The organism is Rathayibacter sp. AY1C2 (genome assembly GCF_002931195.1).
GTDB lineage: Bacteria > Actinomycetota > Actinomycetes > Actinomycetales > Microbacteriaceae > Rathayibacter.
In genome coordinates this window covers 56,180-112,204 of record NZ_PSWG01000008.1, presented here as the reverse complement: position 1 = coordinate 112,204, position 56,025 = coordinate 56,180, and the positions used below count along the sequence as shown (strand labels likewise).

Genomic DNA, 56,025 nt, shown 5'->3' with positions numbered 1-56,025 from the left:
GGGGAGAGATCGTCGTCGAGAGGCGTTCCCCGCTCGTTCACGACGCCTTTCCGATAGCACATTCCGCTCGGATACTCGATGCCGTCCTGATGGGCCTCCTGGTCTACCGGCTCCCCACCCCCTTCCTCCCGGGGAGCGTCCCGCTGGCCCAGACGGCGCTGGCCGCCCTGGTCCTCGTCAGCCTCTTCCGGCGGCCCACCCGCCGTCTCGGACGGGCCGCCTGGTACCCGTGGCTGTGCCTCGCCCTGCTCGCCTTCGTCCTCGCCGGCTCGTCCTTCGACGGCCTCGACGCCCTGCGCCGGGCGGCGAACATCGCGCTCGTCATGCTCGCCGCGGGCTTCCTCGCGAGCGGGCGGATCGACGTGGTCTCGGGGCTCAAAGGACTCGCCGCGACCCTGTCGCTGAATGCCGTGCTGTTCGTCGCGGGACTCGCCCCGGACAGCTACCAGGGCGCCCTGACCGGCTTCCTCCAGGACAAGAACGTGGCCGGTCTCGTCTACGGAGCGGCGGCACTGCTGGTCTCGGCGCTCGGCTCGCGGCTGTGGCTGCGGATCGGCGTGCTCGGGCTCGGAGCCGCTGCGGTCGTCGCCACCGACTCCCGCACGTCGATGGCGGCCTACGCCTGCGCGCTCGTGTGGCTCGTCGCGGCGCCGTACCTGCGCCTGCTCTTCCGCGCGCTCCTCGGCGGCGGCCTCGTCCTGCTGTTCCTCTGGGCCGAGCGGAACCTGGCGACGGCCGGCGACTACGGGGTGGAGCGGGCCGGCTCCGACGCCCTGCGCGCCCGCATCCTCGACGCCTCGGTCGACAAGGTGGCGCTCTCGCCGTGGACCGGCTCCGGGCTCGGCGAGGCGACCGCGCGGGTCGACGGGATCGACTGGTTCTTCCACAACTCCTACCTGGCGCTGATGGCCGAGGGCGGCGTCGTGCTGCTCGTCGGCGTCATCGGCACCGTGCTCGTGGCCGGCTTCGCGACGACGGCCGCCGGGGCCGGGAGCCGCCCGGGGCACGCGGTCGGCGCGGCGAGCATCCTGGTGCTGCTGTGTGCGACGCAGCTGGGCGAGGTGTTCTTCGCCCCGATCTCGTTCGTCGTGATCGGCGCGGGTCTCGCTCTGCTCGCGGAGGAGTCCGCCCGCGCCCGCGCTCTGCCGCCGGAGTAGCGCCTCCCGCGTCCGCCTGATCCGGCGCGGATCCACGGGTCCGGGGCGCGGAGGTCCCGGTCGGCGGGCCCTTCCCGGTGGGGCGGAGGTCGCCTGGTGTTGCCCCGGCCGACCGCTGCTCAGCCCCGGCCGCGCTCGCGGACCGCGTCGCGGAGGATGGCGCGGACGCCCGCCCACATGTGCCGCGCGCTCAGCTCGGCCAGCACCCGCTCCCGGCCCGCGCGGGCGACCTCGGCCCGCTTCCCGTCGTCGCTCAGCACCGCCTCCAGCACCGCCGCGATCCCCGCCGGATCGTGCAGGGGCAGCGAGAAGGACGTCTCGCCGTCGCGGATGTAGCCGGTCATCGCGGCGCTCGCGGTGACCGCCGTGCAGGTCCCGCAGCCGGAGGCCTCCAGCAGGACGCTCTGGCCCGTCGGGTAGGCGAGGTCGTGGCTGGTGACGACGACGAGCTCGGCGTCGCGCAGGTTGTCGCGGTGCCGTCCGACCGGGACGGGATCGTGCAGGACGACGTTGGCCGGCAGCGCCCGGGACGGCCGCCGCGCAGGAGTGGTCACGATGTCGAACCGCCGGTGCGGCAGGCGCTCGGCGGCGGCGACCAGCGAGTCGAAGTCGCGCCCGCGGTCGACCCCGACGGCGAGCACCTCGAACCGCTTCGGACGCGGCGGAACGGGCCGGTAGTAGTCGGAGTCGACCCCGAAGAGCACCGGTGCGATCCGCCGCTCGTCGACGCCGTGGCGGGCGAAGACCTCGCGCTGGTTCTCGCTGAGCACGACGAGCCGGTCGACCCCCTGAAGCAGCCGGACCACCTGTCGGCGCCGCTGAGGCGAGCCGGTGAGCAGCTCCTCCGCCCACCAGCAGGAGAGGACCACGAGCGGCGTGCGGCCGTACGGCCCGAGCCGCGCGCTGCGGAGCAGCGCGGGGAGGCCCGCCTCCGGCTCGAGCACGCAGAGCACCGCGTCGGCCGAGCGGACCGCCCGGAGTGCGCGCAGCTGCGTGTCCACGTTCAGCCCCGTGCGGTGCTCCACGACGTCGCGGAGCTTCACGTGCGCGGGCCGAGACGCGTGACCGGGGACGAGGAGCCGCGTCGAGTCGTCCCGGAGGAGGTCGGCCCGGTACGGCAGCCTCCCGCGGGCGAAGGGCTCGCCCGGAGCCAGGCGCAGTGTCGAGTGCTTGAGGAACAGTCCGAGCACTCTGAGGACTTCCGGTTCGCGGGTCATCGTCGTCCTTTCCCGAGGGAGGAGGAGAGGCTCCCCGCGGCATTCCCCGGAAAGCGGATCGGTCTCCTGGCGGGAGGATCAGGAATCATCGGAGAGGGCCATCCGCGCCAGAAGTCCGTCGATAGCCGACTTCCCGGAGGACGGGGAGTAGGAATCGTTCCAGCGGGCACGATCCCTCTCCCGCGACTCCGATAGTCCTCTCTTCTTCCGGGCTCTGATCAGCTCGGCCAGAGCCCGCGGATCCCCGGCTCGGAACGTGGCGTCGATCGACGGGCCGACGACCTCGGGGAGCGCACCGGCATCGCTCACCACCACGGGGACGCCGGCCGACATCGCCTCGGTCACGACCAGGCCGAACGACTCCGGCTGCACCGACGGCACCACCAGGAGGTCGATCCGCGCGAAGAGGTCGCCGGGCTCGATCCACCCCGGCCGGTCCACCAGAGCGGCGACCGGAGCGAGGGCCGCCTCCACCTCGCGACGCTCCCGCTCCGCCACGAACCGGGGCTCGCCCGCCAGCACCAGGCGATACGCGCCCGGTTCCCCGGCCTCCAGCAGCGCCAGAGCCTCGGTGAGGACCCGCACCCCCTTCGCGAGCGAGGGACGCCCGAGGAAGCCGAGAACGGTCGTCCCGTCCACCCGCGGCCGCGCCTCCGGCAGCTCGACGCGGCGGCTCCAGTTCGGCAGCACGGTCGACCCGGGGACGACCCCCGCGAGGTAGCGAGAGGGGACGAGGGTCGCCAGGGCGCCGCGGCGGGCCACGGGCGCGAGCAGCCGCTGCAGGCCGGACGGGCGCTGGTGCAGATGCACGATCCGCCGCGGACGCCCTGCGGTCGCGACGGCCGGCACCAGCCCGTTGCACCACAGCACGCCCTCGCGGGAGGAGGCGTCCCAGCGCCGCAGCGCGCGCATCCAGGCGGGTCTGCCCGCGGCCTCGAGCTCGACGACCCGGTGGCCGGCGGCGAGGGCGGCGGCGACGAGCGCACGCGGCTCCGAGGGGCCGACGACCACGACCGGGACCTCGAGCGCCTCGAGCGCCTCCGCGATGCTCAGCAGCATCACCTCGCCGCCGCCGATGTCGCCGTTGTTGGTCGCGAGCGCCACCGGAGGCCGCCCGGCGCCGCCCGCTCCCCCGTGGATCATCCGCCGCCCCGCCCGCCTCCGTGCGGTGCCCCCGCGGCCCGCGCGCCCATCCTCACCGAGACGAGCGCCCGGCTCCACCGGGCCCGGCCGGGCTCCGCGGGCCGCGGGAGCGCTGGAATACTGACCGGATGGAGCTCGTGGGCGTTCTCTGGGCCGACGAGGCCGTGCCGCTCGTGTCGGCGTTCGTCCACCGGCGGGCCGACGCGGCGGGCCTGCGCGCACTCGTGCTCAAGGGACCGACCGCCGCCGCCGACCGGCTCCGGCCGCCCCGCGCCTCCGGCGACGTCGACCTTCTGGTCGCCCCCGACGACCTGCCCGGGATCCTGGCCCTCCTGGCCGCCGACGGCTGGACCGAGCGGCCCTGGCCGGACGGACCGACGCTCGCGGCCAAGCACTCGCGCTCCTACCGGCACGCCGCGTGGCCGGTCGACATCGACGTGCACTGGCGGTGGCCGGGATTCCTCGTGCCGCCGCGCGACGCCTTCGAGGCGCTGTGGAGCCGGCACCGGATCGTGGAGCTGGCCGGCCGTCCGGTCGCGACCGCGAGCGTCGCCGACTCGGCGCTCGTGCTGGCGCTGCACGCGCTCCGCGACGCCTGGCAGATCACGGACCCGCGCCTCACGCGGCCCTCCGACTACGACCTGCTCGTCGAGGCGGTGGCCGCCCGCGCGCAGCTGCACGCTCCGCTCCGGGCGGCGGCGGAGGAGCTCGGCGCCGTCCAGACCGCGCAGCCCTTCCTCGATGCGCTCGGCATCCGCGCGCGCGCCGGGGAGGTGCCCGCGGCCGAGCTGCGGGCGTGGCGGATCAACGCGAGCTCGCCCCACGCCTCCGCGGGGTGGGTGCAGGCCGTGCGCGCGGCCGGCTGGCGGCAGCGGCCGCTGCTCCTCGCCCGCGCCGTCTTCCCCGCTCCCCACGCCCTGCGCGCCGCCGACCCCGCCATCGGCCCGCGCCGGATCGACGTGGCGGCCGGCTGGTGGCGGCGGCTGCGCCGCGGCGCCCGCACGGCTCCGCTCGCGTGGGACCACCTCCGACGGACGGACAGGACCTGACATGACCCGCCGGCTGATCCGCGCCCCCTTCGGGCTCGGCGTGCGCTTCACCTTCGACGACACCGTCCCCGACCGCTTCGTGGCGGAGGTGGAGGAGTCGTGGAACGACGTGGACGACGACGCCGATCGCCCGGGCTCCGAGTACCGGGTGTCGCTGACCGAGCCGGTCGGGGAGCCGGGAGTGATCGCGCAGCCGACCGAGGACGCCCTCGCCGAGCACATCGGCGCCGCGCTCACCCTCGCGGCGGCCGACGCCTGCGAGGGCCGGCTGCTCAGCGTGCACGCCTCCGCGGTCGCCCTGCCCGACGGCCGCGTCGTCGCGTTCGTCGGGCGGCCCGGTGCCGGGAAGTCGACGCTCGTGAGCCTCGCCGCGCGCCGGTACGGGTACGTGACCGACGAGACGCTCGCCGTCCGCCGCGACGGGCGGGTGCTGCCGTTCCGGAAGCCCGTCGCCCTCCTCGACGGCGGCGACTGGAAGCGGCACCGCTCCCCCGCCGCGATGGGCCTGCAGCCGCTGCCGGACGCTCCGCTGCGCCTGGCCGCCCTGCTCCTGATCGCCCGCGACCCGTCCGGCCCGGCGGAGCCCCGGCTCGAGCCGATCGCCTTCGACGAGGCGCTCTCGGTGCTGCTGCCCGAGCTGAGCCACTTCGCACGGCTGCCCGCGGCGCTGCACCACCTCGCGGGGCTGCTCGACTCCGTCGGCGGGGCCCGGGTGCTCCACTACCGCGAGGCGGAGACGGTGCTGCCCCTCCTCGAGCGGATCGGGGAGCCGTCGCCGGTCGTCGCCGACGCGCCCGAGGCCGATGCGGCGGCGCCCGGCCCGGGTCTGCTCGCGCGCGCCACCGGCGTCGAGTGGGTCGAGCGCGACGGAGTGGTCAGCTGCCTCCTCGACGAGCGGGTCGAGACGCTCACCGGGATCGGCCCGGTGCTGTGGCGTGCTCTCGGGACGCCCGCGACGGTCGACGCGCTGACCGGGGCCGTCGTCGCCGAGCACGGCGCCCCGCCCGCGGGCGACCCCCGGGCGCACGTCGAGGCCGTGCTCGACGCGATGGTCGAGCACGGCCTCGTGGTCCGCGGCGCCTGACGGCGCCGAGCGCGCGGCTAGCCCGTGCGGACGTTCGGCCCGACGGAGCCGCGGGCGATGAACAGGTCGAGCAGGTTCACGAGCCCCACCGCGCGGATGTAGAGCGCCGCGACGTCGTAGCGGCCGACGGGGAGCGCCTCGAGGGCGGCGGGCCCGGTCGGGTTGGTGGAGCGGTTCTGCGCGTTGACGTCGATCTGGATGACGTCCCGCAGGGCGGCGAAGACCGGGGTGATCGCGGTGGTGACAACGGCTCCGACAAGAGCCGGCAGGGCCGCGAGCAGCGGGTTCAGCACGTTCAGGACCAGGGTCAAGACGTTGGCGGGCACGCCAGGGCCGTTCAGCGGGATCCCGAGGATCCTGATGTTCTCGCGCAGCCTCTGCGTGAGAACAGTGACCAGAGTCGTCGTGAAAGCGGTCAGGGCTGCTGCCGGAACGCCGAGACCGCTGTCCACGAGGAGAGTCGAGTTCGGTGGCAGGTTGTTGAGGAAGGCGGAGTAGGAGCCGAACTGCGTGCTCCCGGGCTGCCCGGGAGCAGGACCGAGAAGCGAGGCGAGATCGATCGTCAGCGTCGCCGGAGTCGTCCCGAGGCTCGCCTGGATCGGCTGACCTCCGCCGGGCAGGTTTCCCGCCAGGATGGCGGCGACGTCGACCGTGACAACAGCGACCGTGGCAACACGAATGTCTTCGATCAGAGCAAGGGCGTTCCTCACCGCGGTGACGAGAGCTGTCAGCGCCGTCGACGTGAGCACCAGGTTCAGCCTGGTGATCTGGTAGTCGCGCTGCAGGTTGTCCGACCCGGGCACGCAGGCCGACTGAAGAGCAGCGCGTCCGGTGACGGCGCCGATCTGCAGGGTGAGCCCGGCAACGTTGGTCAGGAGGTCAGACAGATCCGGCCTGCCGACGGCGGCGAGGATCGCCTGCAGGTTGACGGTGCCGAAGTCGGGGTAGCTCCCCGAGGTCGGGGTCAGCGCCAGCTGGCCGGCATTGGTGATCGCACCGGAGGCTCCGCGGACGGTGCCGGTGGTGCTCGCCTCCGCGTACTGGTTGAGGGTGCCGACGCCGGCGGGAGCCGCCAGCGTGAGGAGGGAGGAGAGCGTGCCGGTCAGCCCGGTCGCGTTCACGGCGATGCCGTTCAGTACCGTGGCGTTGACGCCGCCCGTCACGACGACCGGGTCGGGCGGATTCGGTCCCGACGCCGGCGCAGTCGCCGTCACGCCCGAGACACCGGCGACATTGTCGAGGTTCACGCCGCCGAGGAAGCCGCTGAGGAGGCGTCCGCGGGCGACCGCCTGGAAGACCGTCCCCACCGGGAAGCAGCTGATCGAGACAGCGGAGGCGGACTGCGCCAGCATCACCGCGGGCACCGACCAGACCGCTCCGGCCACGACCGTCCGCCGTGCGAAGACGCCCGCGGAATTCGCGCTCTTCTTCTCGCTCTTATCGCTGATATCGCTGGATGCGAGCGGATTAGACTCCGACATTGGCGGCCCTCCGGTGCTGTCGCTCGACGTACACCCCTTGGCGCGTCGGCGGCAAACATAGCGAGAGAGGCGTCGCGATAAGAGGCGCTGGCGGATTTCTACTCGCACTGGCGGTGATCAGCGGAGAGGACGCGGAGAAGATGGCAGAGGACCCCCGGCTCCTTCTCTGGCGGCGCCGCCCGGACACGGCCTCCGTCGATCTGAACGGGCGCGTCCTGGTGCTCCCGCTGGACGTCTCCCCGATGGGCAGCCCCTACGCGCTGCGCGAGAGCGTGGCCGCGACCTGGCGGGCGCTCGACGACGAGCCGCAGGACTTCTCCGGCCTGGCCGACCGGCTCGCCCGCCTCCACTCCACCGATCCCGGCGCCATCGCCGACGACCTGGCGCGCGTGCTGAGCGGGCTGGAGGAGCTGCTCCTGGTCGAGAGCAGCCCGCGCGGCGAGGAGTCCCGATGAGCGTCGCGAGCGTCGTCGTCCCCAGCTACGCGGGGGCGGCCCGCCTGCCCCGCCTCCTCGCCGCCCTCGCGGCTCAGACCCACCGCGATCTCGACGTGGTCGTGGTCCTCGACGGCGTCGTCGACGCCAGCGAGCGCGCCCTCGACGCCTCCCCCGTGCCCGTGCGCCGCGTCGTGCTCCCCGAGAACCGGGGGCGCTCCGCCGCGCTCACCGCCGGCTTCGACGCCGCGCGGGGCGACGTGCTGATCCGCTGCGACGACGACCTCGAGCCCGGCCCGGGCTGGGCCGCCGCGCACGTCGGGGCCCATCGGGACGCGGTCGTCGGCGTCGTCGGCCTCTGCCCCGACGTCGACCCGGGCACCGCCTACTCCCGCGCCTACGGCCGGCCGGCCGGCGAGCGCTTCCGCCGCGGCGCCTACGCGGCGGGTTTCGACGCAGCCTGGCGCTACTGGGGCGGCAACGTCTCGGTGACGCGGGCGACCTACGACCGGGTCGGCGGCTACAGCACCGACTACCGCGAGTACGGCTGGGAGGACGTCGACTGGGGCTACCGGCTGCACCGCCTGGGAGTGCCGGTGCGGATCGAGCCCGGCGCCGAGGCCCTGCACCACGGCGCTTCCGTCTCGGCGGCGGTCCGCAGCCGGCGCGCGTTCCTCTCGGGGGCGGCCCGCCGCACGTTCGAGCGGCTGCACCCCGAGCAGGTGCGGGAGGCGGTGCCCGCGGCCGGCGCATGGGACGCGGCCGTGCGCCTCCTGGCCCGCGGCGGGAGCGAGCGGCGGACGGCACTGGTCGCGGGATTCGCGGACGCCGCGCTCGGAGTGGTGCCCCGCCCGGTCGGCGAGAAGCTGGTCGCGCTCGCCGTCGAGTCCGCGGCGATCGCGGGCTACGACCGCGGCAGAGGGCGTCCCGCGCACGGGTGACGGCGGCGCGGATCGACGGATCCGCGGGCCCGGCAGCGGCGCCGACGCCGCGCGGGAGCCGATCTAGGCTCCCCCGCATGCGAGTCCTTCTGGTGGGCGGAGCGGGCTACATCGGGAGCCACACCGCCGTCGCGCTCCTCGAGAGCGGCCACGAGGTGCTGGTCGTGGACGACCTCTCGCACGCGAGCGAGCGGACCCTCGACGCGGTGGAGGAGCTGACCGGCTCGGTGGTCCCCCGCCTGATCGCCGACGCGCGCGACACGGCCGCGCTGACCCGCTTCCTCGCCGCCCACGGACCGGTCGACGCCCTGGTCCTGCTCGCCGGGCTCAAGTCGGTCGGCGACTCGGTGCGGCGGCCCCTCGAGTACTGGACGGTCAACGTCGGGCTCGCCACCGCGGCGTTCTCGGTCGCAGCGGAGGCGGGGATCCGCACCGTCGTGTTCTCGAGCTCGGCGGCCGTCTACAGCCCGGGCGGCGCGATGCCGGTCGGGGAGGACTCCCCCGCCGGGCTCAGCGCGGCGAGCCCCTACGGCGCGACCAAGCGCGTCATCGAGGAGATCCTCGGCGACGCTGCGCGCGCCGATCCCCTCCTGCGCGCGGTCAGCCTCCGCTACTTCAACCCCATCGGCGCGCACCCGTCGGGGCGGATCGGCGAGGATCCGGCCACGGCGCCGGGGAGCCTCCTGCCCGTGCTGACACGGGCCGCAGGCGACCCCTCCCGGTGCGTCGACGTCCTCGGCGACGACTACCCGACCCCCGACGGCACGGGGCTGCGCGACTACATCCACGTCTGCGACCTCGCGGCCGGGCACGTCGCGGCGCTCGAGCGCGCGCGGCCCGGGCACCGCGTCTACAACCTCGGCACGGGCTCACCGACGAGCGTCCTCGAGCTGATCGACGAGGTCGAGCGGGCGAGCGGGGAGACGGTCCGGTGGCGGGCCGTGGGGCGCCGGCCGGGCGACCTCGCCGCGAGCTGGGCCGACCCGGCGCGCGCCGACCGGGAGCTGGGCTGGCGGGCGGTGCGCACCGTGCGCGAGGGCGTCCGCGACCAGTGGCGGTGGCAGACCCTGCAGCGCATCGGCGTCTCCTGATCCTTCCGGCACGGCGTCACTGAAAGAGTGACTTCTTCCTCTCCGCGACTCTCCTCCATCGTTGTGATCTCCGAGGGAATAGCGCCTCCGCGACGCACTCCAGACGATCCTCGCCATTCCGCTCGCGGCTTATCCGGATTATCGGACTCTCCTTTCCCCGTCGTTCTGCGACGACTCGTACTCGCCTTTCGATTCCTTCTCCACGAGCCGGTTAGCTTCTACTGCACTGCTGATCGGTCACCGACGACGGATAAGCATTCGGAGCCGCTCCCGTCTCCGGATGGCCGCCCGATCCTCACCGCACGCCCGGGGGAAGGGGCCCATCATCACTGCCGTCATCGACGCGACCACCCGTTCCCGATCCGTCCCCCCGGTCGGTCCCGGCCTGATCGTGCACGAGTGGGTCGAGCGCCGCGGAGGCGCCGAGCGCGTGCTCGAGGCGATGACCGAGGCCTTCGCCGACGCCGACGTCCGCGTCCTCTGGAGCGACTGCGCCGAGGTCGTCGGCAGGCCCGTCTCGGAGTCCTGGCTGGCGCGCACGCCGCTGCGCCGCCACAAGGTCCTCGCCCTGCCGGCGATGCTGCCCACGTGGCGGCTCCCGGTCGGCGCCTCCCGCGAGTGGGTGCTGGTCAGCTCGCACCTCTTCGCCCACCACGTCCGCACCAGCGGACCGACCCGCAAGCTCGTCTACGCGCACACCCCGGCCCGCTACATCTGGGAGCCCGACCGCGACGGCCGCGGCAGCAGCCTCGCCGCCCGCACCGCGAGCCTGCTCCTCAAGCCGATCGACCGCCTCCGCGCCGCCGAGGCCTCCTCCATCGCGGTGAACAGCCTCTTCACCGGGCAGCGGGTGCGCGACGCGTGGCACCAGCCGTCGAGGGTCATCTACCCGCCGGTGAACACCGAGCTGCTCTCGACGATCACCGACTGGCGCTCCCCGCTCGACGACGACGAGCTGCGCCTCCTCGACTCGCTCGCGCGGCCGTTCATCCTGGGCGCCTCGCGGTTCGTCCCCTACAAGCGCCTCGAGAAGGTCATGGACGCCGGAGCCCGCACCGGGCTGCCGGTCGTCATCGCCGGGCACGGCCCCTGGGAGGCGCGGCTCCGCGCCTACGCCGAGGAGATCCGGGCCGACGTGACCTTCGTCATCTCGCCCTCCGACCAGCTGATCCGCGCGCTCTACGCGCAGGCGCTCGTGTACGTCTTCCCCGCCGTCGAGGACTTCGGGATCATGCCCGTCGAGGCGATGGCCTGCGGGACGCCGGTCATCGGGACCGACATCGGCGGAGTGCGCGAGAGCGTGTCCCTCGCCGGCGGGGGCGTCATCGCCGACCTCGAGGGCGATCCGGACTGGAGCGACCTGCTGCGCCGTGCGCTCGCGCTCGACGTCGACGCCTTCCGGGCCCGGAGCCGGGTCTTCTCGCGCCGGCGCTTCATCGCCGAGATCCAGGACTGGGTCGCCGAGCAGACCGCCTGACGACGGCGCTCCCCGCCGCGGGAGGCCGTCCGTGCGCGCGTCACCGTGCGTGCGGACGACGCTCCCGCGGCGGGATCAGAACAGGCCGCGCGGGGGCTCGATCGAGGCGAGGACGCCGGGGGCGGCGATCACGCTGAGGCGGCCGACCTCCTCCGGGGTCAGCTCGGGCAGGCGCTGCGCGAGGTCGAGGAAGCGCTCGATCTCGGACTCCTCGAGCACGTCGGCGGCGAGCGTGCGGAACTTCGACACGTACTGCTCTCGGCTGAACGGGTGCGCGCCCAGCGGGTGCGCGTCCGCCACCGCGATCTCGTCGACGATCGTCGTGCCGTCCGTCATCAGGATCTCGACGCGGGCGCCGAACGCCTTCTCGCCCGGATCGGTGGAGTGGTAGCGGCGCGTCCACTCCGCGTCCTCCTGCGTGGTGACCCGGTGCCAGAGCGCGATCGTGCCGGCGCGGGCGGCCCGCTCGGGGGCGTAGCTGTGCACGTGGTGCCAGGCGCCGTCCTGCAGCGCCACCGTGAAGATGTACGGCACGGAATGGTCCAGCGTCTCGCGGGACGCGGCCGGGTCGTACTTCTGCGGGTCGTTCGCGCCCGAGCCGATCACGAAGTGCGTGTGGTGCGAGGTGTGCAGGACGATCCGCTCGACGCGCTCGGGATCGGCGGCCTCGGGGTGCGTGCGGTGCAGGCGGCGGGCGAGGTCGATCAGCGCCTGCGCCTGGTACTCGGCCGAGTGCTCCTTCGTGTACGTGTCGAGGATCGCGCGCTTGGCCTCGCCGCGATCGGGCAGCGGGACGTCGTAGCTCGCGTCGGCGCCGTCGAGCATCCAGGCGATGACGCCGTCCTCGCCCTCGTAGATCGGCGACGGGCTGGTCTCGCCGCGCATCGCCCGGTCGACCGCCTCGATCGCCATCTTCCCCGCGAAGGCCGGCGCGTACGCCTTCCAGCTCGAGATCTCGCCCTTGCGCGACTGCCGCGTGGCGGTCGTCGTGTGCAGGGCCTGCGCGACGGCCTGCTCGATCGTCGCGACGTCGAGGCCGAGCAGCGTGCCGATCCCGGCGGCGGCCGAGGGGCCGAGGTGCGCGACGTGGTCGATCTTGTGCCGGTGCAGGCTGATCGCGCGCACCAGGTCGACCTGGACCTCGTATCCGGTGACGATGCCGCGGACGAGCTGCGCCCCGCCGATGCCCGCGTGCTGGGCGACGGCGATCAGCGGAGGGATGTTGTCGCCCGGGTGCGAGTACTCGGCCGCCAGGAACGTGTCGTGGTAGTCGAGCTCGCGCACGGCGACGCCGTTGGCCCAGGCCGCCCACTCGGGCGACACCCGGCGGGCCGGGTCGACGCCGAGGACGACCGAGCCCTGGCCGCCGATGGAGGCGGGGTGCGCGAGAGCCTGCGCGCGGGCGGCGACGACCGGGCGGCGCAGGAGCGACGCGGTGGCGACGGCGGCGTTGTCGATGACCCGGTTGACCACCATCTCGGCGACCTCGTCGTCGATCTCGACCGGATCGGCGGCGACCTCGGCGAGCGCGTGGGCGAGCTGCCCGTGTCGCGGGAGCTCCTCGTCGCTGCGGTGGACGCGGACGTGGTGTTCGTGCACGGGCGGCTCCTTCGTCTCTCCCCCCCAGGCTATCGCCCGCCTCCGGCCCGGGCCGCGCGGGCAGAATGGGCGGATGTCCTCCCCCACGCGCGTCGCGGCGCTCGACTGCGGCACCAACTCCCTCCGCCTGCTGATCGCCGACGTGGAGGGCGGCCGCCTCCGGGACGTCCAGCGCCGCACCGAGCTCGTGCGGCTGGGCCGCGGGGTCGACCGCACCGGCCGCTTCGACCCGGCCGCGCTCGAGCGGACCCTCGCCGTCACCCGCGAGTACGCGGCCGCCGCGCAGGAGGCCGGCGCCGAGCACCTCCGCTTCGTCGCCACCTCGGCCACCCGCGACGCGGCCGACCGCGAGGACTTCCTCGCCGCCGTCGAGCGGATCCTCGGCGTCACCCCGGAGACGATCTCCGGCGAGGAGGAGGCACGGCTCTCCTTCCGCGGCGCGGTCTCGGCCGTCGACTCCGCCCGGCCCGTGCTGGTCGTCGACCTCGGCGGCGGCTCGACCGAGCTCGTGCTCGGCGGAGCGGAGCCGGAGCAGGCGCACTCGATGGACGTCGGCAGCGTCCGCCTGACCGAGCGCCACCGCCGGGCCGCCGAACCGACGGAGGGCGAGCGCGCGGCGATGCGGGCGGACGTGGGCGCCGCGCTGGCCGCCTCCTCCGTCGACCTCTCGCAGGCCCGGAGCGTCGTCGGCGTCGCCGCGACCGTGCTCACGATCACCGCGCACGTCCTCCGCACCACCGACCGCGCCGCGCTCGAGACGTCCCTCCCCCTCTCCGACGTCCTCGCCGCCTGCGACGAGCTCGCCGCGCTGTCTCCGGAGGGGACGGCGGCCCTCCCCTGGGTCCGCCCGGGGCGCGAGGACGTGCTGGCGGCCGGCGCGCTGGTCTGGGGCGAGGTCCTCCGCGCGGTCCACGAGGCGTCGCCGGGCGTCGACCGGGTCCGCTCGACCGCGCACGACATCCTCGACGGCATCGCGCTCGGCCTCGCCTGACGCCCGCGCGGGTCAGGCTGTGAGGGCGCTCCCGGAGTCGCGCGGGAGCCGGGCGGCGGCGGCGAGCGGCACGAGGGTCAGCACCGCGAGGGCGAGGAAGGCGACGCGGTAGGGGACGAGGCCGGGCCCGATCGCGGTGCCGACGGCGAGCGCCACCGCGCCCACCGCGACCCCGAGGCCGGCCGCGATCTGCTGCGTGGTGGCGTTGAGGGTGTTGGCGCCCGACATCCCCTCCTGCGGGACCTCGGCGAACGTGACGGTGTTGTAGGCCGTGAAGCCCGCCGAGCGGGCCACTCCGCTCAGCACCAGCAGCGCCACCACGAGCGCCACCGGAGTCGCCGGCTCGAGGAACGCCATCGCCGCCATGCACGCCGCCCCGACCGCGCTCGCCGCGACCAGCACCCCGCGGAAGCCGAGGCGCCGCAGCAGCGGAGTCGTGGCCGGCTTGATCGCCAGGTTGCCGGCGAAGAGCGCCAGCACCACGGAGCCGGCCTGCACCGGGCTCCAGCCGAACGCGTCCTGGAACAGCAGCGGGAGCAGGAACGGCACCGCGTTCACGGTCGCCCGGTAGAGCGATCCGCTCGCGTTGGCGACCCGGAAGGTGCGGAAGCGGAAGGCGTCGAGCCGCACGAGCGGATGCTCGGCGCGGCGCAGGTGCCGCACGGCGAGCGCCGTCACGACCGCGCCGACGAGCATCGGCGCCACCGCCCGCCCGTCGAGCTCGGAGCCGGTGAGGAGCCCCGCCGCTCCGACCAGCGCGCCCAGCCCGACCGCGACGAGCACCAGCCCGGTGACGTCGAGCGGGGGCGGCGCGCTCTCGGCGGTGGCGGGGACGATCCGGCGCGCGATCGCGAACGCGACGACCCCGAGGGGCAGGTTGATCAGGAAGATCCAGTGCCAGGAGGCGACGGTGGTGAGCAGCCCGCCGAGGAACGGCGCGATCACGGGGGCGACCAGTCCCGGCCAGACCAGGATCGCGATGGCGTGGATGATCCCCTCCCGCGGGGTCGCCCGCAGCACCGCGAGCCGGCCGACCGGCACCATCAGCGCGCCGCCGACGCCCTGCAGGACGCGGGCGCCGACCAGCAGCGGCAGCGTGGGGCTGAGCGCGCAGAGCAGGGAGGCGAGGGTGAAGACGGCGATCGCGGTGGTGAAGACGCGGCGCACGCCGAAGCGCTCGCTGAGCCAGCCCGAGGCCGGGATGAGGACGGCGACGGTGAGGAGGAACGCGGTGACGGTGATCGAGACCGCGGCGGAGTCGACGCCCAGGTCGGCGGCGATCGCGGGCGCGGCGGTCGTAACGATCGTGGCGTCGACGTTCTCCATGAAGAAGCAGCCGGCGACGAGCAGCGCGAGGGAGCGGTGGCGGGGGTCCGTGCTGTCCTCCTCGGCGTGGGGCTGTCGGCGGTGAGCGTAGCGCGGCGACGGCGCGGCCGCCGGGCGGGTACCGTCGCAGCATGAGCGCTGCAGCCGAGACCAGGACGATCCAACTCCGACGCTACGAGCTGATGGACGGGGTGATGGACGACTTCCTCGCCTGGTTCCCCGAGCGGATCGTGCCGGCGCGCGAGGCCCACGGCTTCCGGATCGAGTTCGCCTACGCCGACCGCGAGGTGAACGAGTTCGTCTGGGCGGTCAGCACGGCCGGCGACGCCGACGCGTTCGCCGAGGTCGAGCGGGCGTACCTGGCCTCGCCCGAGCGCGACGCCGCCTTCGGGGGCGAGCCGAAGCGCGTCGCGGTGCAGCACGTGCGGCTGGTCGAGCGGATCGTCTGACCCGGGCGGCGTCCGAGCCGAGCGGCGTCCGACCCGGGCGCCGTCGTCTCCGGGGCGCCGCCGACTCCGGGCGCCGTCGGGTCCGGGCGCCGTCAGCTCCGGGCGCCGTCAGCTCCGGGCGCGCCGCACGGCCGCGAGGACGCCGCGGACCACGAGCGTCCCGACCGCGATCGACCCGATCGCTCCGGTCAGGCGTGCCCAGACGTGCTTCGGCCGGTCGATCCCGGCACGGTCGGCGGGCGAGGGGAGCGAGGCGGGCGCGAGCGTGCGTCCCGCGGCTCCCGCCTCGGCCATGTGGGCGAGCCGGCGCACGGCCTCGCGGTTGCGGATCCAGAGGAACGAGTGCATCAGCGGCTTCGGGACGAGCGTGCCCGGGCCCTTCACGGGCGCCTCGTGCATCCGCACCTTCGCGCCGCGGGCGTGCGGCTCGACCTCGACGCGCACCCGGGCCTCGCCGAGCGGCCAGCCGGCGGCCTGGATGACCATCCGGCGCGGCGGGTCCCACTCGAGAACCGTGGTGCGGTCGTCGATCACGAGCGGCCACAGGCCGAAGGAGTGGTGCAGCTGCGAGCCCACGTGCGGGAAGTCGGCGTCGACCTTCCGCATCCGCGACGCGCCGACGACCCAGCTCGGGAACAGCCAGCCGGAGGCGAGCACCGCGAAGACGGACTCGGGCGGGCAGTGGACGACGCGGGTGGTGCGGGACATCGCGGACTCCTTCGAGTGGTGGTGGGGCGCGTGGGGGCGCCGTCCCTCAGCCTGGCAGGCCGGGGGCGGCGACGGGCGCAGCGCAACGGCGGCGGCTCAGGCCGGGCGCGCCTCCGGCGACAGGTCGGGCGACTCGCGCACTCCGAACTCGTGCCGCAGCGCGCTGTGGGCGGCGTGCCAGCCGGCCATGCCGTGCACGCCCGGCCCGGGCGGGGTGGACGAGGAGCAGAGGTAGAGCCCCTTCGCGGGCGTCCGCCACGGGTCGGTCGTGGGGACCGGGCGCGAGAGCAGCTGCGCGACGCTCGCGGCGCCGGCGGCGATGTCGCCGCCCAGATAGTTCGGGTTGTAGGCCTGCATGTCGCGGGCGGTCATCGAGGAGGCGCCGATCACGCGGTCGCGGAACCCGGGGGCGAAGCGCTCGATCTGGGCGGTGATCGCCTCCTGCTGGTCGGCGGGCGAGTACCGGGGGACGTGCGTGTACGCCCAGAGGACGTGCTTGCCCTCGGGCGCCCGGGTCGGATCGGCGATCGAGGGCTGCGCCACCAGCACGTAGGGGCTGCGGCTGTGCCGGCCGCGCTTCACGTCGCGCTCGGCGGCCGCGATCTCGGCGCGGCTGCCGCCCACGTGCAACGTGCCCGCGCCGGCGAGCTCCGGGTTCGTCCACGGCACCGGCCCGTCGAGGGCGAAGTCGACCTTGGCCACGCCGTTGCCGTAGCGGAAGCGCTGGAGGGCCGCGGCGTACGCCGGGGGCAGCCGGTCCCCCGCCATCGCGAGCAGCGCCGTCGGCGTGCCGTCGACGAGCACGGCGCGGGCCGGGGGCAGCTCGGAGAGCGAGGTCACCTCGACGCCGGTCTCGATGGTGCCGCCGTGCGCCCGGAGGTCGTCGGCGAGCGCGTCGACGATCGACTGGCTGCCTCCGATCGGCACCGGCCAGCCGCGTGCGTGGGCGTAGGCGCCGAGCGCCAGGGCGGCCGCGGCCGTCGACGGGCTCGGCATCGGGCGGATCGAATGCGCGGCGACCCCGGAGAACATCGCCGGGGCGACGTCGTCGCGGAAGCGCAGGTTCCACACCGGGGTGCCCTGCTCGAGCACCCGCAGTCCGAAGCGGATCAGCACGCTCGGGTCCGTCGGGATCCGCAGCAGCGCGTCGTTCGTGAAGCCCGCGACGCGGTCGGCCCGCTCGGAGAGAGGTCCCATCAGGGCGCGCCACGCCGCTCCGTCGCGCCCCAGCGCCTCGGCCGTGCGGTCGAGGTCGCGGTAGGCGATGCCCGCGCGGCCGCCGTCGAGCGGATGCGCGTACGAGATCTCGGGGACGACCAGCTCGATGCGCCGGTCGAGCCCGAAGGCGCGGAAGAAGCCGGACGCGAGCGCCATCGGGTGCACCGCCGAGCAGACGTCGTGGTGGAACCCGGGCAGCGTCAGCTCCGCCGTGCGCGCGCCGCCGCCGATCGTCTCGTTGCGCTCGAGCACGGTGACCGAGAGCCCGGCCCGCGCGAGCGTGACCGCGGCGGCGAGGCCGTTGGGCCCCGCCCCGATGACGACGGCGTCGACCACGGTCACTTCCTCCGCAGGGCCGAGACGACGCCCGCGGCGCCGGCGGCGAGGGCCGCGGCGGCCCCCGCGTAGCTCAGGGCGCGGTGGCGGATCATCCAGATCTGGGGCGTCATGGTGTGCGCGCGGTCGCTGAAGAGGCCGCGGGCGCCGTGATCGCCGGGGACCGGCTCGTACACGTTGTTCGGGAGCATCGGCTCCGTCTTGTCGGGGGCCTGCTGACCGTCGAAGGCGCTGCGGGCGAGGTACCAGTCCATGAAGCGCCCGGCGAAGCGGTCGCCGAGGATGGTGCCCGCGGTCGGCTCGCCGACCCAGGTGCGGCGGCGCGGCTTGTCGGCCACGTCGGCGATCGCGATCGCGCCCACCTCGGGCTCGTAGATCGGCGGCACGGGCTGCGGGTGGTGCGGCAGCTGCGACTTCACCCAGTTGAACTGGATGGTGTTGAGCGCCGGCATGTCGACCTCGGACAGGCGCACGCGGCTCTTCGCGTGCAGCAGCTCCGCGGTGACGGCCTCGGTGAAGCCTCGGGCGCCGAACTTGGAGGCGCAGTACGCGGCCTGCAGCGGGATGCCCCGGTGCGCGAGGGCGGAGCCGACCTGGATGACGTGCCCGCGGTCGCGCGGGGTCATCCGGGAGAGCGCTGCGCGGGTGCCGTTGACGAAGCCGAAGAAGTTGACGCCCACGGCGCGCTCGAAGTCGGCGGGCTCGGTCGAGAGGAACTCGCCGAAGACGCCGACCATCGCGTCGTTGACCCACAGCTCGATCGGGCCGAGCTCGGCCTCGACCCGGTCGGCCGCCGACTCGACGGCCTCGCGGTCGGCCACGTCGGTCGGGATGCCCAGCCCGCGCCGGCCCTTCTGCTCGATCTCGGCGACCGTGGCCGCCAGTCCGTCCTCGCCGCGTGCCAGCACGGCGACGTCCCAGCCGCGGGAGGCGAGCTCGCGGACCGTGGCGCGTCCGAGCCCGGCCGTGCCGCCCGTGACGACGGCGACTCCGCGGCTCATGCGCGGGCCTCGCGGGAGGTCTCGAGGCGGGGGTGCTGCGTCATGGTGCGGGCTCCTTCGTGAGGGCGCGGTGTGCGTCGGGAGTCCCACGCTAGGCGGGAGCGGCGGCGCGGCGCGCGGGGTTGCGCCCGATCGGTGGAGAGCTCGGTGGATCCGCGCCCGGGGAGGAGAATCGCTCCCGACAGCTCCCGGCTCTCCTCCAGAGACCGCCGCCAGACTGACGCCCGCCCGAGCACCCTCCGACCGGATCGACGCATGACCTCTCTCCTCGACCTGAGCCTCGTCTCCGGCCCCCTCGTCGTCGCCGTCTACGTGCTCGCGATCGGAGCGCTCCTCCTCCTGCTCGCCGCCCACGTCCGCGCTCCCCGCCGCGGGCGCTCCCGGCGCGGCGGGATCGCCGTCGCGGTCCTCCTCCTGGGCCTGATCGGCGGCGCCGCCCTGGCCGCCCTCGTCGACGGGCCCGACGGCCCGTTCGGCGTCGACTTCACGCCGGTCACTCGGGTCGCGATCGGCCTCGGGATCGGCGGGCTGGGCGTCGCGCTGGTCGTCCTCGGCCATGCGATCGCCCGCCGGCGCGTGCGGGGGGTGCTCGCGTCGCTCGCGGCCGGAGTGCTCGTCGTCGCGGCGGCCGCGATGACCGTCAACATCGACTTCGGCCAGTACCCCACGGTGCGCAGCGCGCTCGGGATCAGCGCGTACTCCGACTCCTCCGTGCCGGTCGCCGCCGCGGACGGACCGCACTCGGACCTCGCGACCTGGACGGCCCCGGCCGGGATGCCCGCCGTCGGCTCGGTCTCGACGGTCGCCATCCCCGCCACCGCGTCGGGCTTCCCGGCCCGCGACGCCGTGGTCTACCTCCCGCCCGCGGCCCTCACCGCGGCACCGCCGCTGCTGCCGGTGATGATCATGCTCTCGGGGCAGCCGGGGTCGCCCTCCGATCCGCTCTCGACCGAGAAGTTCCAGCAGACCCTCGACGCCTACGCCACCGCGCACGCCGGCCTCGCGCCGATCGTCGTGTCGCCCGACCAGCTGGGCGATCCGGACAGGAACCCGATGTGCGTCGACTCGCCGCTCGGGAAATCGGCCACGTACCTCACCGTCGACGTCCCGAACTGGATCCGCGCGAACCTCCCGGTGCTCGGCGACGCGCAGCACTGGGCGATCGGCGGCCTCTCGCAGGGCGGTACCTGCTCGATCCAGCTCGGCGCCGGCCACCCGTCGCTCTTCGGCAACATCGTCGACGCCTCGGGCGAGCTCGCGCCGACCCTCGGCAGCGAGGCGGCGACGGTCGCGCAGGGGTTCGGCGGCGACCAGGCCGCCTACGAGGCCGCGAAGCCGGTGAACGTCCTCGCGGAGAACGCCCCCTACACCGGCACCGTCGCGATCTTCGGAGTCGGCGCCGAGGACACCTCGTTCCTCCCCGGGGCGAAGACCGTCTACGCCGCGGCCGTCGCCGCCGGCATGAGCGCCACCTACCTCGAGGTGCCGGACAGCGCCCACGACGTCACGGCGTGGTCGGCGACCTTCGACAAGGGCCTCGAGATCCTCGCCGACCGCTGGAAGCTCGTCCCCGCCTCCTGAGCGGCTCCGCGCCTCAGGCGCTCTCCACCAGGCGCCTTCACCCTCGGCGGCGACGTGGAGAGCGCCTGGCGCTTCGGGCTGGAGCGGATCGTCTCCGCGCTCGCTCCGGCCGCGTCGCGCTGAGCGCCGCCGCTCAGGCCCGGCGGAGCGCCGCCTCGTCCTCGAGGAACCGCGGACGGCACGCGACGATCCCGCTGACCAGCAGCACCGCCACTCCGGCGAACAGCAGCGCGTACGCGCCGCTCCAGTCCCCCTGCGCCTCGTAGAGCACGCCGATCAGCAGCGGGCCGAGGCAGGCGAGCCCGTAGCCGAGCCCCTGCGTGGCGCCGGAGAGGGTCGAGGAGCCGGTGGTCGTCCGGGTCCGCGCGTTCACGAGCGTCAGCGTCATCGGGAACGTGCTGACGCCGAGCCCGAGGCAGACCACCCACGCCATGGCACCCTCCAGCGGAGCGACGACGAGGCCCGCGTAGCCGACGGCGAGCAGCACGCAGCACACCACCACGACCACGACCGGGTTGCGCATCCCCAGAGTCAGCGGCGGCACCACGAAGGCGGCGGCGAGGCCGAACACCGAGAACAGCGCCAGCAGCGCCCCGCCCTGCGCCGGATCCGCGCCCGCGTCGACGAGGATCGTCGGCAGCCAGGTGATGATCCCGTAGGTGTGCAGACCGGTCATCCCGAGCATCAGCACCATCGCCCAGAGCAGCGGCGTGCGCCACGCCCCGTCCACGCGGCCGCCGGCGGCGGCCGGAGCCGCCCCGCCTCCTCCGCGGGCCGCGAGCGCCGCCCAGAGCAGGCAGGCCGCGGCCGTCATCACGGCCCAGATCCCGATCGCCCAGCGCCACCCCGCCGTCGAGGCCAGCGGCACCGCGACCAGCGGAGCGACGAACTGGCCCACCTGCAGCAGCGCCAGGTAGAGCGAGCTGACCGTCTTGATCCGCTCGGCGAAGTACCGCTTCACGATCGGCACGATGAGCACGTTCGTGGTGCCCACGCCCGCGAAGGCGACGACGGTCGAGAGCACCAGAGCGACCGGGCTCGGGCTGAGCGCGCGGAGGGCGATGCCCAGTGTGGTCACCAGCGTCGCGATCGCGAGCGTGCGCTCCAGGCCGATCCGGCGCGAGACGGCCGCGGCGACGAAGCCGAAGACAGCGAAGGAGGCGGTGACGATCGTCCCCAGCGCCCCGTAGAGCGAGGGCCCGAAGCCGAGATCGGCGCCGATCGTGTCGAGCAGCGGGCTGAAGCCGGTGACGGCGGTGCGGAGGTTCAGCGCGGTGATCGCGATGGCGGCGAGGGCCAGGAGGGCGGTGGCGCGGAGCGTCGGTGCTGCGGTCATGGAGTCCCCGAGAGATAGGATGATGGGATGAATCCTGGCGAGTCTAGCCCCGCGGCGCCGTTCCAGCGCGAGAGCGTGATCGACCACGTCACGGCGCTGTTCCACGAGGAGATCCGCTCCGGCCGCTGGGCCGTCGGCGAGCGGATCCCGGTGGAGGCCGAGCTCGCCCGCTGGACCGGCGCCGGACGCAACTCCGTCCGCGAGGCCGTCCAGGCCCTCGTGCAGGCGGGCCTCGTGCGGCGGGAGCAGGGGCGCGGCACGTTCGTCACCGCGCGCTCGCAGCTCGCCGAATCGCTGCGCCGCCGCATCCCGAGCGCCGCCCGCCGGGAGGGCCTCGAGCTGCGGTTCGCGATCGACGGGGCGACGGCCGCGCTGGCGGCCGAGCGCCGCACCGGGGAGGACGTCGCCTCCCTCCGCGCCCTGCTGGCCCGCCGGGCCCGCTCGTGGGAGGCGCCGGAGCTCGCCGAGCGGATCGCCGCGGACACCGCGCTGCACCGGGCCGTCGTCGTCGCGACCCACTACGACCTGTTCGTCGAGCTCTACGACGGCCTCACCGGCATGTTCGAGTCGGTGCTGGAGGAGGACGTCGTCGGCCAGGAGGACGTGCACGCCCGGCAGCACGCCGAGCTGGTCGAGGCGATCGCCGCGGGCGACGCCGAGGGGGCGCGGCGCCGGATCGAGGAGCTGCTCGCGCCGCTGCTGGCCGAGGCGCAGCAGGGCGGCGGCTGAGGAGGATCCTCCGAGGCGGGCGGCACGCGCTCACGGCCGGCGTCGTGCCGCCCGGCGAGCGGGATCCGATGAGAGGGATCAGCCCTGCGGACGACGGGTCGACCAGAGCGCCCACGCCACCAGCAGCGGCTGGAACGCGAGGCGCACGGCGCGCTTGCGGTCGGTGTCGAGGCCGAAGGCGCTCGTCCGCGTCACCCACTGCGAGACGTTGCCCGGGAAGATCGCGGTGAAGAAGGCGGCGGCCGCGGCTCCGACCAGCGGCGCCCGTCGGCGCGCGAGCACCAGCGAGGCGCCCAGGCCGATCTCGACCACGCCCGAGGCGAGCACGACCGCGTCCTTGTCCAGCGGCACCCACTCGGGCACCTGCGCCTGGAACTCCTCCCGCTTGCGGGTGAGGTGGCTCACCCCCGCGAAGAGGAGGGCGGAGCCGAGGAGCACCTTGGCGCCGGTGCGGAGGAGGGACGGGGAGGAGGATGTCATGCGCTCCATCGTTCCCGATGCGGGCCGCCGCCGCCGCCGTGGCGCGGCCACTGCGCACGAACGTGCCGGTGTCGGAGGCGGCGCCTAGTCTGATCGCGTGACTGACCGCATCCTCGTCCTCACCACCGGTGGCACCGTCGACAAGGAGTACTCGCTCGCGGGCGAGCTCGAGATCGGCGCCCCGATGGTGCCGCGCCTGCTCGCCCCGGTGCTCACCACGCTCGAGTTCCGCGTCGAGGAGGTCCTCGCCAAGGACAGCCTCGAGCTCGACGACGCCGATCGGGCCCTCATCCGCGAGCGGGTGCTCGCCGCCGAGGAGGACCGGATCGTCCTCACCCACGGCACCGACACGATGACCGCGACGGCCGAGGCCCTCGGCGTCGTCCGCGATCGGGTGGTCGTCCTCACCGGCGCGATGCAGCCCGCACGGATGCTCGACAGCGACGCCGCGTTCAACCTCGGCACCGCGGTGGCCGCCGTGCAGCTGCTGCCGCCGGGCGTCTACCTCGCGATGAGCGGGCGGGTGCTGCCCGCCGGCTCCGTGGTGAAGGACCGGTCGATCGGCGTGTTCCTTCCGGCCTGAGCCGAATGCCGGGCCAGGGTCGCCCGCGGACGGGCTCCCGGCCGGACCACCCTCAGGCCTCGGCGAGCCCCGCGGTGCAGGCCGCGCAGAGCCCGAAGACGTCCACGACGTGGTGCGCGTCCGTGAAGCCGTTCTGCGACGCGACCGAACGCGCCCACTCCTCGACCTCGTCGGCCGCGATCTCGACCGTCAGCCCGCAGCGGCGGCAGATCAGGTGGTGGTGGTGCGTCCCCGGCGTGCAGGCGCGGTAGAGGCTCTCGCCCTCGGGCGACTGCAGTGAGTCGGCCTCGCCCTCCACGGCCAGGTCCGAGAGCGCGCGGTAGACCGTCGCGAGCCCGATCGGCGAGCCGGAGGCGTGCAGCGCACTGTGCAGGCCCTGGGCGCTGACGAAGTCCTCGCGACGCCCGAGAGCCTCGCGCACCGCCTCGCGCTGCCACGTGTTGCGCTTGACCACTGGACCACCTCCACTCCGCACGACCCGGGCCACGCTACCGCCCCCCGCCGACGGCGAGCCGGGAGCGCCGGACGCCCTTGCGGCCGATGATCCGGCAGACCGCGTAGATCGCGAACGAGATCGTCGTCACGTAGGGGCTGATCGGGATCGATCCGCCCAGCGCGAGCAGGATGCCGCCCACCAGCGCGCCGACGGCGAAGAGCACGCTCAGCAGCGGCACGATCACCGGCGAGGCGGACAGGCGCAGTGCCGCGGCCGCCGGCGTCACCAGGATCGCGAGCACGAGCAGCGAGCCGACGATCTGCACCGAGACGGCGACCGCGAGGCCGAGCAGGAGCATGAACGCGATCGAGAGCGCCCGGGTGGGGATGCCGCGCGCGGCCGCCACGTCGGCGTCGACGCTCGCGAAGGTGAGGGGGCGCCAGATCAGCGCGAGACCGACGAGGACGACCACCGAGATGCCGATCAGCCACCCGAGCTGCGGGTCGTCGACCGCGACGATCTGACCCGTGAGCAGGCCGAACTTGTTCGCGCTACGGCCCGGGTAGAGGGCCAGGCAGAGGATGCCGATGCCGAGTCCGAACGGCATCAGAACCGCGATGATCGAGTTGCGGTCGCGGGCGCGCGAGCCGAGCACGCCGATCAGGACGGCCGCGATCAGCGAGCCGACGATCGATCCCTCGACGACGCCGACGCCCAGCAGCAGCCCCGCGGACGCCCCCGCGAACGAGAGCTCGCTGATGCCGTGGACCGCGAAGGCCATGTCGCGCGACATCACGAAGACGCCGATGAGCCCGCCGACCACTCCGAGGACCGCGCCGGCGATCACCGAGTTCATCAGCAGCGACAGCAGCGCTCCGTAGTCGGAGAAGTCGAAGATCTGCGACCAGACGTCCCTCACGACTGCCCCTCCTCGTGCTCGTGCACGTGCGAGTGGTCGGGGGCGCCGACCACGATGACCCGGCCCCGGGCGCGGATCACGTCGACGGGTGCGTCGTAGAGCTCGCTGAGCACCTCCGAGCGCAGGACCTCGTCGGGGGTGCCGATCCGGAACCGGCCGCCGGCGAGGTAGAGCACGCGGTCGACCATGCCGAGCACCGGATTCACGTCGTGCGTGACGAAGAGGACGCCGAGGTTCCGCTCGCGGCGGTGCCGGTCGATCAGCTCGCTGACCGCTCGCTGGTGGGCGAGGTCGAGCGCGATCAGCGGCTCGTCGCAGAGCAGGAGCGCCGGGTCGCCCGCGAGCGCCTGGCCGACGCGGACGCGCTGCTGCTCGCCGCCGGACAGGCTGCCGATGGGGGCGTCGGCGAAGGCTGTGGCGCCGACGGCCTCGAGCAGCGCGTCGACGGCCGCACGCCGGGAGCGGGAGGGCAGGGGCAGGCCGAACCGGTGGCCGTCGATCCCGAGCCCGAGCAGATCGCGGGCGCGCAGCGGAGTGCCCTCGTCGGCGAGCTTCTGCTGCGGGATGTAGCCGATGCGCCGGTTGCCGCGGTGCACGGGCTCGCCGAGCACCTGCAGCTCCCCCGCGCTCAGCTGCTGCTGGCCGAGCACCGCGCGCAGGAGGCTCGTCTTGCCGGAGCCGTTCGCGCCGAGCACCGCGACGAACTCGCCGGCGCGCACGTCGAGGTCGACGCCGCTCCACAGCTCGCGGTCGCCGAAGCGGAGGCCGGCGCCGCGCAGCCGCAGCACGGACGCCGAAGGGCCCGCCTCCGGGGAGACGGGCCTGGTCGGGGAGTCGTGGCTCACTGGGAGAGGGCTCCCTCGATCGCGTCGAGGTTGGCGGTCATCCAGCCGGTGTAGTCGTCGCCCTCGGGCAGCGTCTCGGTGACGGGGACGGCCGGGATCCCGGCGGCCTTCGCGGCGTCGAGCACCGCGTCCGTCTGCGCGCCCTCGGTCTGCTCGTTGTAGATCAACGCGTCGACGGCCTTGCCGGAGAACAGCGCCAGCGTCTCCTGGAGCGTGGTCGCGGGGACGTCGGTGCCCTCCTCGACCGCCTCGCTGAAGGCCTCGGGAGTCGCGTCGGTCAGGCCGAGCGCATCGGTCATGTACAGCGGGACGGGCTCGGTGATCGCGATGGAGCGGCCGGAGAGCGTGCCCTTCAGCTCGCTCTGACGGGCGATCAGGGCGTCGAGCCCCTCGTCGAGCGTGGCGAGGTTGGCCGAGTAGGCGGAGGCGTTGTCGGGGTCGAGCGCGGCGAGCTCGTCGCCGATCCGCCCCGCGACCTCCTTCATCACCGAGAGGTCGTACCAGACGTGCTCGTTGAACTCCGCGTGCTCGTGCCCGCCCTCCGACTCCTCCTCCGCGTGATCGTGGACGTCCTCCAGGCCGGCGATCACGGTCGCCGTGATGACGGGGGCCTCGGTGCCGGCCGCGCTGATCATGGTGTCGAGGAAGTGGTCGTAGCCGCCGCCGTTCTCGATCACGAGGGTCGCGCCGGACACGGCGAGCTGGTCGCGGGCGGTGGCCTCGTACTCGTGCGGGTCCTTGTCCGGGCTGTCGATGATGCTGGTCACCTCGACCAGGTCGCCGCCGATGCTCGAGACGAGGTCGCCGTAGACGTTCGTCGACGCGACGACCTTCACGGGCCCGCCCGCGGCGGCGGCGGAGGAGCTGTCGGAGGCGCTGCCCGCTCCGGAGCAGCCGCTCAGGGCGAGCGCGGTGCCGCCGAGGAGGGCGGTGAGGGCGAGGAGGCGGGTCTTCACGGTGAGCCGATCTGGGTCAGGGGCCGGGCGGGTGCCCCCACGCTAACGGCTATTGATAACGATTGTCAAAATCGTGCGGAGGCGCCCGCCGGTCATCCGCGGACACACGCGGACACGGGGCGACACGCGCCTCGCTCCGGACACCTCGCCCCTGGCACAGTCGCTGCACACCGCCCCCCGACGAGACGAGGACACCGTGACCACCACCGCACCCACGACTGCCGGCGCCGACGCCGCGACGACGATCGGCGCCGCCGCCGAGCACTGGTCGGCCGCACCCCGGCCCGACTCCCCTGACGCCTGGCTCGTCCGCGCCGAGGAGGTCGCCGTCGTGCTCGCGACCGACGCCCTCGAGCGCGACCGCGCCGGCGCCGCCCCCTTCGCCGAGGTCGCCCTGCTCAAGGCGGCCGGCCTCGTCACGCTGCTCGGGCCCGCCGAGCACGGCGGCGGCGCCCAGGAGTGGACCACCGCCCTCCGCGTCGTCCGCACCGTCGCGCGCGGCGACGGCTCGATCGGCCAGCTGCTCGGCTACCACTACCTCTGGGCCTGGGCGGCCCGCCTCGTGGGGACCCCTGAGCAGATCATCGCGGTGGAGCAGCTCGCGACCGAGGGGGACCTCCTCTACGGAGGCGCGGTGAACCCGCGCGACTCCGACCTCACCGTGCGGGAGGAGGGCGACGAGCTGGTCTTCACCGGCCGCAAGTCGTTCTCGACCGGCGGCGTGGTCAGCGACCTGACCGTGCTCGAGGGGGTGCTCGAGGGGACGGACACCCACCTCTTCGCGATCGTCCCCACCGATCAGGAGGGGATCGTCTTCGGCCGCGACTGGGACAGCCTCGGCCAGCGGCTCACCGAGTCCGGCTCCGTCGAGATCCGCGGCGTCCGCGTGCCGTGGGCGGCGGCGGCCGGCTTCGTCGACAAGGTCTACCGTCCGCTCGTCTACAACACCCTCAACGTGCCCGTCATCCAGCAGGTCTTCGCCGAGTTCTACCTCGGCATCGCGCAGGGAGCGCTCGAGCGCGCGGCGCAGTACACCCGCGAGCGCACCCGGGCCTGGCCGTACGGCGGCGACGACAAGGAGCGCGCCGGCGACGAGTGGTACGTGCTCGAGGGATACGGCGACCTGCAGTCCCGGCTCTGGGCCGACGAGGCGCTGATCGACGCGACGGGGGCCGCGCTCTCGGCCGCGCTGCACGCTCCGCGCGAGGAGCTGACGCCTCGGCGCCGCGGCGAGATCGCCGTGCGGATCGCCGCGGCCAAGGCGCGGATCGTGGAGGACGGCCTCGCGACGGCGACCCGCGTCTTCGAGCTGACCGGCGCCCGCGCCTCCGCCAGCTCGGTCGGACTCGACCTCTACTGGCGGAACCTCCGCACCCACTCCCTGCACGATCCGCTGCCCTACAAGCGCCGCGAGGTCGGCGTCTTCGCCCTGCTCGACACCGTCCCCGAGCCCAGCTGGTACACCTGATCGGCCGCGGGGCGCGTCCTGCTCCGGCGGCGCGCTCCGCCCGCACGCCGCCCCGGCGTCGATCCGCGACAGGCCGGAGCGGAGCCCCGGGGTAGCGTGAGGGCCGAGCGGAGGGAGGACCGTGGCCGTCACGCTGCACGACGTCGCCCGCGCCGCCGACGTCTCGATCAAGACCGTCTCGAACGTGATCAACGACTATCCGCACGTGCGCCCGGCCACCCGCTCCCGGGTGCAGGCGGCCATCGCGCAGCTGGGCTACCGCCCCAACCTCTCCGCGCGGAGCCTGCGCCGCGGCCGCACCGGCGTGATCGGCCTCGCCCTGCCGGAGCTGAGCCTCCCCTACTTCGCCGAGCTCGCCGACAGCGTGATGCGCGCCGCCGACGAGCGCGGGCTGACGGTGCTGATCGAGCAGACCGGCGGCGACCCCGAGCGCGAGCGGAGCGTGCTGGCGAGCGAGCGCCGGCAGCTCACCGACGGGCTGCTCTTCAGCCCGCTGGGCCTCGCCGACGAGGACGCGCTCGCGGTCGGCTTCCCCCTGGTGCTGCTCGGCGAGCGGATCTTCACCGGGCTGGTCGACCACGTCACCATGCAGAACACTGCGGCGGCGCACGCGGCCACCGCGCACCTGCTCGCCTCCGGAAGGCGCCGGATCGTGGCGCTCGGGACGCACCCCGACGCCGCGGTCAGCTCGGCGTCGCTCCGCCTCGAGGGCTACCGCGCCGCGCTCGCCGAGGCCGGCATCGCCTACGACGAGCGGATGATCGGCGTCTCGGGCCCGTGGCGGCGCTCCGGCGGCGCCGAGGCGATGCGCCGCGTGCTCGCCTCCGGGCTCGACTTCGACGCCGTGTTCGCGCTCAACGACACCCTCGCACTCGGCGCGGTCCGCGCGCTCCAGGAGGCGGGGGTCCGCGTGCCCGAGGAGGTGGCGGTGATCGGCTTCGACGACATCGACGAGGCGGGCTACTCCTCCCCCAGCCTCTCCACCGTGGACTCGGGGCGCGACGAGATCGCGCGCACCGCGGTCGAGGTGCTGCAGGCCCGGATCGAGGGCACCCGCACCGGCCCCGGGACGCTCCACGAGGCGGCGTTCACCGTGGTCGCCCGGGAGTCGACCGCGGGCCGGCCGATCGCGGAGGACCCGCCGGTCGGCCGGGCGTCGGCCGGGGCCTAGGCGCAGGTCCCGCTGCCGCAGATCTCGCGGCGGATCCACGCTCCCGCGTCCGCGACGGCCAGCTCGCCGCGGCGGAGGAGCCGACTCCACTCCACGGCCCGCGTCGTCAGCCGGTCGTCGGCCGAGCCGCGGACGTCGCCGCCGACGGTCCGGAGGAACAGGTGCGCGAGCGGGCCGCCGAGGTACAGCGTGGCGCCCGCGACGCCGGCGAAGTGGCGGGCCTGGCCGCGGGTGCCGTCGTCGTAGGGGCGGCGGAAGCCCTTCCCCCGGACCCGGTTGCGGCCGCCGTGCGCCAGGTCGAGGGCGCCGAGCGGGGCACTGCGGATGCCGGCGACGTCCTTCGCGACGGCCGCGAGGAACGCCCGCGGGCGGGGATGCGACGCCGCGAGGGCGTCGGCGCGGTCGGCGAGCTCGGAGCAGGCGTCGGTGACGGCATCGGAGGAGGGCACCCGCCCAGTCGAGCACAGGTGCGCTGAGCGGCGGCGGGGAGGGTCGACGCGGGAGGAGGTCGGCCGACCTCGGGAGCGGCACGCAGCGAGGCGGGTGGGCCCCGTGCCGCTCTTGACAGCGGCCGAGCCGGGGCGGACCATCGTGTACAACGTTAGAAAGACCGCTCGCCGCCGAGCCCGCTGCGGGAGCCCGAAGCCCGAAAGGCCCTCATGACCGACGCCCCCGCCGCCACCGCGCGCATCAGCCTCGACCCCGCCGCGGTCGTCGCCCCCGTCACTCCGCGCCTCTTCGGCTCGTTCGTCGAGCACCTCGGCCGCTGCGTGTACGACGGCATCTACGAGCCCGGCCACCCCGCCTCGAACGAGGACGGCTTCCGCCTCGACGTGGTCGAGCTGGTCAAGGAGCTGGGCACCACGACGATCCGCTACCCCGGCGGCAACTTCGTCTCGGGCTACCGCTGGGAGGACGGCGTCGGCCCGCGCTCCGAGCGCCCCCGCCGCCGCGACCTGGCCTGGCACTCGCTCGAGACCAACGAGGTCGGGCTGGACGACTTCGCCAAGTGGGCGGAGCTGACCGGCAGCGAGATCATGTACGCCGTCAACCTCGGCACCCGCGGCGTCCTCGAGGCGCTCGACGTCCTCGAGTACGCCAACGGACCGGCCGGCACCGCTCTCGCCGACCAGCGCATCGCCAACGGCGGGACCGAGCCCTACGACATCCGCATGTGGTGCCTCGGGAACGAGATGGACGGCCCCTGGCAGGTCGGCCACATGAGCGCCGACGACTACGGCAAGCTCGCCTCCCGCACCGCCAAGGCCCTCAAGATCGCCGACCCCTCGCTCGAGCTGGTCGTCTGCGGCTCGTCGAGCTCGTCGATGCCGACCTTCGGCGAGTGGGAGCGCGTGGTCCTCGAGCACGCGTACGACGACGTCGAGTACGTCTCGTGCCACGCCTACTACCAGGAGTACGACGGAGACCTCGGCTCCTTCCTCGCCTCCTCCCTCGACATGGAGTACTTCATCGCCACCGTCGCGGCGACCGTGGACCACGTGAAGTTCAAGCTCAAGAAGACGAAGGACATCAAGCTCTCCTTCGACGAGTGGAACGTCTGGTACCTCGAGGAGTGGCAGGCCAAGGAGAAGGCCGATGCCGAGGGCGACCAGAGCACCCGCGAGTGGGCCTACGCCCCGCGCCTGCTCGAGGACGTCTACTCCGTCGCCGACGCCGTCGTCCTCGGCAACCTGATGATCACGCTGCTGAAGAACTCCGACCGGGTCACCTCCGCCTCCCTCGCGCAGCTCGTCAACGTGATCGCGCCGATCATGACCGAGCCGGGCGGAGCCGCCTGGCGCCAGACCACGTTCTTCCCGTTCTCGACCACCGCGCGTCTGGCCTCCGGCTCGGTGCTGCGCCCCCGGATCGACGCGGGGACCTACTCGACCGCCCGTCACGGCGACGCTCCGCTCATCGACTCCGTCGCCACCGTCGACGAGGGCCGCGCGGCCGTCTTCCTGGTGAACCGCTCGCAGACGGAGCCGATCGAAGTCACCGTCGACGTCAGCGGCCTCGGAGTCTCGAGCATCGCGGAGGCGGTGGCCCTGTTCGACGAGGACCCCTACGCGAAGAACACGCGTGACGACCAGGACCGCGTGCGCCTGCGCGAGGCCCCGGCGACGCTCGAGGACGGCGTGCTGACGCTGACCCTCCCGCCCGTCTCGTGGACGGCGGTCGCGCTCACGGCGTAGCGGCGTCCGACCCGCGGGACCGCGTCCGGCTTCCCGGAGCTGCGCGGTCCCGCGGGCCCCGTCGCGAACCGTCCCGGCTCAGGCCGCGGGCCACAGCGGGGAGGAGGCGCTCGAGCTGGTCCGCGAGGTCGTCCGCCACCCCCACCAGTACGTGGCGGGGATCGGGCTCGACAACCTCGAGACGGCGGGTCCGCCCGAGCGCTTCGCCGATGCCTACCGCCTCGCCGGGGAGGCCGGCCTGGGACGGACCGCCCACTCCTCCGAGCACGCCCCGACCGCGGCCGACACGACGACCTGCCTCGATCTGCTGGGCTGCGACCGGATCGACCACGGCTACTTCGTCCTCGAGGACCCCGCCGTCGTCGAGCGCGTCCGCGAGCAGGGCGTGGTGTTCACCGTCGCCTCGACGACCTCGCGCCGCTCCTGGCGGCCCTGGCGGCGCGCGTCCATCCGGGCGATGCTCGACGCGGGACTGCGGGTCGTGCCGTGCTCCGACGATCCCGGGATGTTCCCGACCACGCTCGCCGACGAGTACCGCCTCGCCGCCGGCCCGATCGGCGCGACCGCCGCTCAGCTGCGCGCGATGGCGCTCACCGGAGCGGAGGCCTCCTGGCTGCCCGCCGACGAGAAGGAGAGTCTGCGCGCGTCGTTCGCCGCGGAGCTGGACGCGCTGGACGCGGAGTTCGGGCTCGTCTGAGACCCGGGACGCGACGGGCTCCCCGCCCTGACAGAGTGGACGGATGAGCCCCCTCCCCGATCCCCTGGCCTGCGACCTCGAGGCGCTGCGCCGGGAGGTGCTGCCGGACGACGGGGGCGAGGTCGACGACAGCATCCCCGCGCTCGCGGACGCCGATCCGGGACTCTGCGCGATCGCGCTCGTCCTGCCCGACGGGTCCGTCCGCGCGAGCGCCGACGCGGAGGCGCGGTTCAGCATCCAGTCGGCCGTGAAGCCGTTCCTGTTCGCGCTCGCGCTCCTCGACACCGGCGGCGACGCGCTCGACCGCGTCGGCATCGAGCCCACCGGCGAGGCCTTCGACGCCCTCAAGCTCGAGAGCGGCACCGGGCGCCCGCCGAACCCGATGGTCAACGCGGGAGCGCTGCTGACCGCCGCCCTGGTCGACGGGGGCGACGCCGACGGCCGGAGCGAGCGGATCCTCCGCGGCCTCTCCGCCTTCGCCGGCCGCCCGCTCTCCGTCGACGAGAGCGTCGCCGCCGACGAGCACCTCCTCGGCGACCGGAACCACGCCCTCGCGCACCTGATGCGCGCGGAGGGCACCCTGCACCGCAGCGCCGACGACGCCGTCTCCGCGTACGCCCGGGCGTGCGCCGTGCTGGTCGACGTCCGCGACCTGGCCGCGATGGGCGCGACGCTCGCGTTCGGCGGCGTGCACCCGGGGACCGGCGAGCGGGTCGTGCCGGCCTCGGTCGCGCGCGACGTGGTCGCGGTCATGGCGACGTGCGGCGTCTACGACGGCTCGGGCCGCTGGATGCGCGCGGTCGGCGTCCCCGCCAAGTCGAGCGTCTCGGGCGCCCTCGTCCTCTCCGCTCCCGGTCGCCTCGGCGCCGCCGTCGTCAGCCCGCCGCTGGACCCCCAGGGCACCAGCGTCCGCGGCGCCCGCGTCGCCGCCCGCCTGAGCGACGCCCTCGCCCTGCACTCCTTCGCCGTCTCCCCCCGCTGACCGCTGCCGTTCCCCCGCTCTCCCCGCTCCCGCCGGCGCAGCCGCCGCCCGTGCCCCGGGCCGTCGCAGGCGCCCACCGCACCCTCAGCGGAGACCACCCGCCCTCCCTCGACAGCGAAGGGCCGAGCCGCATCCGTGCACGCTCGCCCTCAGGGCCGAGCCACGTCAGCGCACGCTCGCCCGCAGGGCCGAGCTGACCGCCGAATCGCGTTCCAGCGATTCGCCGTAGCGGTACGCTCCCCGCTCCACGACACGCCCCCACCTCGTACAGCCGACCGCGGAGCGGATGACGACGAAGGAGGAATCCGCTCAGTCGAGCACCGCCGAGCTCACCGCCGAATCGCGTTCCAGCGATTCGCCGTAGCGGTACGCTCCCCGCTCCACGAAACGCCCCACCTCGTACAGCCGACCGCGGAGCGGATAACGACGAAGGAGGAATCCGCTCGATCTAGCACCGCCCGCTCAATCCAAGAGCAGCGCCGGTTCCTCCAGCACGCTGGCGACGTCGGCGACGAAGCGGCTGACGACGTCGCCGTCGACGACGCGGTGGTCGAAGGAGCCGCCGACCGTGGTGACGAAGCGGGGGCGGACCTCGCCGTCGACGACCCAGGGCTTCTGCTTGATCGTGCCGAGGGCGATGATCGCGACTTCGCCGGGGTTCAGGATCGGGGTGCCCGTGTCCATCCCGAACACGCCGATGTTGGTGATGGTGATGGTGCCGTTCTGCATGTCGGCGGCGGTGGTCTTGCCGTCGCGGGCGTCGAGGGTGAGCTTCTCGAGGGCCTGGGCCAGTTCGAGGAGGCTCATCGACTGGGCGTCCTTGACGTTGGGGACGAGCAGTCCGCGCGGGGTGGCCGCGGCGATGCCGAGGTTGACGTAGTGGCGGACGACGATCTCGGTGTCGGTCCAGGCGGAGTTGACGGTGGGGTTGCGGCGGACGGCCCAGATGATGGCCTTGGCCATGATGAGCAGCGGCGAGACCTTGACGCCGGCGAAGTCGGGCGAGTTCTTGAGGCGCTTGACGAACTCCATGGTGCGGGTCGCGTCGACGTCGACGAAGACGCTGACGTGGGGCGCGGTGAACGCGCTCGTCGACATCGCGGCGGCGATCGCCTTGCGGACGCCGCGCACGGGGATCCGCTCCTCGCGGTCGTCGCCCCAGGCGGGGGTCTGGATGTTGCGGAAGACGCTGGCCTGGGAGGCGTGGCGGATGACGTCGTCGCGGGTGACCTCGCCGGCGAGGCCGGTGGCCTGCACCTCGAGGAGGTCGACGTCGAGGTCCTTCGCGAGCTTGCGGATCGGCGGCTTCGCGATGACGGGGAGCGCGGCGGCGGCCGGCACGGAGGCGGGCCGGGCCGGGGCCGTCGGGCGGGCGGCGGGCGCGGCGGCCGGGGCGGTGGCGCCCGGTCGGCGGCGGCGGGTCTGGACGTGTCCGCCGGCGGTGCCGTAGCCGACGAGCGCGGCTCCGGAGCCCTCGCCCGGCTCGGTGGTGGAGGGGGCGGGCGGGGCGGCGGCCTGCGCGGGGTGGGCAGGGATCGCGGGCACCTCGGAGCCGATCGAGCCGGCTCCGGCCTGGACGGTGATGATCGCGGTGCCGACGTCGACCGTCTGGCCCTCGTCGACGAGCACGTCGACCACGGTGCCGCTGAACGGCGAGGGGAGCTCGACGAGCGACTTGGCGGTCTCGATCTCGACGAGGACCTGGTTGACGGCCACCTCGTCGCCGACCTTGACCTTCCAGGCCACGATCTCGGCCTCGGTGAGGCCCTCGCCGACGTCGGGGAGGAGGAACTGCTCTGTCATCGGGGGGACTCCTGTGGGCTCGTGCGGGCGGATGTCGCGCGCGTCAGTACGCGAGCGAGCGGTCGACGGCCTCGAGCACGCGGTCGACGTCGGGGAGGAAGAGCTTCTCGACCTTGGCGGGCGGGAAGGGCGTGTCGAAGCCGGCGACCCGGAGGACCGGCGCCTCCAGCGAGAAGAAGGCGCGCTCGGTGACGGTCGCCGCGATCTCGGAGCCGAGGCTCACGTTCGCGGACGCCTCCTGCGCGACGACGAGCCGGCCGGTCCTGCGGACCGACGCGAGCAGCGGCTCCCAGTCGATCGGGGAGAGCGAGCGCAGGTCGACGACCTCGACGCTCGTGCCCTCCTCGCCCGCGAGCTCGGCGGCCTGGAGGAGGACGGCGACCATCGGGCCCCAGCCGACCAGCGTGACCTCGGTGCCCGGGCGGACGACGCGGCTGGCGTGCAGCGGCGCGGCGGAACCGCTGAGGTCGACGTCGCCCTTGGGCCAGTAGCGGCTCTTGGGCTCGAAGAACATGACGGGGTCGTCCGAGGCGATGGCCTCCTGGATCATCCAGTAGGCGTCGTTGGGAGTCGACGGGCTGACCGCGCGCAGGCCCGCGGTGTGCGCGAAGTACGCCTCGTTGCTCTCCTGGTGGTGCTCGACCGCTCCGATGTGCCCGCCGTAGGGCACGCGGATGACGACGGGCATGGTGATCGCGCCCTCGTGGCGATTGGTCATCTTGGCCAGCTGCGAGGTGATCTGGTCGAACGCCGGGTAGATGAACCCGTCGAACTGGATCTCGCAGACCGGGCGGAAGCCGCGCATCGCGAGCCCGATCGCAGTGCCGACGATGCCGGACTCGGCGAGCGGCGTGTCGAGCACGCGCTTCGCCCCGAACTCGGCGTGCAGGCCCTCGGTGATGCGGAAGACGCCGCCCAGGGGGCCGATGTCCTCGCCCATCAGGAGGACGCGGTCGTCCTGCGTCATCGCTCGGCGGAGGCCGGCGTTGAGCGCCTTGGCCATGGACATGGACTCGAGCTGCGACCCGGTGAGGGGCGGCTGCGCGGCCGTCGTGCTGGTGTCGATCGTCATCACTCGCCTCCGAACGATTCTTCGTAGCGCTGCAGCCACGCCTTCTGCTCCTCGACGAGCACGTGCGGCTCCGAGTAGACGTGGTCGAACATGACGCCCGTGGGTGGGACCTCGAGGGCGAGGAGGCGGCGGCGGATGTCGGACGCGAAGTCCTTCGCCTCCTCGTCGACCTCGTCGAAGAAGGACTGCTCCACGCCCTCGCTCCGCAGGAACGCGGCGAAGCGGGTGATCGGATCCTTCGCGACCCACGAGGCGAGCTCGTCGTCGGTGCGGTACTTCGTCGGGTCGTCGCTCGAGGTGTGCGCGCCGATCCGGTAGGTCAGCGCCTCGATGAACTGGGGACCGCCGCCGGAGCGCGCGTCCTGCAGGTGCTTGGCGGTGACCGCGTAGCTCGCGAGCACGTCGTTGCCGTCGATCTGCACGCCGGGGATGCCGAAGCCGGAGGAGCGGAGGTAGAGGGGGCTGCGCGACTGCGTGGCCACGGGGACCGAGATCGCGTAGTGGTTGTTCTGGAGGAAGAAGACCTCGGGAGCCTGGTAGCTCGCGGCGAAGACCATCGCCTCGCTGACGTCGCCCTGGCTGGAGGCGCCGTCGCCGAAGTAGACGACGACGGCCGCGTCCTTCTCGGGGTCGCCCGTGCCGGTCGCTCCGTCGAGGGTGAGGCCCATCGCGTAGCCGGTCGCGTGCAGGGCCTGCGAGCCGAGCACCAGCGTGTAGAGGTGGAAGTTCCCGTTGGTCGGGTCGGTCGGGTCCCAGCCGCCGTGCGTCGTGCCGCGCAGGAGCGCGAGGACGCCGAGCAGGTCGATGCCGCGGATCTTGCCGACGACGTGCTCGCGGTAGGAGGGGAACACGTGGTCCTGCGGGCGCATCGCGAACGCGGAGCCGACCTGCGCCGCCTCCTGGCCGTGGCTCGGGACCCACAGTCCGAGCTGGCCCTGGCGCTGCAGGTTCGCGGCCTCGGTGTCGAAGCGGCGGACCACCGCCATCTCGCGGTAGAAGGAGCGGTGCTGCGCCTCGTCCACCCCGTCGAGGTAGGAGGCGTACTGCTCGGCCGCGGGGGTCGGCGAGAACCGCCCGTCCGCGGAGAGGAACTGGACAGTCGGCGACTCCGTGCTGGTGGCTACCACCCGACTAACCTATCCGTCTCGCGGGGTGGCCCTCGGGGAGGGAAGCCACAATCTCGGCCGCCGCGCTGAGGAGCTTGTCGACAGAGCGCGCCTCGCCGACGGAGACTCGGATCCCCTCCGGCGGGAACGCGCGGACCACGACCCCGGCGCGCTCGAAGACCTCGGCGGCCCGCGCCGTGTCCTCGCGGGTGTCGAACCAGAGGAAGTTCGCCTGCGACTCCGGGATCGTCCAGCCCTGGTCGAGCAGCGCCCGCCAGAGGTCGTCGCGGAGGCGGGTGATGCGGTGGACGCGCTCGAGGAGCTCCTCGCGGTGCTCGAGGGAGGCGACCGCCGCGGTCTCGGCGAACCGGGTGACCGAGAGCGGGATGGCGGTGGAGCGGGCGGCGTCGAGGATCCGCGCGTGGCCGATCGCGTAGCCGACGCGGAGGCCGGCGAGGCCGTACGCCTTGGAGAAGGTGCGGGCGATCACGAGGTTCGGGTAGCGGCCGAGCAGGCGGGTGCCGTCCACGGCCCGCTCGTCGTCGACGAACTCGGCGTACGCCTCGTCGAGGAGCACGAGGACGTCTCCCGGGACGCGCTCGAGGAGCGCCTCGACGTCGTCGGCGGTGGCGACGGTGCCGGTGGGGTTGTTGGGGCTGCAGACGATCAGCAGGCGGGTGCGCTCGGTGACGGCCTGCGCCATGGCGTCGAGGTCGTGGGTGTCGTCGGCGCGGAGCGGCACGCGCACGCTGGTGGCGCCCGCGGTCGTGACGAGCGAGGGGTACGCCTCGAACGAGCGCCAGGCGTAGACGACCTCGTCGCCCGGGCCCGCCGCCGCGGTGATGAGCTGGGCGATGACCGCGACGGAGCCGGCTCCGACGATCACCTCCTCGATCGGGACGCCGTACTCCGCGGCGAGCGCTGTGCGCAGGACGGTCGCCGCCGCGTCCGGGTACCGGTTGAAGTCGTCCACCTCGCGGACCCGCGCGAGCACGGAGGGCAGCGGGTCGAACGGGTTCTCGTTGGAGGAGAGCTTGAAGGCGTCGGCGGCGGCCGCGCGGCCCTGCTTGTAGGCGGGGAGCGCCAGGATCTCGGGGCGGAGGCGGACGGGAGGCTCCTGCTGGTCGGTCACCCGCCCCATGCTAGGCGGCGCGGCGGCGGGCGCCTCGCCGTTCCGCGCGCGCCGTCCCCCGCCCTCGACGGGTGTGCGCCGGGCCCCCTTCCCACCGGTCGAGTGCCGTGGGTGCGGCCCGGAGGTGCGGCCGACCCGGGTCTCGGATGCGCGAACCGCCCCACTGACCGGCGCCCACGGCGGCCGTCCCCCGATTAGGGTGCAGTGATGCGGAGTCGAGGGCGAGCCGAGCGGCGCGGGGGTGCGCGCCCGCTCCTCCGGGGCGCCACGGCCGCGATCGCCCTGCTCGTCGCCGCCGGCGCGCTCACCGGATGCACGCCCTCCGCGGAGGGCACACAGGCGACCCCGACTCTCCGGGAGACGTCCATCGACGTCGCCGCTCCCCCGGCCTACACTGCCGCGCGCGAGGCCGGCCTCGCGCTGCGGGACGACTCGCTCGCGCTCCTCACCGCGACCGACGGCACCGTCGCGGGCGCGGCCCGCACCGATCTGCTGGTGGCGATCGGATCCCTGAACGCAGCGCTCGAGGGAGTCTCGGCCGACGCCATCATCACCGCGACGACCGCGGCCGGGGAGCAGCGGACGGCGCTGGCCGAGCGCGTGCTCGGCCTCGCCACGTCGACCCTCGCCTCCGGTCGCGGATCGACGTCCCGGCGGGCGGTGCTGACCGACGCGGTCGAGCAGCTCCGGAGCGCCCTCGCCTCGGGAGCCGCGGTCGCTCCGCTGGCCGTCGCCGTGATCGAGGCGCGCGAGCCGCTGGTCCCGGAGCCGGGCAGCGGATTCGCTCCTCCTCCGCGCCCCGCGCCTCCCGCCGCTCCCCGGCCGACCACGGCGCCCGCGCCCACCCAGGAGCCGACGCCCGATCCCCCGGCTCCGGAGCCGGCTCCCGCGCCCGCTCCCGAGCCGACCGTGGCCCCGCAGCCGACGGCGGAGCCCCTGCCGCAGCCCGAGCCCACCGCGGTGCTCCCTCCGCGGACCTGCGCCGACGACCCCCGCCTCTGCACTCCTGCGCCCGAGCCGACCATCGGCGGGCCCCTCACCTGAGCCCCGGCTCGCGGCCCGCCCCGCCTGCGGGGATAGTGGAGGCATGAGCAGACTCCTCCTCGGCCTCCTGACCAACGCCGTCGCGATCTGGCTCACGACCCTGGTCGTGGCGGGCGTGCGCGTGGACCCGTACGAGGAGGGCCCCGCCGCGGCGGTCCTCACGTACCTGCTGGTGGCGGTGATCTTCGGCGTCGTCAACGCCGTCGTCGGCGGAGTGGTGCGGGTGGTCGCGTTCCCCCTGTACGTGCTGACGCTCGGCCTGGTCTCGTTCCTCGTCAACGGCCTCCTGCTGCTCCTGACCGCCTGGATCAGCGGCCTCTTCGGCTTCGGCCTCGTCGTGGACGGCTTCTGGTGGGGCGTGCTCGGCGCCCTCGTGCTCGCCCTGGTGAACTGGTTCATCGGCCTCCTCCTGCGCCCCTTCCTCCGCCGCCGTCAGGGCTGACACCGCGGGCTCGGCAGTCAGCATCGGCCACGCCGCCGCCGCCCGGGAGGCGTCGCGCGCCATCGGTGGACGGCGGCCGCGATCGGCCTGCTGTGGAGGAGCCGCGGTGCGCCATGATGGGCGGGTGACCCCCGACTCCCCTGCGCCCTCGGCCTTCGCCGTGTGCTTCGTCTGCACCGGCAACATCTGCCGGTCGCCGATGGCCGAGGTGGTGCTGCGCTCCCTGGCGGAGCAGGCGGGGCTCGGCTCCGCGATCGAGATCAGCTCGGCCGGCACCGGCGAGTGGCACCTCGGCGAGCACGCCGACAGCCGCGCCCTCGCGGCGCTGGAGCGGCACGGCTTCGACGGGGGCCGCCACCGCGCCCAGCTCTTCGACCCGTCCCGCTTCGCCGAGTTCGACCTGGTCGTCGCGCTCGACCACGGGCACGAGCGCGCGCTGCGCTCCTGGGCGCGCACCGAGGTCGACCGGCAGAAGATCCGCCGCCTGCTCGACTTCGAGCCCGGCCTCTCCCCGCAGGGCGACGTCCCCGACCCCTACTATTCCGATGCGGCGGCGTTCGACTCGGTGCTCGCGCTCATCGAGCGCGCCTGCCGGGCCCTCTTCGCCCAGATCGAACCAGGACTGCGCGGCAACCGCTCGGTCCGCCCCGACTCCACCGACGCGCGCGCCGCCCTCGCGCAGGACACCTGAGAACCGGAAGGCACCACCGCATGACCTCGCTCCCCACCCAGCCGCTGAGCCCTCTCGACGGCCGCTACAGCGGTGCCGTCTCGTCGCTCGGCGAGTACCTCTCGGAGGCGGGGCTGAACCGCGCGCGGGTGCACGTCGAGGTCGAGTGGCTGCTGGCGCTGACCGACCGCCGCCTCTTCGGCTCCGAGCCCGTCGACGCGGCGACCGCCGAGGAGCTGCGCCGCCGCGCCCGCGACTTCGGCCAGCCCGAGATCGACGAGCTGGCCGCCCTCGAGGCCCGCACCCGCCACGACGTGAAGGCCGTGGAGTACCTCGTCCGCCAGTGGCTCGAGGAGCTGGGACTGCAGCGCATCGCCGAGCTCACCCACTTCGCCGCCACCAGCGAGGACATCAACAACCTCTCCTACGCGATCGTGGTCCGCCAGGCCGTCGGCGAGATCTGGCTGCCGAAGCTGCGCTCGGTCGTCGCGTCGCTCCGGGATCTGGCCGTCCGCTACCGCGACGAGTCGATGCTCAGCCGCACCCACGGCCAGCCCGCGACCCCGACCACGATGGGCAAGGAGTTCGCCGTCTACGCGTACCGGCTCGAGCGGGTCGTCGCGCAGATCGAGGCGACGGAGTACCTGGGCAAGTTCAGCGGAGCGACGGGCACGTTCGCCGCGCACCTCGCCGCCGACCCCGGCACCGACTGGCCCGCCCTCGCGGAGGAGTTCGTCACCTCCCTCGGCCTCGTCTTCAACCCGCTGACCACCCAGATCGAGTCGCACGACTGGCAGGCCGAGCTCTACGGCAGGGCCGCGCACGCGAACCGCATCCTGCACAACATCTGCACCGACGTCTGGACCTACATCTCGCTCGGCTACTTCCGGCAGATCCCCCAGGCCGGGGCGACCGGCTCGTCCACGATGCCGCACAAGATCAACCCGATCCGCTTCGAGAACGCCGAGGCGAACCTCGAGCTCTCCAGCGCCCTGCTCGACTCGCTCGCGCAGACCCTGGTCACCTCGCGCCTCCAGCGCGACCTCACCGACTCGACCACGCAGCGCAACATCGGCGTCGCGTTCGGCCACTCCCTCCTCGCCCTCGACAACATCGCCCGCGGCCTGCTCGAGATCGACCTCGACCCGACCGCCCTCGCCGCCGACCTCGACGGCAACTGGGAGGTGCTGGCCGAGGCGATCCAGACGGTGATCCGCGCAGAGGTGGCGGCCGGCCGCTCCTCGATCACCGACCCGTACGCGCTGCTGAAGGACCTGACCCGCGGCAAGCGCCTCGGTGCCGACGACCTCGCCGTCTTCGTGCAGGGTCTCGACATCGGCGACGCGGCGAAGGAGCGCCTGCTGGCGCTGACGCCGGGCGGCTACACGGGCCTCGCCTCGTCGCTGGTCGACCGCCTGAGCTGATCCGCCGGGCAGCGAGCGCGCGGGTGCCGCCGTCCTCGAGAGCGAGCACTCCGACTCCTGCGTGCTCGCGGCGGCGCGGTCGACGGCGGCGCGATGTCGGGGGTCGCACCTAGCGTCGGCGGCATGTCAGCGTGCGCGATCGGAGGGTGCGCCTCCTCGGCCGAGACGGGCGCCCCCCTCGCGCTCTGCGCGGCGCACCTCGAGCTCGCGCACGACTGGGTCGCCCGCGAGGACGGCGTGATCGACGCCCTGCCCTCGCCGTGCGCGGCGTGCGGGTCCCGCCTGGGCGTCCGGCTCCCCTCCGCCTGGCTCTGCGCCGCCTGCGAGTGGCGGCTCGGCGATGCTCCAGACGGCGAGCTCCCGCCGCCCCGGGTCGACGTCGTCTACTACATCCGCTTCGGCGAGCGGATCAAGATCGGCACCAGCGGCAATCCCCGGCAGCGCCTCCACCGGCTCCGGCACGAGGAGCTCCTCGCGTTCGAGCGCGGCGGGCGAGCACTCGAGCAGCACCGGCACGCCCAGTTCGCCGACGAGCGCCTGGAGCGCACCGAGTGGTTCGCGCGCAGCCCCGCGCTCGACGCCCACATCGAGACCGTGCGCGCCGGGGAGCCCGACCCCTGGGCCCTGCACCGCCGCTGGCGCAGCGAGGCGCTGGCCCTGCGGCTCTGACGCGTCGGCTGCGAGCGGGCGGCTGCGACTCGACCGCTCCGACTCGCCGGCTCCCACTCGACGGTTCCCGCTCGCCGGCACTGCATCCACGGGTCCCGCTCCGCCGAGCCGGACACCGGGACGGAGCGCCGGGGAGGGCGCGCCGGGGACGGGTCCCCCGAGGACCGTCCCGCAGCCGCCGCACGACGCGCTCAGCGCCCCCAGGCGTCGACGAGCAGCGGACCACGGACATCGCGGAGCCGGTCGACCAGACGGTCCGCCAGCGCGGCCGTGACTCCCGTGGCGACCAGGTCGTGGGGGCCGAGCGGCAGCAGCTTCCCCGTGCGGATGCGCACCACCTCCCACCCGGCGGAGCGGAGCGCGCGGTCCTTCCGCCGGTCGGCCTCCTCGCGGTGCCCGACGTGCTCGAGTCCGTGACGGCCGGTGGAGTCGTACTCGATCGCGACGCGCAGCTCGCCGAGCACCAGGTCGGGCCACGCCTCGCAGTGCTCGAAGAACGGCCGCTTCAGACGGACCGCCGTGTGCGCCGGGTCGAAGACGAGCCGCTCGGCGAGGAGAGCCCGGAGCCGCGCCTCGACGGCGGAGGCGGGAGGAGGCGCGCACCGGCTCGCGAAGGGCTCGCCGACGGGGAGGTCCGGCGTCTTCGGGCACACGCGGGCGGCCCGAGCGGCGGCAGCTGGAGGGGTGGATCGAGCGGACGGAGGAGTCGACGACGCGGCGCGCGCGGATCCGCTCGGGTCGGCGGGTGACGCGGACCCGCGGCCGGTGGGTGACACGGACGTCGGGAGCCCTCGCGCGATCACGGCGGGTGGCGCCAGGAGGACGAAGGAGTCGTCGTCGGGGGCGGCCGTCGGCGCGAGCACCTCGGCGAGCCGGCCGCCGATCATCGGCGCGGCCCTGGGCAGGCGCGGCGAGGCGAGCTCGGCGCAGTCGGGGCACCAGGAGGAGCGGCGCCGCTCCCGGCCGGGACGGTGGCGTTGCTCCTCGGGGGTGGCGACGAAGACATGCCCGGCGTCGCAGAGCCAGCACAGGTACACGTCGGCCGCGGGCGGGATCTGGCTGAGCACGATGCCCTCGTTGTACTCGGGCCGGTACTGCCGCACCAGGACGGGGTAGGACGCCCACGCCTCCCGGTAGGTGCCGACCGCGTAGGGGACGTCGGCGCCGCGCGAGAACCGCCGCCGCTGCCACCACCGCCCGATCGCCTCCGCCACCCTCCGCACGCTACGCGCGACCACCGACGCGGAAGCGGCGCCCGCATGCGCAGGCGGGATCTCGAGACGCCCTCCGGGCTGCTCCATCAGCATGCGCGGCGGAAGGGACTATCCGCCCGCGCGGCGTGCTCCCGGCCGACTGGGAGCGGCGGAGCCGTCCCTCGCCTAGTGTGCGGAGTCCTGCTCGTCGATGTCCGCGATCTCGGCCTCGTCCGGCTTGAAGGTCAGCGAGAACATGGCGATCGCGACGAGCACGACGATGAAGGCGACGCCGAACGAGATGAGCGCGACGACCGGCTCGCGGGTCGAGAGCATGACGACCAGGCCGACGAAGGCCGCCATCACCGCGGAGAAGCCGATGAGCTCGAGCGGGCGCAGGCGGTCCTTACGGGTCGGCTGGAACGTGCGGGGCGTGAACTCGCCGGGGTCGCGCGCCGGGGCGGCGTCGGCCGCCGAGGCGCGGTCGGCGGGAGAGGCGGGGTCGGGCTGCTGGCCTTCGGCGGTCATCGGTCTCCTCCGGAGGTCGGTGTCGTGGGGGCGACGGGATCGTGTCCGGTGGCTGCGTCGGCGCCGGCGGCCCATTTGAGCGAGAACGCCGCGATGGCGAGGAACACGGCGACCATCACGGCGTAGGCGCCGAGGAGGCCGACGGTGACGACGGGGTGGGGCGGGAGGAGTCCGAAGGCGGCGCCGAGCAGCATCGTGCCGACACCGACGATCACGGAGTCGCGGGCGGCGAGGCCCTGACCGCGGCGGCCGCTCGAGAACTCGAGGAAGCCGGAGAGCAGCGCCCAGCCGGCGACGAGGGCGACGAAGGAGAGCAGGTTGGCGACCGGGAGCGCGACGAGCGCCGCGACTCCGGCGACCAGGGTGAGCACCGCGGAGCCGAGGGCGAGCGGGCGGGCCCGGCCGCTCCAGCTGCGGAGCCCGAGGGCGAGCGAGACGGCGCCGGTCGCGATCGCGAAGCCGCCGAAGACGGCGAGGCCGAAGGCGGGCCCGTGGTCGGGCGAGAAGGTGACGACGCAGCCGGCGACCGCCGCGATCACGGCGCGCGCGAGGGGCAGGGTCCACAGGCGGCGGTCGGAGTCGGCGGCGATGGCCACGGTCGAGCCTCTCTGGGATGGAGGGAGAAGGCGTCCGGGAGCGGACGGCTGGGCGCGCGACGGCACGGCGACGCGGACTCCAGCGATTTTACGCTCCCGCGGCTCCGCCCAGGCCCGGAGCGGGGCCCGGGGCGCGATCCGGGGCGAAGTCGCAGGCGGCTCAGCCGAGCCAGACCTCCTCGACCCGCGGGAACACGGCGTCGGCGGAGAAGCGCTCGCGGAAGCGCGCCCCGGCCTTCTCGACGACCTCGGCACGGGCGTCCTCGTCGGTGATGAGCTCGGTCAGCGCGGCGGCGAGGCCCTCCACGTCTCCGGGCGCGACCACGCGGCCGCAGCCGTCGCCGAGGACCTCGGGGATGCCGCCGACCGCGGTCGAGACGACGGCGGCGTCGCGGGCGAGGGCTTCGAGGATGAAGATCGGCATCGCCTCGTCGCGCGAGGGCAGGACGGCGATGGACGCCTCGTCGAGCAGGGCGAGCAGGCGGGCGTTCTCGAGCGAGCCGAGGAACTCGATCCCCGGGACGCCGCGGTCGACGACCTCCGGCTCGCGGATCGGACCGGCGACCAGCAGGCGCCAGCCCTCCTTGCCCTCGACCTGCGCCCACGCCTTCTGCAGCACGTCGACGCCCTTGCGGTGGCTGACGACGCCGCCGAAGACGACGGTGCGGGTCTTCTCGCGCGGGGTGCCCTGCTCGAGCGCGTTGGGCACGAGGTGCACGCGCTCGGCGGGGACGTAGCGGCGGCAGATCGCCGAGGTCTCCTCCGAGAGCGAGATGATCTCGTCCGCGCTGCGCAGCACGTCCTTCACCAGGCGCGGGTGCGCGGCGGTGAAGGCGGCGAACTCACTGCCGTGCAGGTGGGCGACCGTGCGCAGTCCGAGACGGTGCGCGAGGCGGAGGAGGGACCCCTCGCGGAGGAACGAGCCGCGCTCCGAGAGGTGGACGACGATCACGGCGCCGGGCTCCCGGCGCGCGATCGCGACGATGCGGGCGGCGGCGCCGGCGGCCAGGCGGGCCGCGGCGACGTGCTCGCCCGGAGCGGTCCGGGAGGAGATCACCCGGACGTCCGAGCGCTCGAACGGCCAGCGGAGGTACCCGTTGACGACCTGCGTCATGCCTCCGGGGACCTCTCCGCTGCGGCCGACGTGGTACACCCGCGTCTTCGGGCCGGCAGGGGCTGCCGCGGCGACCGGGCGGCTGCGGGGCGGCACGGCGAGCAGCGCCTGGATGTCGTCGCGGACGCCGCGGAGGCGCCCGCGGGCGACGAGCAGCTTCTCGAGCAGCTCGCTCCGGCGGGCGACGACGGCGGAGAAGGTCTCGACGCCGGCGGCCGGGGTCGTCCGGGACATGTCGACCGTGACGTCGTGGATCCCGATGGTCTCGAAGTGGCGCGAGGCCTTCGTCGATCCGTCCATCTGCAGGCTCACCGGGGCCGCGCCCTCGGTGAACGCCATGATGATCACGTGCAGCCGGTCGCTCATCGCGACGCGGGCCGTGCGGTAGAGCTCGCGCAGCAGGATCTCGTGCTCGTCGTGGGTGTGCGCCGGATCCCAGTCGAGGATGTCCGCGTCGAGGTCGGCGGCGAGACGGCGGGAGCGCTCGGCGTCGACGGCGACCTGCGTGACCACGACGATGTCGAGGTCCTCGCGCTCGGCGAAGCCCTTGATCGCGGCCAGCCACTCCTGCTCGGGATAGGGGCGGGCGTCCACCTCGTGGTCCTCGCGGAGGGAGAGGACCAGAACGCGCCGCTCCTCGTCGGGCTGCGCGGCGAACGCGGTCAGCTCCGCGTCGCTCGAGCCCTCGCCGTAGCCGAGGTCGGGCATGGCGGCGCCGACGCGCATGTAGCCAGCCGTCTTGTCGTCGCGCCAGCGGGTGTAGCTCGAGAGCGCCATCGAGGGCCACATGATCGCGCGGGGCAGCGGGGCGAAGTTGCGGGTGCCCACGCCGGCGCGGATCACGCGGCCGCCGCCGAGGCGCACCAGGGCGATGCCCGGGAGCATCACGAGGTGCTCCTTCATCCCGATCAGGGTCAGCTGGATCTCTCCTGGCTTGAACACCGAGTTCGCCCGGCCGGCGAGGGCCTCGCGAGCGAGCGCCGCGTACCAGCGCAGGAGCGAGCGGTACACCGTGTCGTCCGGGCCCAGGCGCAGGCCGTCGTCGTAGCCCCACGGCGAGTGGCCCACGTAGACGTGGAGCGGACCCGACTCGCGGAGCCAGTCGAGGAGCTGGCGACGCAGGATGATGTCGCCGATGTTCTCGTACTGGCCGCGGCCGACGGCGAAGATCGATCGGGCAGGTGTCACGGGCGGGCCTTTCGGAGGGGTTCGCGTGGGGGTGACCGGTGCGGAGCGGGGAGCGTCGCGGGTCTCCCCGGTCGATCCTCCTGCCGCGCTGCCGTCGTGGGCCGGGCCGGCCGGGCTCCGCAGGAGCGGGCTCGGGGCCGATGGCGCCCCGGGCAGACTAGCGCAGGCGGGCTCGGCGGCTCGAGGAGGAGTGCTCGCGTCAACAGCCGTTGGTGACCAGGAAGGCCTTGAGGAACGCGCCCGTCTGGTAGACGTACTGGTTCACCAGGTAGTCCAGGCCCATCGGCTCCCCCGAGGGCACCATCGAGAGCTCGCCGGAGTAGCAGCGCTCGATGATCATCTCGGCGCGCACGAGGTGGGAGGCGTTGGTGATCACGATGACGTGGTCCCAGCCGTACTGCTCGGCCATGTCGCGCAGCTGCCGGGCCTCTCCCTGGGTCGTGAGCGGGTCGGCGGAGTAGCAGAGGACGTCGCCGCCGGGCTCGTTGCACTTCTTGTACTTCTTGGCCTCGTAGGGAGCGTTCATCTCGCCGGGGCCGACCGAGAGCACCATCGTGTCCGTCGCTCCGGAGGTGATGATCCGGCGGGCGAACTCGACGCGCGCCCTCGTGGACGGGCCGAGCACGAAGACCGCGTCCGCCTGCTCGGGGATCGGGTCGATCGGGGGCGTGACGTAGAGCGGGATCCCGGCGCCGAAGAGGGCGAGCACCACGAGGGGGACGAGCAGGAGCCGTCCGATCACGGTGCGAGCGCGGCTCCGGTGGCGTCTCGGGCGCTCCCGGGACGGCGGGGTGGACGGGCGGTCGCCGGTCGCGGTCGTGGCCGTGTCCATCGCGTCCTCCCTCTCGTCGGGACCGCCGCTCGCCCGCGGCGGGTGATCCGCGACGCGGGTGCGACGGCGATCACCAGTGGAGAGCCCATCATCGCAGTGTTTCGGCGCGGGGTCGGCCCGGTGAACGCCCGGTCAATTCTCTCGCCCAGCGGCCCGGCCCGGGGCCGTGTCCAGAGTCGCCGGATAGGGTCGCCGTTCCTCGACCGAGCAGCACTCCCCCCCGTCCACTCCGCGGACGGGCATCCCCGGAGTCCCCTCCCGATCCGACGTCCGCCCTCCGATCCGTCGTCGACAGCGCGTGTGACCGTTCCGTGTACACGCACGCGCGGCGGTTCGCCAGTCCTTCAGCGGAATCGCTGATACAAGCCCGACCACCACGCCCGAATGGGGCACTACAACCTGAATCCGTCTCATCCAGCCACCAGTCGCAAGGCCCGTCTATAGCGTCGGGAGGACCAGCACCACCCCCTTGAGCAGCCCCCTCGAACCGCCCCCGACGCCCCCTCGAAGACCCGGAGCCGATCGTGAATCCTCAGACGACGCCAGACCCGACCCGCCCTCGCCGACGACGCGCACGCCTCTCCCTCACCACCGCTCTGATCGCCGCTCTCGGCATCCTGGTCGCCCCCCTCACGGCGCCCGCCGCCTCCGCGGCCACTCTCGACCCGGGCGCCGGGCAGAGCACGCGGATCCAGGAGACGAACTCCTCGCTGACCTACAGCGGCTCGTGGCGCACGATGACGGGCGGCGACAGCGGCGGCGGGATCAAGTTCCTCAACAGCACCGGCTCCGTCTCGTTCAGCTTCCGCGGCACCGGCTTCAGCTGGGTCAGCCGCACCACCGCCTCCGCCGGCATCGCCACCGTCACGGTCGACGGCGCGAGCACCTCGGTCGACCGGTACACGAAGACCACGGCGTACCAGGTCCCGGTGTTCACGAAGAAGGACCTCGCCGACACCGTCCACACGGTCAAGATCGCCTGGAGCGGCACGGCCAACAGCTCCGCGAGCGACAAGAACCTCGTCATCGACGCGTTCGACATCACCCGCGCGACTCCCGCCACCGAGGAGCCGACCGACGAGACCGGCGGCGGCGAGGACGACGGCCCCGTGCTCGACCCCTCCGGAGCGACCAGCCTCCTCGTGCAGGAGACCGACCCCGCGCTTCAGTACACCGGCTCGTGGAGATCGATGGCGGGCGGCGACAGCGGCGGCGGGATGAAGTACCTGACCTCCGCCGGATCGGTGAAGTTCACCTTCGTCGGCACGTCGTGGCGCTGGATCAGCCGGAAGACCTCCTCCTCCGGCATCGCCGCGGTCTCGGTCGACGGCGGACCCGTCACCAAGGTCGACCGCTACAGCTCGACCGCGCAGTACCAGGTGCCGGTCTACGAGACGACCGACCTCGCCGAGGGCACGCACACCGTGACCATCTCCTACACGGGGACGAAGAACTCCCAGTCGACCGACAAGAACCTGATCATCGACGCGTTCGTCCTCGCCGAGGACGGCCTCGCGACCGACGCCGTGGAGCTCTCCCCCCTGACCGACGGCTACACCGTCGCCTGGGACGCGCCCTTCAGCTCCCGGGTCGTCTCGTACGACGTGCACCGCTCGAACGAGGACGGCTCCGGCGACACGGTCGTCGGCACCGTCGCCGACCCGGTGCGCCAGTACCGCGACGAGACCGCCGAGGCGGGACGCGCCTACACGTACACCGTCACGGCGACCGACGACGCCGGCCGCGACTCGCGGCTGAAGGAGTCGGCCACCACCACGGCCGACCTCCTCGCCTCCCGGGCCTCGCTGCTCGCGGCATTCGACTGCCCCGCCGCCACCAAGACGGTGTCGACCTCGGCGCAGCTCGTCACGGCCCTGACCAACCCCTCCTCCGGCGACGTCATCCGCCTGGCCGACGGCGTCTACACCGGCAAGTTCGCCCTCCGCGGCACCGCCGCCCAGCCCGGGTCGATCTGGATCTGCGGCTCGCCCAACGCGGTCCTCACCTCCGGATCCACCTCGAGCGGCACCGCGCTCATCCTGAACACGGTGAGCGACGTGCACCTCGTGGGCTTCTCGGTCCGCAGCTCCTTCCAGGGCATCCAGGTGCTCGCCAGCAAGGGCGTCCAGATGGCCGGCCTGACGGTGAGTGAGATCGGCTACGAGGCGGTCCACTTCCGCAACCAGACCACCGACTCCCTGATCGTCGGCAGCACCATCCGCCGCACCGGCCTCGTCTCCGCCAAGTACGGCGAGGGCGTCTACGTCGGCACCTCCGACCGCAACTGGTGCGAGTACAACAGCTGCAACCCTGACCGCACGGCCCGCATCGCGGTCGTGGATAACGCGATCAGCGACACCGGCGCCGAGCCGATCGAGGCCAAGGAGGGCACCCTCGACGGCGACATCATCGGGAACACGGTCCTCGGCGGATCGCGGCTCGCCTCGGACGTCGTCTCGCTGATCCTGGTCTCGGGCAACAGCTGGCTGGCCGCGGGCAACTCCGCCGCGGGCACCACCACCTACGGCTACCAGGTGATCACCCGCGCCGACGGCTCGGGCAACGACAACACCATCAGCGGCAACCTCGCGCTGAAGACCAGCAACGCGGTGGTCTACCTCCACCAGCCGTCCAACTGGTCCACCAGCGGAAACACGCTGAGCTGCTCCAACTCCGGGAAGGACCTGATCGGGAACGTGGCCTGCACGCCGTGACCTGATCCGCTCCCCGCGCGCAGAACCGCCGCCGTCGTCCCCTCGACGGCGGCGGTTCTGCGTCTGCCCGCCTCCCGCCGACCACGCGGGAGTCGGCAGAGTCGCGCGCCAGTACGGCGACTTCTGCGGACTCGCGGGGTGAGCGGGCTCCCGGGAGCCGGTGAGGCACCTGGTCCGGCCACGGCGGGCGCTGGAGAGGGCTGGACGGGCCGGGCAGGTCGCGGGGAGTCGAGCGGGCCCGGACGGCGACGCCGCCTCCTGTCGAGTCCGCGGAAGTGGGCGGAGTCGCGCGCGAGTACTGCGACTTGAGGGGGCTCGCGGGGTGAGCGAGCTCCCGAGAGCCGGTGAGGCACGTGATCAGGCCACGGCGGGCGCTGGAGACGCTGAAAAGGGACGGACCGGTCGGCCGGGCCCCGGAGAGCCCGCGGGCCCGGACGGTGACGCCGCCTCCTGCCGAGTCCGCGGAGGTGGGCGGAGTCGCGCGCGAGTACCGCGAGTTCTGCGGGCTCGCGGAGTGAACGGGCTCGCGGAGGGGTGGAGGGGGCTGGAGTGCCGGCCAGGCGTCGGATGGGCCGGCTGGGTCCGGACAGAGGGCAAGCCGGGCCCCCGCCGGGCACCGCGCAGTCCCCGGATGCGGAAGAGCGCACCGCGGCCGGGGCCGGGGTGCGCTCTTCCGCAGCGTGCGAGGACGCGATCAGACGATCGCGGGGGCCTTCTGCAGCTTGTGGCGGGCCAGGACGACCGCGCCGACCACGGGGGTGCCGGCGGTCTCGATCCAGTGCACGTCGGCGGCGGCCTGGGGCGAGTCGACCTTGCCCTCGATCAGGACGAGGACGGCGCCGTCGGCCACGCCGCGGAAGGTCGGCGACTGCTCGGTCGCGCCGAGGGTGCCGGTGACGATCAGGACGATGTCGTAGACCTTCTCGAGCTCCTCGACCAGCGCGCGGAGGGCGTCGGTCGGCATCGGCGTACCGGCCTGGGCGCCGCCCGCGGGGAGCAGGTCGACGCGGTCGGTCGAGCGCTTGATGATCGCGTCGTCGAGCGAGGCGGCTCCGGCGAGCACCTCGCGCAGGCCCGGGCGTCCGCCCGAGGCGGAAGCGAGAGCCGAGCCCTCGGCGGTGCCGTCCACGATCACGACGGACGAGCCGAGCACGGCCAGCGCCTTGGCGAGCAGCACCGCGCTGGCGGTGTGCGGGGTCTTCTCGGACGCCGGGGCGATCGCGAAGGAGGAGTACGAGCGGGTGCGCGCGATGGCGGAGAGCTCGAACGCCACGGCCGAGTAGCGGGCCGGGATCTCGGTCGAGTTCAGCATCTCGTCGAGCTTGGTGGCCTTGACCGGGACGATGCCCAGCAGCGGCCGGTCGATCGCGGAGCGGACGTCGTCGCCGCTGCGGAGGCGGCGGTCGAGGGCGGTCATCACGATCGCCACTCCCACGCCGACCACGGCGCCGCCGAGGATGCCGAGCGCGAGCAGGACGAGGATGCCACCGGTGACCGGCAGCTCCGGCGGGAGCGCCTGGCTGAGCACCTGGAGCTGGATCTGCGGGACGGCGACGCCGTTCGTGGTGGTCGCCGGATCGGCGCCCTTCACGGCCGCGTCGAGCTGGGCGGCGACCGCGTTGGCGATGACCGCGGCCTGCTCGGGCGAGGGGTCGGTGGCCGAGATCGTGATGACCACGGACTCCGGCTCGGCGAGGACGGTCACGCGCTTGGCGAATTCCTCGATGGGCTCGTCGATGCCGAGGCCGTCGATGACGCCCTGCAGGACGGTGTCCGAGGTGCCGAGGGCGACGGAGGTGACCGTGGCCTGGGAGGCGGCGCTGTTGGCCGCGACCCGGTCCGCGGTCGAGAGGACTCCGGACGAGGAGACCGCGACGTACACGCGTGCGTCCGCCTTGTACTGCGGGAGGAGGACGGCGTTGAGTACCAGGGCCGCCACGGCGCCGAGCAGAGCGAAGGCGACGATGTAGACCCACCTCCGGCCGATGCCGGCGAACAGTCCGTTCAAGGTCATGGTGTGTGGTGTCCCTTTCGTCGACTGCACCGGAGTGCAGGGGGTCTGACTGTAGCGTCGTGATGTGTCGTCCGCGTTGCGCGGACCCGGCCGCGAGGTTTCGCGCGGGAGCGGTGGATCAGAGGTGGGCCTGCAGGAAGGCGAGGATCGCCTTCTTGTTGTTCGGGGTGTTGTTCTGGAGCCCGTGGTGGCCGGAGCCGTCCACGCCGACCTCGGACGCCACTCCGGCGTCCTGCAGGGCGACCTGCATCGCGTCGGCCTGCTCGACCGGGACGAGCTCGTCCTCGGAGGTCAGCCAGATCTGCGGGGCGTCCGTGGAGTCGACCGAGGTGATCGGCGACGCGGGGATGCTCTGCGGGCAGGTCGTCGAGTCGATCTCGTCGCAGTCCAGGTAGGAGAGGATCTGCTCCTTCGCCTCGGGCACCGGCGTGCCCAGCGACATCCCGGTCTCGGTCATGTCGGCGACCGCCGAGAAGGCGACGACCGTCTTGACCCGCGAGCCCTCGGTGAGGGAGCCCTCGCCGAGCGTGCCCATGGTCGCTCCGATGATCGCTCCGGCGGAGCTGCCCATCACGCCGATGCGGGCGGGGTCGAGGCCGAAGCGCGTGACCTGCGCGGGCTCGCGCAGCCACTCCACGGCGGCCTGCGCGTCCTCGATCTGGCCGGGGTACCGGCTGTCCTGGAGGAGACGGTAGTCGACGGAGACCGAGACGAAGCCGCGCTCGGCGTAGTACTCGCAGAGCTCGGTCATCCCGCCCTCGTCGCGGGCACCGTCGACGAACCCTCCGCCGTGCAGCATCAGCAGCGCGGGGCGGTCGGTGCCGCCCGCGGTGGGGAGGCAGGCGTCGGCCTTCAGCGAGACGCCGTCGACCGAGCGGTACTCGATCGCCTTCTCCGTCGTGAAGCCGTCGGGCGTGCGGACGGGCTCGGGCTGCGAGGAGCAGCCGGCCAGCCCGAGGGCGACGGCCACGACGGCCGCCAGGACTCCGGCTCTGCGTGCTCGTGTCGTCTTCACTCGTGGGACTCCGCTCTCTTCTTCTCGTAACTGGGGGAGGTGCCGGGCTCATCGGCCGGGACCGCGACGGGATCGGAGACGACTCCGGGGCCGCGCGCAGGGACGGGCACGGGCTTGCGCCGCTTGCCGGGGCCGCCGAGGGCGGCCGGGGGGACGTAGATCCACTTGACCTTCGAGAGGTAGCGGGTCACGAAGAGCGAGAGGACGACCGCGAGCACCATCACGACCAGCAGCAGCGGCACCTCGAAGCCGCCGATCTCGGAGCGGTCCTCGGGGAGGATCACCCGCAGGATCGTGATGGCGATCACGATGAAGTAGAGGTGCAGCAGGTAGATGTGCAGGCTGCGCTCGCCGCAGATCGTGAAGAAGTTCAGGAATCGCACTCGGGAGAGGGCCCGCGACACGAGGATGCCCATCGCGACGGCGGCCATCTGGCCGGCGAGGGCGAGGAACGGCACCCAGCGGATCGGGAAGAGGAAGAGCACCGCGCTCAGCACGACGAAGACCGGAGTGACGTAGAGGAACGCGCGGCTCCCCTTCTGCTCGACGAAGTCGATGATCCTCTTCGAGTAGAGCGTGCCCACCAGGAAGAAGACGAACAGGGCGCCGATGCGGTTCCAGCCCACGTTGGTCGTGTTGAGGAGACCGGTGGTGAACATCGTCCCCATCACCGCGGCGAGGGCGACCTGCACGCGGTGGTCGACCTTGCGCAGGAGCCACGCGCCGAGCGTGAAGAGGACGAGGCCGTAGATGAACCAGTAGCTGCTGCTGGGCCAGAAGAACAGCAGGAGCAGGTTGAGCGGGTCGGTCGCGGGGAGCTCGCCGAGTCCGCCGTTCGCGAGCGGCACGACCAGGTAGAAGGCCATGCGGATCACGGACCAGACCACGTAGAGCCAGAGCAGCGGGTACAGCCTGCGGCGCCAGAGGTCGCCGAAGCTCCAGGTGCGGATGCGCGAGCCGAAGAGACCGGACACCAGGAAGAAGAGGGGCATCGGGAACAGCTCGAACACGACCTTGATGCGGCCGAGAGTGTTCTCGACCCCGATGTCACCGAGGTACAACGACGTGTGGTAGTACACGACCATCAGGATGGCGGCACCCTTGGCGAAATCCACCCATTCGCGTCGGGCCCCGCCCGCAGGCTTCAGCAGCTTCATTCTCTCCCCCTTGTGCCCGGTCGTACCGCTCGTGAATTCCATCCGAGGTGAACAAGGCTCAGAGAAGGACGCAGGCTCGGTCGCAGAATGCGACCGAGGATCAAGACTAAGGGTGTATCGTCCGCGCCGCACATTCGACGGAATAGTGACGAGGACTCGATTGCCGGAAAGCGCACTCCGGCCTCTCCGCGCACCTGGGAGACGACGGTCACCGGCGTCCGTTCCCGGCGCTCATCGCCGCTCGGTAGAGCGCGGGCGCCGCGGCGGCGAGCCCGAAGAGGACGGAGCGCTTGAGGTCGCGCCGGCGCACGAGCGCGACCAGGTGCCGGAGTCCCGCCTCGTCGTGCGCGGCCCGCCAGAGCCGGTCCGCCTCCTCGGGACTGTGCGCGCCCGAGGTGGCGTCCTTGAAGCGGGAGAGCAGGGAGAAGCGCGCGCGGTAGTAGGAGTAGTCCTGCGAGTCGAGGATGCGCGGGTCGAGCCCGCGGGCCGTCCGCTCGATCACGGCGGCGAGCCCGGCGAGCGAGTCGGCGCGCTTCGCGCCCGAGCGGATGATCGAGCCGGAGCGGAGGCGGTACTCGTAGACGGAGTCGGGGACGACGACGACCTCGTCGGCCGCGGCGAGCAGCTGCGCGACCTGCGCCTGGTCCGAGTGCTGGCGGATCCGCGTGAACTCGATGCCGTCGAACAGCTCGCGGCGGAACAGCTTGTTCCAGAGGTGCCCGGTCAGCTCCCCGACCAGGAGCGCGGTGAAGGCGCCCCGGCCCGAGAGCGCGAGCGGGCCGCGCAGGGAGCCGACGGGCGTGGATCCGGTGGCGTCGACCGTGACCGCCTGGGCGACCACCACGTCGGCGCGGCCCGCCTCCCCCGCCGAGAGCATGGCCTCGACCGCGGTCTCCGGCCACTCGTCGTCGGCGTCGACCAGCCAGACCCATTCGCCGGCGGCCTCGCCGACGGCGCGCTCGCGAGCGGCGGCGACGCCCTGGTTCTCGTCCTGGCGGAGGTAGCGGATCCGCTCGTGCTCCTCGGCGAACGCGCGGCCGATCGCCTCCGTCCCGTCGGTCGAGGCGTCGTCGACCACGAGGATCTCGAGCTCGGCGTGGGTCTGCCGCAGCAGGCGCTCCAGGGCGGAGGCGAGGTGCGCCTCCTCCTGGTGCGCCGGGACCACCACCGAGACGAGGGTCACTTCTGCCCCACGACCCGGCGGAGCACCGTCTCGAGGTCGCGGCCGCTGG

The 56,025-nt window shown here is 73.7% G+C and carries 51 protein-coding genes and 1 pseudogene (1 of these 52 running past the window's edge); 23 read left to right on the top strand and 29 right to left on the bottom strand.

The features are described 5' to 3' along the window. Positions 1 to 89: 89 nt before the first annotated feature. Positions 90 to 1,157, top strand: coding sequence for an O-antigen ligase family protein (locus C5C55_RS08400; protein ID WP_104233578.1), 1,068 nt, complete (start codon positions 90 to 92; stop codon positions 1,155 to 1,157). A 119-nt stretch (positions 1,158 to 1,276) separates the two neighbouring features. Here the strand turns inward: C5C55_RS08400 and C5C55_RS08395 are convergent, their stop codons facing one another. Further along, positions 1,277 to 2,374, bottom strand: coding sequence for a glycosyltransferase family 4 protein (locus C5C55_RS08395; RefSeq protein ID WP_104233577.1), 1,098 nt, complete (start codon positions 2,372 to 2,374; stop codon positions 1,277 to 1,279). A 78-nt stretch (positions 2,375 to 2,452) separates the two neighbouring features. Beyond that, positions 2,453 to 3,517 carry a glycosyltransferase family 4 protein gene (locus C5C55_RS08390; protein WP_104233576.1) on the bottom strand — a complete coding sequence of 355 codons (1,065 nt, stop codon included), beginning with the start codon at positions 3,515 to 3,517 and terminating at the stop codon, positions 2,453 to 2,455. Positions 3,518 to 3,645: 128 nt separating this feature from the next. Here C5C55_RS08390 and C5C55_RS08385 point away from each other — a divergent pair, with 128 nt between their 5' ends. Together C5C55_RS08385 and C5C55_RS08380 are read left to right on the top strand one after the other, a co-directional pair. Next, positions 3,646 to 4,566: a nucleotidyltransferase family protein gene (locus tag C5C55_RS08385; protein WP_104233575.1), complete on the top strand. Its 921-nt coding sequence runs from the start codon at positions 3,646 to 3,648 to the stop codon at positions 4,564 to 4,566. Position 4,567: 1 nt separating this feature from the next. Then, positions 4,568 to 5,650, top strand: a complete 1,083-nt coding sequence (locus tag C5C55_RS08380) for a PqqD family protein (RefSeq protein ID WP_104233574.1) — start codon at positions 4,568 to 4,570, stop codon at positions 5,648 to 5,650. Between the two features lie 17 nt (positions 5,651 to 5,667). On the opposite strand, the gene C5C55_RS08375 is transcribed toward C5C55_RS08380, so the two are convergent. Then, a complete protein-coding gene (locus C5C55_RS08375; protein ID WP_146078506.1) occupies positions 5,668 to 7,131 on the bottom strand; it encodes a choice-of-anchor G family protein in 1,464 nt (487 codons plus the stop codon). 140 nt (positions 7,132 to 7,271) lie between these two features. Between C5C55_RS08375 and C5C55_RS08370 the strand changes: the two genes are divergently transcribed. From C5C55_RS08370 to C5C55_RS08355, 4 genes are all read left to right on the top strand, one after another. Next, entirely contained in the window at positions 7,272 to 7,586 is a 315-nt protein-coding gene (locus C5C55_RS08370) for a hypothetical protein (RefSeq protein ID WP_146079006.1), read from the top strand. After that, positions 7,583 to 8,506 (top strand): glycosyltransferase family 2 protein, encoded by a 924-nt coding sequence (locus tag C5C55_RS08365; RefSeq protein WP_104233572.1) that lies wholly within the window; start codon positions 7,583 to 7,585, stop codon positions 8,504 to 8,506. The genes C5C55_RS08370 and C5C55_RS08365 overlap by 4 nt, the downstream gene beginning before the upstream one ends. A 77-nt stretch (positions 8,507 to 8,583) precedes the next feature. Next, on the top strand, positions 8,584 to 9,597 hold the full coding sequence (gene galE / locus C5C55_RS08360; protein WP_104233571.1) for a UDP-glucose 4-epimerase GalE: 1,014 nt from the start codon (positions 8,584 to 8,586) through the stop codon (positions 9,595 to 9,597). Between the two features lie 280 nt (positions 9,598 to 9,877). Beyond that, entirely contained in the window at positions 9,878 to 11,074 is a 1,197-nt protein-coding gene (locus C5C55_RS08355) for a glycosyltransferase (RefSeq protein ID WP_104227213.1), read from the top strand. Between the two features lie 75 nt (positions 11,075 to 11,149). Here C5C55_RS08355 and C5C55_RS08350 read toward each other — a convergent pair whose 3' ends face one another. Next, a complete protein-coding gene (locus tag C5C55_RS08350) occupies positions 11,150 to 12,673 on the bottom strand; it encodes an MmgE/PrpD family protein (protein WP_104233570.1) in 1,524 nt (507 codons plus the stop codon). A gap of 73 nt (positions 12,674 to 12,746) precedes the next feature. On the opposite strand from C5C55_RS08350, the gene C5C55_RS08345 reads away from it, so the two are divergent. Next, positions 12,747 to 13,664: an exopolyphosphatase gene (locus C5C55_RS08345; protein WP_104233569.1), complete on the top strand. Its 918-nt coding sequence runs from the start codon at positions 12,747 to 12,749 to the stop codon at positions 13,662 to 13,664. A 12-nt stretch (positions 13,665 to 13,676) separates the two neighbouring features. On the opposite strand, the gene C5C55_RS08340 is transcribed toward C5C55_RS08345, so the two are convergent. After that, positions 13,677 to 14,990: an MFS transporter gene (locus C5C55_RS08340; RefSeq protein WP_104233568.1), complete on the bottom strand. Its 1,314-nt coding sequence runs from the start codon at positions 14,988 to 14,990 to the stop codon at positions 13,677 to 13,679. A gap of 131 nt (positions 14,991 to 15,121) precedes the next feature. On the opposite strand from C5C55_RS08340, the gene C5C55_RS08335 reads away from it, so the two are divergent. Next, entirely contained in the window at positions 15,122 to 15,439 is a 318-nt protein-coding gene (locus C5C55_RS08335; protein WP_104233567.1) for an NIPSNAP family protein, read from the top strand. A gap of 108 nt (positions 15,440 to 15,547) precedes the next feature. On the opposite strand, the gene C5C55_RS08330 is transcribed toward C5C55_RS08335, so the two are convergent. From C5C55_RS08330 to C5C55_RS08320, 3 genes are all read right to left on the bottom strand, one after another. Further along, on the bottom strand, positions 15,548 to 16,147 hold the full coding sequence (locus C5C55_RS08330; RefSeq protein ID WP_104233566.1) for an SRPBCC domain-containing protein: 600 nt from the start codon (positions 16,145 to 16,147) through the stop codon (positions 15,548 to 15,550). A 96-nt stretch (positions 16,148 to 16,243) separates the two neighbouring features. Further along, positions 16,244 to 17,701 (bottom strand): phytoene desaturase family protein, encoded by a 1,458-nt coding sequence (locus tag C5C55_RS08325; protein ID WP_374954233.1) that lies wholly within the window; start codon positions 17,699 to 17,701, stop codon positions 16,244 to 16,246. A gap of 2 nt (positions 17,702 to 17,703) precedes the next feature. Beyond that, complete coding sequence (locus C5C55_RS08320) at positions 17,704 to 18,702, bottom strand: SDR family oxidoreductase (protein WP_104233564.1); 999 nt, start codon at positions 18,700 to 18,702, stop codon at positions 17,704 to 17,706. A 255-nt stretch (positions 18,703 to 18,957) separates the two neighbouring features. On the opposite strand from C5C55_RS08320, the gene C5C55_RS08315 reads away from it, so the two are divergent. Further along, positions 18,958 to 20,283, top strand: coding sequence for an esterase family protein (locus C5C55_RS08315; RefSeq protein ID WP_104233563.1), 1,326 nt, complete (start codon positions 18,958 to 18,960; stop codon positions 20,281 to 20,283). A gap of 133 nt (positions 20,284 to 20,416) precedes the next feature. Here C5C55_RS08315 and C5C55_RS08310 read toward each other — a convergent pair whose 3' ends face one another. Next, on the bottom strand, positions 20,417 to 21,619 hold the full coding sequence (locus tag C5C55_RS08310) for an MFS transporter (protein WP_104233562.1): 1,203 nt from the start codon (positions 21,617 to 21,619) through the stop codon (positions 20,417 to 20,419). Between the two features lie 27 nt (positions 21,620 to 21,646). Between C5C55_RS08310 and C5C55_RS08305 the strand changes: the two genes are divergently transcribed. Then, complete coding sequence (locus C5C55_RS08305; RefSeq protein WP_104233561.1) at positions 21,647 to 22,348, top strand: FadR/GntR family transcriptional regulator; 702 nt, start codon at positions 21,647 to 21,649, stop codon at positions 22,346 to 22,348. A gap of 78 nt (positions 22,349 to 22,426) precedes the next feature. On the opposite strand, the gene C5C55_RS08300 is transcribed toward C5C55_RS08305, so the two are convergent. Continuing rightward, positions 22,427 to 22,837: a hypothetical protein gene (locus tag C5C55_RS08300; protein ID WP_181067813.1), complete on the bottom strand. Its 411-nt coding sequence runs from the start codon at positions 22,835 to 22,837 to the stop codon at positions 22,427 to 22,429. 88 nt (positions 22,838 to 22,925) lie between these two features. On the opposite strand from C5C55_RS08300, the gene C5C55_RS08295 reads away from it, so the two are divergent. Next, entirely contained in the window at positions 22,926 to 23,411 is a 486-nt protein-coding gene (locus C5C55_RS08295) for an asparaginase domain-containing protein (RefSeq protein ID WP_104224541.1), read from the top strand. A gap of 52 nt (positions 23,412 to 23,463) precedes the next feature. Here C5C55_RS08295 and C5C55_RS08290 read toward each other — a convergent pair whose 3' ends face one another. From C5C55_RS08290 to C5C55_RS08275, 4 genes are read right to left on the bottom strand one after another with little or no spacing between them, the layout of a single operon-like run. Further along, positions 23,464 to 23,865: a Fur family transcriptional regulator gene (locus C5C55_RS08290; protein WP_104224542.1), complete on the bottom strand. Its 402-nt coding sequence runs from the start codon at positions 23,863 to 23,865 to the stop codon at positions 23,464 to 23,466. A gap of 34 nt (positions 23,866 to 23,899) precedes the next feature. Then, positions 23,900 to 24,703 (bottom strand): metal ABC transporter permease, encoded by an 804-nt coding sequence (locus tag C5C55_RS08285; RefSeq protein ID WP_104233592.1) that lies wholly within the window; start codon positions 24,701 to 24,703, stop codon positions 23,900 to 23,902. 59 nt (positions 24,704 to 24,762) lie between these two features. Further along, positions 24,763 to 25,611 carry a metal ABC transporter ATP-binding protein gene (locus tag C5C55_RS08280; protein WP_104227225.1) on the bottom strand — a complete coding sequence of 283 codons (849 nt, stop codon included), beginning with the start codon at positions 25,609 to 25,611 and terminating at the stop codon, positions 24,763 to 24,765. After that, complete coding sequence (locus tag C5C55_RS08275) at positions 25,608 to 26,567, bottom strand: metal ABC transporter solute-binding protein, Zn/Mn family (RefSeq protein ID WP_104233559.1); 960 nt, start codon at positions 26,565 to 26,567, stop codon at positions 25,608 to 25,610. Before C5C55_RS08275 ends, C5C55_RS08280 begins: the two co-directional genes overlap by 4 nt. 196 nt (positions 26,568 to 26,763) lie before the next feature. Here C5C55_RS08275 and C5C55_RS08270 point away from each other — a divergent pair, with 196 nt between their 5' ends. Beyond that, entirely contained in the window at positions 26,764 to 28,035 is a 1,272-nt protein-coding gene (locus tag C5C55_RS08270) for an acyl-CoA dehydrogenase family protein (RefSeq protein ID WP_258065460.1), read from the top strand. Positions 28,036 to 28,156: 121 nt separating this feature from the next. Continuing rightward, a complete protein-coding gene (locus C5C55_RS08265) occupies positions 28,157 to 29,206 on the top strand; it encodes a LacI family DNA-binding transcriptional regulator (RefSeq protein ID WP_104233558.1) in 1,050 nt (349 codons plus the stop codon). Here the strand turns inward: C5C55_RS08265 and C5C55_RS08260 are convergent. After that, the gene (locus tag C5C55_RS08260; protein WP_104224546.1) at positions 29,203 to 29,655 is read right to left on the bottom strand and encodes a hypothetical protein; all 453 of its coding nucleotides are present in this window, start codon (positions 29,653 to 29,655) and stop codon (positions 29,203 to 29,205) included. The two genes, C5C55_RS08265 and C5C55_RS08260, sit on opposite strands and share 4 nt — an antisense overlap. A 210-nt stretch (positions 29,656 to 29,865) precedes the next feature. Here C5C55_RS08260 and C5C55_RS08255 point away from each other — a divergent pair, with 210 nt between their 5' ends. The 3 genes and pseudogenes from C5C55_RS08255 (at position 29,866) to glsA (ending at position 33,080) form a co-directional block, all read left to right on the top strand. After that, a complete protein-coding gene (locus C5C55_RS08255) occupies positions 29,866 to 31,401 on the top strand; it encodes an alpha-N-arabinofuranosidase (protein WP_104233557.1) in 1,536 nt (511 codons plus the stop codon). A gap of 103 nt (positions 31,402 to 31,504) precedes the next feature. After that, positions 31,505 to 32,098, top strand: a pseudogene (locus tag C5C55_RS08250) (adenosine deaminase); the annotation flags it as partial. Between the two features lie 43 nt (positions 32,099 to 32,141). Next, a complete protein-coding gene (glsA, locus tag C5C55_RS08245; RefSeq protein WP_104233555.1) occupies positions 32,142 to 33,080 on the top strand; it encodes a glutaminase A in 939 nt (312 codons plus the stop codon). A 462-nt stretch (positions 33,081 to 33,542) separates the two neighbouring features. On the opposite strand, the gene C5C55_RS08240 is transcribed toward glsA, so the two are convergent. The 4 genes from C5C55_RS08240 to hisC all read right to left on the bottom strand — a co-directional run bounded on the left by C5C55_RS08240 (position 33,543) and on the right by hisC (position 38,202). Beyond that, on the bottom strand, positions 33,543 to 34,883 hold the full coding sequence (locus C5C55_RS08240) for a dihydrolipoamide acetyltransferase family protein (protein ID WP_104233554.1): 1,341 nt from the start codon (positions 34,881 to 34,883) through the stop codon (positions 33,543 to 33,545). 43 nt (positions 34,884 to 34,926) lie between these two features. Further along, a complete protein-coding gene (locus C5C55_RS08235; RefSeq protein WP_181028888.1) occupies positions 34,927 to 35,892 on the bottom strand; it encodes an alpha-ketoacid dehydrogenase subunit beta in 966 nt (321 codons plus the stop codon). A gap of 62 nt (positions 35,893 to 35,954) precedes the next feature. Further along, positions 35,955 to 37,082: a thiamine pyrophosphate-dependent dehydrogenase E1 component subunit alpha gene (locus C5C55_RS08230; protein ID WP_104226633.1), complete on the bottom strand. Its 1,128-nt coding sequence runs from the start codon at positions 37,080 to 37,082 to the stop codon at positions 35,955 to 35,957. A 4-nt stretch (positions 37,083 to 37,086) separates the two neighbouring features. Continuing rightward, positions 37,087 to 38,202: a histidinol-phosphate transaminase gene (gene hisC, locus C5C55_RS08225; RefSeq protein ID WP_104233552.1), complete on the bottom strand. Its 1,116-nt coding sequence runs from the start codon at positions 38,200 to 38,202 to the stop codon at positions 37,087 to 37,089. Between the two features lie 198 nt (positions 38,203 to 38,400). On the opposite strand from hisC, the gene C5C55_RS08220 reads away from it, so the two are divergent. The 5 genes from C5C55_RS08220 to C5C55_RS08200 all read left to right on the top strand — a co-directional run bounded on the left by C5C55_RS08220 (position 38,401) and on the right by C5C55_RS08200 (position 42,442). Beyond that, a complete protein-coding gene (locus C5C55_RS08220; protein ID WP_104233551.1) occupies positions 38,401 to 39,237 on the top strand; it encodes a hypothetical protein in 837 nt (278 codons plus the stop codon). A 43-nt stretch (positions 39,238 to 39,280) separates the two neighbouring features. After that, on the top strand, positions 39,281 to 39,679 hold the full coding sequence (locus tag C5C55_RS08215; RefSeq protein ID WP_104226630.1) for a phage holin family protein: 399 nt from the start codon (positions 39,281 to 39,283) through the stop codon (positions 39,677 to 39,679). Positions 39,680 to 39,803: 124 nt separating this feature from the next. Beyond that, positions 39,804 to 40,370 carry a low molecular weight protein-tyrosine-phosphatase gene (locus tag C5C55_RS08210; RefSeq protein WP_181027248.1) on the top strand — a complete coding sequence of 189 codons (567 nt, stop codon included), beginning with the start codon at positions 39,804 to 39,806 and terminating at the stop codon, positions 40,368 to 40,370. A gap of 20 nt (positions 40,371 to 40,390) precedes the next feature. After that, complete coding sequence (purB, locus tag C5C55_RS08205; protein ID WP_104233550.1) at positions 40,391 to 41,773, top strand: adenylosuccinate lyase; 1,383 nt, start codon at positions 40,391 to 40,393, stop codon at positions 41,771 to 41,773. A 123-nt stretch (positions 41,774 to 41,896) separates the two neighbouring features. Further along, positions 41,897 to 42,442 (top strand): GIY-YIG nuclease family protein, encoded by a 546-nt coding sequence (locus tag C5C55_RS08200; RefSeq protein WP_104233549.1) that lies wholly within the window; start codon positions 41,897 to 41,899, stop codon positions 42,440 to 42,442. A 191-nt stretch (positions 42,443 to 42,633) separates the two neighbouring features. Here C5C55_RS08200 and C5C55_RS08195 read toward each other — a convergent pair whose 3' ends face one another. The 5 genes from C5C55_RS08195 to C5C55_RS08175 form a co-directional block, all read right to left on the bottom strand. Further along, positions 42,634 to 43,644, bottom strand: a complete 1,011-nt coding sequence (locus C5C55_RS08195; RefSeq protein WP_374954234.1) for a hypothetical protein — start codon at positions 43,642 to 43,644, stop codon at positions 42,634 to 42,636. 177 nt (positions 43,645 to 43,821) lie between these two features. Then, positions 43,822 to 44,163, bottom strand: coding sequence for a hypothetical protein (locus tag C5C55_RS16845; protein WP_258059435.1), 342 nt, complete (start codon positions 44,161 to 44,163; stop codon positions 43,822 to 43,824). After that, the gene (locus C5C55_RS08185; protein ID WP_104225185.1) at positions 44,160 to 44,759 is read right to left on the bottom strand and encodes a DUF308 domain-containing protein; all 600 of its coding nucleotides are present in this window, start codon (positions 44,757 to 44,759) and stop codon (positions 44,160 to 44,162) included. The genes C5C55_RS16845 and C5C55_RS08185 overlap by 4 nt, the downstream gene beginning before the upstream one ends. A 160-nt stretch (positions 44,760 to 44,919) precedes the next feature. Continuing rightward, complete coding sequence (locus C5C55_RS08180) at positions 44,920 to 47,061, bottom strand: glycosyltransferase family 4 protein (protein ID WP_104233547.1); 2,142 nt, start codon at positions 47,059 to 47,061, stop codon at positions 44,920 to 44,922. 199 nt (positions 47,062 to 47,260) lie between these two features. Continuing rightward, the gene (locus tag C5C55_RS08175; RefSeq protein WP_146084859.1) at positions 47,261 to 47,803 is read right to left on the bottom strand and encodes a YdcF family protein; all 543 of its coding nucleotides are present in this window, start codon (positions 47,801 to 47,803) and stop codon (positions 47,261 to 47,263) included. A gap of 614 nt (positions 47,804 to 48,417) precedes the next feature. Here C5C55_RS08175 and C5C55_RS08170 point away from each other — a divergent pair. Further along, the gene (locus C5C55_RS08170) at positions 48,418 to 50,607 is read left to right on the top strand and encodes a hypothetical protein (RefSeq protein WP_104233545.1); all 2,190 of its coding nucleotides are present in this window, start codon (positions 48,418 to 48,420) and stop codon (positions 50,605 to 50,607) included. Positions 50,608 to 51,301: 694 nt separating this feature from the next. Here the strand turns inward: C5C55_RS08170 and C5C55_RS08165 are convergent. From C5C55_RS08165 to C5C55_RS08145, 5 genes are all read right to left on the bottom strand, one after another. Then, complete coding sequence (locus C5C55_RS08165) at positions 51,302 to 52,621, bottom strand: Wzz/FepE/Etk N-terminal domain-containing protein (RefSeq protein ID WP_104233544.1); 1,320 nt, start codon at positions 52,619 to 52,621, stop codon at positions 51,302 to 51,304. Between the two features lie 118 nt (positions 52,622 to 52,739). Further along, the gene (locus C5C55_RS08160) at positions 52,740 to 53,636 is read right to left on the bottom strand and encodes an alpha/beta hydrolase (RefSeq protein ID WP_104247646.1); all 897 of its coding nucleotides are present in this window, start codon (positions 53,634 to 53,636) and stop codon (positions 52,740 to 52,742) included. Continuing rightward, positions 53,633 to 54,793 carry an acyltransferase family protein gene (locus tag C5C55_RS08155; protein ID WP_181027202.1) on the bottom strand — a complete coding sequence of 387 codons (1,161 nt, stop codon included), beginning with the start codon at positions 54,791 to 54,793 and terminating at the stop codon, positions 53,633 to 53,635. The genes C5C55_RS08160 and C5C55_RS08155 overlap by 4 nt, the downstream gene beginning before the upstream one ends. Positions 54,794 to 55,001: 208 nt before the next feature. Then, positions 55,002 to 55,976 carry a glycosyltransferase family 2 protein gene (locus C5C55_RS16555; protein WP_104297679.1) on the bottom strand — a complete coding sequence of 325 codons (975 nt, stop codon included), beginning with the start codon at positions 55,974 to 55,976 and terminating at the stop codon, positions 55,002 to 55,004. Further along, a protein-coding gene (locus C5C55_RS08145) for a glycosyltransferase (RefSeq protein ID WP_181067812.1) crosses the window boundary here: on the bottom strand, positions 55,973 to 56,025 show its 3' portion. The gene runs 1,036 nt beyond the window's last position; only the last 53 of its 1,089 coding nucleotides appear in the window; its start codon lies off the right edge, out of view; the stop codon is at positions 55,973 to 55,975. The genes C5C55_RS16555 and C5C55_RS08145 overlap by 4 nt, the downstream gene beginning before the upstream one ends.

Coding starts and splice junctions, on each gene's coding strand:
- C5C55_RS08400 (WP_104233578.1), top strand. CDS start 90: ATGGGCCTCCTGGTCTACCGGCTCCCCACCCCCTTCCTCCCGGGGAGC.
- C5C55_RS08395 (WP_104233577.1), bottom strand. CDS start 2,374: ATGACCCGCGAACCGGAAGTCCTCAGAGTGCTCGGACTGTTCCTCAAG.
- C5C55_RS08390 (WP_104233576.1), bottom strand. CDS start 3,517: ATGATCCACGGGGGAGCGGGCGGCGCCGGGCGGCCTCCGGTGGCGCTC.
- C5C55_RS08385 (WP_104233575.1), top strand. CDS start 3,646: ATGGAGCTCGTGGGCGTTCTCTGGGCCGACGAGGCCGTGCCGCTCGTG.
- C5C55_RS08380 (WP_104233574.1), top strand. CDS start 4,568: ATGACCCGCCGGCTGATCCGCGCCCCCTTCGGGCTCGGCGTGCGCTTC.
- C5C55_RS08375 (WP_146078506.1), bottom strand. CDS start 7,131: ATGTCGGAGTCTAATCCGCTCGCATCCAGCGATATCAGCGATAAGAGC.
- C5C55_RS08370 (WP_146079006.1), top strand. CDS start 7,272: ATGGCAGAGGACCCCCGGCTCCTTCTCTGGCGGCGCCGCCCGGACACG.
- C5C55_RS08365 (WP_104233572.1), top strand. CDS start 7,583: ATGAGCGTCGCGAGCGTCGTCGTCCCCAGCTACGCGGGGGCGGCCCGC.
- galE (WP_104233571.1), top strand. CDS start 8,584: ATGCGAGTCCTTCTGGTGGGCGGAGCGGGCTACATCGGGAGCCACACC.
- C5C55_RS08355 (WP_104227213.1), top strand. CDS start 9,878: ATGGCCGCCCGATCCTCACCGCACGCCCGGGGGAAGGGGCCCATCATC.
- C5C55_RS08345 (WP_104233569.1), top strand. CDS start 12,747: ATGTCCTCCCCCACGCGCGTCGCGGCGCTCGACTGCGGCACCAACTCC.
- C5C55_RS08340 (WP_104233568.1), bottom strand. CDS start 14,990: ATGGAGAACGTCGACGCCACGATCGTTACGACCGCCGCGCCCGCGATC.
- C5C55_RS08335 (WP_104233567.1), top strand. CDS start 15,122: ATGAGCGCTGCAGCCGAGACCAGGACGATCCAACTCCGACGCTACGAG.
- C5C55_RS08330 (WP_104233566.1), bottom strand. CDS start 16,147: ATGTCCCGCACCACCCGCGTCGTCCACTGCCCGCCCGAGTCCGTCTTC.
- C5C55_RS08320 (WP_104233564.1), bottom strand. CDS start 18,702: ATGAGCCGCGGAGTCGCCGTCGTCACGGGCGGCACGGCCGGGCTCGGA.
- C5C55_RS08315 (WP_104233563.1), top strand. CDS start 18,958: ATGACCTCTCTCCTCGACCTGAGCCTCGTCTCCGGCCCCCTCGTCGTC.
- C5C55_RS08310 (WP_104233562.1), bottom strand. CDS start 21,619: ATGACCGCAGCACCGACGCTCCGCGCCACCGCCCTCCTGGCCCTCGCC.
- C5C55_RS08305 (WP_104233561.1), top strand. CDS start 21,647: ATGAATCCTGGCGAGTCTAGCCCCGCGGCGCCGTTCCAGCGCGAGAGC.
- C5C55_RS08300 (WP_181067813.1), bottom strand. CDS start 22,837: ATGGAGCGCATGACATCCTCCTCCCCGTCCCTCCTCCGCACCGGCGCC.
- C5C55_RS08285 (WP_104233592.1), bottom strand. CDS start 24,703: ATGAACTCGGTGATCGCCGGCGCGGTCCTCGGAGTGGTCGGCGGGCTC.
- C5C55_RS08255 (WP_104233557.1), top strand. CDS start 29,866: ATGACCGACGCCCCCGCCGCCACCGCGCGCATCAGCCTCGACCCCGCC.
- glsA (WP_104233555.1), top strand. CDS start 32,142: ATGAGCCCCCTCCCCGATCCCCTGGCCTGCGACCTCGAGGCGCTGCGC.
- C5C55_RS08240 (WP_104233554.1), bottom strand. CDS start 34,883: ATGACAGAGCAGTTCCTCCTCCCCGACGTCGGCGAGGGCCTCACCGAG.
- C5C55_RS08235 (WP_181028888.1), bottom strand. CDS start 35,892: ATGTCCATGGCCAAGGCGCTCAACGCCGGCCTCCGCCGAGCGATGACG.
- hisC (WP_104233552.1), bottom strand. CDS start 38,202: ATGGGGCGGGTGACCGACCAGCAGGAGCCTCCCGTCCGCCTCCGCCCC.
- C5C55_RS08220 (WP_104233551.1), top strand. CDS start 38,401: ATGCGGAGTCGAGGGCGAGCCGAGCGGCGCGGGGGTGCGCGCCCGCTC.
- C5C55_RS08215 (WP_104226630.1), top strand. CDS start 39,281: ATGAGCAGACTCCTCCTCGGCCTCCTGACCAACGCCGTCGCGATCTGG.
- purB (WP_104233550.1), top strand. CDS start 40,391: ATGACCTCGCTCCCCACCCAGCCGCTGAGCCCTCTCGACGGCCGCTAC.
- C5C55_RS08200 (WP_104233549.1), top strand. CDS start 41,897: ATGTCAGCGTGCGCGATCGGAGGGTGCGCCTCCTCGGCCGAGACGGGC.
- C5C55_RS16845 (WP_258059435.1), bottom strand. CDS start 44,163: ATGACCGCCGAAGGCCAGCAGCCCGACCCCGCCTCTCCCGCCGACCGC.
- C5C55_RS08165 (WP_104233544.1), bottom strand. CDS start 52,621: ATGACCTTGAACGGACTGTTCGCCGGCATCGGCCGGAGGTGGGTCTAC.
- C5C55_RS08155 (WP_181027202.1), bottom strand. CDS start 54,793: ATGAAGCTGCTGAAGCCTGCGGGCGGGGCCCGACGCGAATGGGTGGAT.